Source organism: Novosphingobium sp. BL-S-19 (genome assembly GCF_055521675.1).
The window spans coordinates 3342335-3395794 of sequence record NZ_CM145498.1 but is presented as its reverse complement, the minus strand read 5'-3'; the positions used below and the strand labels follow the sequence as shown (position 1 = coordinate 3395794).

Below are 53460 nucleotides of genomic sequence, written 5' to 3'. Positions count from 1 at the left end.
AGCTGATAGACCCAGGTCGCCGCTGCGCCTGCCTTGGCACGTTCGTCCGCCTCGATAACCTGCCCCGGCCATGATCGGCCGGCAGTGGTCGCTGCGTAATAGACTTGCTCCACCGTCCAGCCCGGCTCGCGGGCGCGGTACTGGTCGATCACCCATTGCGGGTCGAGATCGATCTTCACTTCGCGGCCCATGCGCGCGGCCACGTTGCTCCAGTCGAGGCCTTTCAGCTTGGCCCCGCGCGGATCGAGGAAGGCGCGGGTCTCGTCGTGAACATTGCCCAGGATCATCGGCACCGCCAGCGACTGCGGCGCGGCATCGGGCCAGAACGGGTGGCGCGGCAGGTTGGTCATGTCCAGCACCGGGCCGAAGTAGACCGGGCCGCTGCCCATCACCGGATCGGTGGTGTCGAGCGCGGCGGTCAGGCGCTCCACCGGCATCGTGCGCAGCCCCTCGACATCGCCGGGCGCGAGTTTCAGCGCTGCCATCAGCGCCTGCGTGCGCGCCCATGCGTGCATCGGGCCGCTGGCCTGCACTTGCTGCCCGCTCATCGTCGCGGCGGAGTGAAACAGGCCATTGGCAGCGGGCATGGCCATCAGCGTGGCGATCTTGGCGCCGCCGCCGGACTGGCCGAACACCATGACCCGCGCCGGATCGCCGCCGAAAGCCGCGATATGCGCGCGCACCCATTGCAGCGCGAGGATCAGGTCGAGCTGGCCGAGGTTGCCGCTGTCCGCGTACTTGGCGCCGAAAGGCTTCAGCCAGGCATAGCCCAGTGCATTGAGCCGGTGGTTGACGGTGACGACCACCACATCACCCTCGGCCGCGAGCTTGGCGCCGTGGGTGAGCGGATCGGTGACCGAGCCGGTGGTGTAGGCGCCGCCGTGGAAATAAACCATGACCGCGCGCTTGGCGGCCGGGTTCGCCTCGGGCGTCCAGACGTTGAGCAACAGACAGTCTTCGGACTGCGGCTGGTCATCCATTCCGCGCTGTGGGCAGATCGGGCCAAAGCGTAGGGCTTCCAGCGGCTGTCCGTCGAATGGTTCGGCCACGGCGCGCGCGAAGCGCGCCGCGCGGCCGTAGCGGATGCCGCTGAACCGGCAGATGCCGTTTTCGACCACGCCGCGATAGCGCCCCGCCACCGCCATCTGAGGCGGCGTTGCTCGCAGCGGCGCAGCACCGGCGGCGAGCACGACAGCCCCGCCCGCCAGCACGGCGCGCCGTGTGGTGCTAGCGCCTGACGTCGCCTCCTGAAGCGGAAAAGGCATCGAGTTCTCCCGGTCCGATCAGGCACATGTCTCCGGGCAATGAGTGCTTCAGCACCGTGTAGGCCAGCCCGGCCTGTGCCATTTTCTGAATATCCCCCCCATTTCGCCAACCATTCAGCCAGCCGTGCAGCACGCCCGCCGCGAAGGCGTCTCCGGTGCCGATGCGGTCGACGATCTGCGTCACTTCCACTTCGTCGGTCTGGTATCCGCCCTCGCGCGCGTCGATCCGCGCGGCGATGCGGTGGTGCGCCGCGTTGACCACATGGCGCGCGGTGGAGGCGATGATCTGCAGGCCGGGGAAGGCAGCAAAGGCCGCCTCGGCAGCCTCTCGCCGGCGGTCCTCGCCATCGCCGGAGAAAGTCTTGCCCAGCAGCAGCGAGATGTCGCGGTGGTTGCCGATCATCACCGTGGCGGCGGAGACCAGTTCGGTCAGCACTTCGCGCGGATTGCTGTCCCAGCTTTCCCAGAGCAGCGCGCGGTAATTGCCGTCGAAGCAGATCGGTACGCCGGCTTCCAGCGCCGCGCGCACCGCCGCCTTGGCAAGCGCGACGCCGCCGGGCCCGAGCGCCGGGGTAATGCCGGAAAGGTGCAGCAGCCGTGCGCCATCGAGCGAGGCGGCAAAGTCGAAGTCCTGCGGCGCGCTTGTCGCAAAGGTGCTGCCGGCGCGGTCGTAGGTGATCGCGGAAGGGCGCAGGCCGGCGCCGCTTTCGAGGAAGTAGAGCCCCATGCGGCCCGACCCACTACCGACGTGATGTGTGTCCACGCCTGCCGCCGCCAATGCCGAACGGGCCTTGTCGCCCAGCGGACTGGCGGGCAGGCGCGTGACCAGGCGCACGCCGTGGCCCAGCGAAGCAAGGCCGGAGGCGACATTGGCCTCAGCCCCGCCCACCACCATGTCCAGCGTATCGCACTGAACCATCAGGCGGTGGGAAGGGGTGGCGAAGCGCAGCAGCACTTCGCCGAAACAGGTTACATGTCCGGTGGTCATAAGGCTCGTTTTCAGCGTGCCAGCCAGCCGCCGTCAACCGCCAGCACATGGCCGGTGACGTAGTCGGAAGCGGGCGAGGCCAGGAACACGGCGGCCCCGGCGATATCCTTGGGATCGCCCCAGCGGCCGGTCGGGATGCGCTCCAGAATCTGGCGGTTGCGCGTCTCGTCCCCCTGCAGGGCTGCCGTGTTGTTGGTGGAGATGTAGCCCGGGGCGATGGCGTTCACCTGCACGCCCTTGGCGGCAAGTTCGTTGGCCATGGCCTTGGTCACGCCGCCGACGCCCGACTTCGCCGCCGCATAGCTGGGCACGCGAATGCCGCCCTGGAAGGTGAGCAGCGAGGCGATGTTGACGATCTTTCCCGTTCCGCGCTCCACCATGCCCTTCGCCGCCGCCTGGCTGAGGAAGAACAGGGTCTTGAGGTTGGTGTCCATCACCGCGTCCCAGTCCTCTTCGGAGAACTGGAGCAGGTCGTCACGGCGGATGATCCCGGCATTGTTGACCAGAATGTCCACTTTGCCGAGCCCGGCCACCGCCTCGTCGATCACCCGGCCGACGGGCTCGATCGAGGAGAGGTCGGCCTTGATGCTCACGGCCTTGCGCCCGGTCGCCGCGATCAGGGCAAGCGTTTCGGTCGGTTCGCTGCGGCCCGCAAGGGCCAGGTCGGCGCCCGCCTCTGCAAGCGCCACGGCAATGGCCTGCCCGATCCCGGTATTCGCGCCGGTCACCAGCGCGGCCTTGCCTTCGAGGCTGAAGGAAATCGCCATAAATCCAAATCTCTCGTTGCTGGGTTCTTCGCGCGCGGCGAAGGAAAGGGGACTACTGAAGCTGGCAGATATCCAGCACGTTCATGTCCGTGTAGTCGAGGTTCTCCCCGCCCATGGCCCAGATGAACGCATACTTCTTGGTGCCCGAACCCATGTGGATCGACCACGGCGGGCTGATCACCGCTTCCTCGTTGGCGATCACGATGTGACGCATCTGATCGGGCTCGCCCATGTAATGGAACACGCGGTCGTTCTCTTCGGGCAGGTCGAAGTAGAGGTAGATCTCGCTGCGGCGGTCATGAAGGTGCGGGGGCATGGTGTTCCACACCGAACCTTCTTCCAGCACTGTGAGGCCCAGCAGCAACTGCGCGCTCTCGCAGACGCCGGGGATGACCAACTGGTAGATCGTGCGCTGGTTCGAATTGGCCAGATCGCCGCGCGCCAGCGGGTTCGCATCGGCCAGAGTGATCAGCTTGATCGGGCAGGCCTTATGCGCGGGGACCGAGGCGATGTAGAACCGCGCGGTCTCACCCTCGAAGATCACCTCGTCCGAACCCATCGGTACGTAGAGGCATTCCTTGTTGCCCACCTCGAAACGCTGGCCGTCGACCGTGATCGCGCCGGGGCCGCCGATATTGGTGATGCCGGCTTCGCGGCGTTCGAGGAAGGGCTTGCCCTCCGCGCTCTTCGGTTCGGTCTGCGCGGGCAGCTTCAGCGGGCCTTGCGAGGGCACCGCGCCGCCGATCACGAAGCGTTCATTGTGCGAGTAGTTGAGGTTCACCCTGCCGTCCTCGAACATGCCGCCGACGAGGTAGCGATCGCGCAATTCCTCGTTGGACACGCACTCCATCATGTCGGGATGGGTGGCGTGATAGGTCTTGCAGAACACGGGGCCTCTCCTTTTGGAATTAAGTTCCGTATGGTGGGACGCTATTGCGCTTCAGGTCAAGTCTTATCCGGGTTTGGTAACCGGTGTCAACGCGGGAAATCTGTCCGGAAAATGTGCCGGGATGCATTTTTGGCGTCAGAGTCCGTTTGAAATTCGCGAAATGCGAATTTTGCGGCACCGGCCCTCTCCCGTTCCGAAGAACACGAAAAGGTCCGGGGGACCTTTTCGCTGAGGGGGCCTACCACCCGCAGGATACTACCGATGGGTGGTAGGGTGGGGGAGAGGGCCGGTGCCGCCTCAAAAATGCCCCTGCGGGCATTTTTCAAACGGACTCTCAGCCGGTGCCGCGAAATGCGGCGTAGCTGATTTTCAGACAATCAGGCGCCGGGCGGCGCCACCGATGCGCGGCGTACCAGGTCGGACAGGAACAGGGCCTGTCGCGACAGGGCATTGCCCGGCTCGATCAGCTTGTGCGCGGCGGCGGCGGCCATCGGCACGATCGGCCAGCGCACGGTGGTCAGCGGTGGCCAGATATGCGCGGCGATGGCGGTATCGTCGAAGCCGATGATCGAAAGCTGCGATGGCACGTCGATCCCGCGCTCACGCGCGGCGTGGAGCAGGCCGGCGGCCATCTCGTCGTTGCTGGAGAACACGGCGGTTGGGCGCGGTGAGGCGTCGAGCAGGCGCTGCCCGGCCTCATAGCCCGATTCGAACTTGTAATCGCCGCGCGTGGAAAGCGCCGGGTGGGGCGCGAGGCCGGCCTGTGCCAGCCCTTCGATGAAGCCCTGTTCGCGTTCATGGGCGGAGCGGAAGCCGGCGGGGCCGGCGATGAAGCCGATCTGCGTGTGGCCCAGGCTGCCCAGCCATGCCACCGCCTCGCGCACCGCCTGCCGGTCGTTCGAGGCGACCAGATGCGCCTCGTCGTCGAGCGGCGCGGAACCCATGCGCACCAGCGAGCAGCCCAGTTCGCGGCAGAGCGCGGCCAGTTCGTCATTCTCGGAAATCGGCGGCAGCAGCAGCACGCCATAGAGCCGCTGCTGTTCGATGAAGTGGCGGATATCGTCCAGCAGTTTGGGCGAATGGCGGTCCACAGGGCGCACCACCAGTGCAAATTCGGTGTCGCGGATGGTTTGCAGGATGCCTTCCTGCACCCCCAGCACCATCTGTGCGTTCGGGTTGTCGTGGATCAGGCCGATCAGGAAATTGCGCCGCAGCGCCAGCGCGCGCGCCTGCAGATTGGGCACGAAGCCCAGTTCCGCGATCACCGCCTCCACCTTTTCACGCGTGGTCTGGTTCAGCAGGGGCGATTTGTTGATGACGCGGCTGACGGTTTTCTTCGAAACGCCCGAAACGCGGGCGACATCGTTGATCGTGGGTTTGCCCGTGATTTGCCCCGAGGCTTGAGCATCGCGCTTGGATTCTTTCGGCATTCTCGCCCCTCTGGCCTCTCGCATGTTTGTTCTCAAGAGGCGCGGTTGACACCGACTTGCCTTCTGATCGTCGCAAAGGCAAGATGACACCGGTTTCCAAAACAGGGAAGCCCGGATAAACGGGCCAGCGATGACACAGGCAATTCCTCCCTCCATTCGTATTCATGCCGCCGACGATGTGGCCGTTGCCCTGCGTCCGCTGACCGCCGGGGAGCAGGCGGAAGGCGTGGTTCTGCAGGACGACGTGGCGCGCGGGCACAAGTTCGCGCTCCGCGCCATCGCAGCGGGCGAGGCAGTGGTGAAGTATGGCCAGCCGATCGGCCGCGCGACGCAGGCGATCGCGGCGGGCGAGCATGTCCATACGCACAATCTGGCAACGGCACTGGCGGGCGAACTGGCCTATTCGCCGCATCTCGGCGCGGCGGAAGTGCGGGCGGAAGCGGGCGCGGCCATGCCGACCTGGCGCGGCTACCTGCGCGCCGATGGCCGCGCGGCGACGCGTAACGAGATCTGGATCCTGCCCACGGTCGGCTGTGTTGGCATGACCGCCGAACAAGTCGCGCGCGAGGCGCAGGCGCGCCATGCCGATCTTATCTCGGCGGGCCGGATCGACGGTATCCACGCTTTCGCCCACCCGCATGGCTGCTCGCAATTGGGCGACGATCTGGACGGCACCCGTGCGGTGCTCGCCGGGCTGGCGGCCAGCCCGAACGCTGCGGGCGTGCTGTTGCTAGGCCTCGGCTGCGAATCGAACCAGCTCGATGCGCTGGTGGAGGCAGTGCCGGTCTGGGCACGATCGAAATTGAGGGCGCTGTCGAGCCAGAGCGCGGGCAATGAAATCGCGGAAGCGGGCGTGCTGGTCGACGAACTCGTGGCCGAAGCGGCGAAGGCCGAGCGAACGGAACTGCCGCTTTCGGCGCTGACCATCGGGCTGAAGTGCGGTGGGTCGGACGGCTTTTCGGGCCTTACCGCCAACCCGCTGCTGGGCCGTCTTTCGGAAACGATGGCGCGCGCCGGCGGCAAGGCGATCCTTACCGAAATTCCGGAGATTTTCGGCGCCGAACAGGCGCTGCTGGACCGGGCAACCTCCCGCGCGGTGTTCGATGCGGCGGCGGGGCTCGTGAACCGTTTCAAGCGCTATTACCTCGATCAGGGCCTGCCGGTTTCGGAGAATCCCTCACCGGGCAACCTTGCGGGCGGGATCACCACGCTGGAGGAAAAGTCGCTGGGCGCCGTGCAGAAGGCGGGGCATGCGCCGCTCTGCGACGTGATCAATTACGGCGGACAGGCCAGCGTGCCGGGCGTCACCCTGCTGGAAGCGCCGGGCAACGATGCCGTATCGTCCACCGCGCTGGCCGCTTCGGGCGCGACGCTGGTGCTGTTCACCACCGGGCGCGGCACGCCGCTGGGCTTTCCGGTGCCGACGATCAAGGTCGCCTCCAACCGCACTTTGGCCGAATCGAAGCCGCACTGGATCGATTTCGACGCCTCCATCGCGCTGGACGAAGGGCAGGGGGCGGCGGACGCGGCGTTCCTGGCCCGAATCCTTAGCTTTGCGAGCGGCGAGCAGACTGCCTCCGAACGGGCGGGCCAGCGCGCCATCGCCGTCTGGAAACGGGGCGTAACCCTTTGAGATCCTGCATCATGGCCAATTGCGTTTGCTTATGACACCGGTTTCCTATAGCGATCTGATCAACGAGATATTGGGGTAAGGGATGAGTTTGACCGAACAGGCGAAAACGATCGCGGGGGCATTCGTGACGGCGCGGCGAGAGAAGCGCGCGCTGGCGAGCTACCCCGGCGAAACGCCTTCAGACCTCGCCGCCGCCTACGCGATCCAGAATCTGGCGCTTGAGCTGGATGGGCGCGTGGTCGTCGGCTGGAAGGTGGGCAAGATCAATGCGCCGGACGATGCACGGCTGGGCGCCAACCGGCTTTCGGGGCCGATCTTTGCCGACAGCGTGATCGATGCGCCCAATGGCGAAGTGCCGGAAATGCCCGTCTTTGCCGAGGGCTTTGCGGCGGCGGAGGCGGAATTCCTCCTACACGTCGCGGCCGGGTGGAACGGCGAGGTTCCCACTGATGACGCGGGCACGCTGGCGGTGCTGGATGCCGTGCACATCGGTCTGGAAATCGCCAGTTCGCCCTATCCTGGCATCAATGCCGATGGGCCCACCGTCACCATTTCCGACTTCGGCAACAATGCCGGCATGGTGATCGGCCCGGTGCTGGAGGGCTGGCAGAGCGCGGACTTCGACGCGATCACCGTTCGCTTCGACATCGACGGCGCGATGGCGGGAGAGGCGACCACCGCCACAATGCTGGACGGGCCGCTGGGCGCGGTACGCTTCCTGCTGGGCAACCTTGCCGCGCGCGGGATCGATTGCAGGGGGGGGACGTGGGTCTCCACCGGGGCGGTAACTGGCGTCCATCCGGTCGTGCCGGGGCAGACGGTGGTGGCCTCCTTCGCAGAGCACGGTACGGTGCGTTGCACGATCGCGGCGGCGGTGCCCGCCTGAACAGACGAGACGATCCGGCAGGCCCGCAAAGGGCCGCCGGGAAAGGGAGCAGGGAAATGGATGCAGGCACCACAAGCATCGCGGGCGGGATCGGGAGCGATGTGAATCACGCCGTTCCCGCAGCCCCGGTGAAGTCCGGCCGTCATCGCTGGGTCGTCGTCGGGCTGCTGTTCGCGGCAACGGCGGTCAACTATATCGACCGGCAGATGATCGGCGTGCTCAAGCCGACGCTCGCCGGAGAGTTCGGCTGGACCGAGAGCGACTTCGCGGGAATCGTGTTCTGGTTCCAGCTGGCTTACGCCATCGGCTATCTCTCGTTCGGCAAAGTGGTGGACGTGCTGGGCGCGCGGTTGGGCTACACCATCGCCATCGTCATCTGGACCGTCAGCCATATGGCGCACGGCTTCGCCACCGGCGTCGCCAGCTTCGCGGCGGCCCGCTTTGGCCTTGGCATCGGCGAATCGGGCAACTTCCCCGCCGGCATCCGTGCCGTCACCGACTGGTTCCCCCAGAAGGAACGCGCCTTCGCCATCGGCCTGTTCAATGCCGGCGCGAACGTCGGCGCGATCATCACCCCGCTGCTGGTGCCGCTGCTGGTGCTGTGGTTCGACTGGCGCGCGGCCTTCTTCGTCACTGGCATTTTCGGCATTGCCTGGCTGGCGGCATGGTGGGCGATGTATCGTCACCCGCTGAAGCACGGCCGCGTCTCGGCAGAGGAACTGGCGTGGATCCAGCAGGACCCGGCCGACCCGGTGGAAAAGATCGGCTGGGGGCGCCTGCTGACGGTCAAGGAAACCTGGGCCTATGCTCTGGGCAAGTTCCTGATCGACCCGATCTGGTGGTTCTTCCTGTTCTGGCTGCCCGGCTATCTGTTCGAGCGCTACGACCTCGACCTCAAGACTTTCGGCCTGCCGCTGGCGGCGATCTATCTGATCTCCGACGTGGGCAGCGTGGCGGGCGGCTGGCTTTCATCCAAGCTGATCAAGTCGGGCCGCACGCCCAACTTCGCCCGCAAGGTGACGATGCTGATCAGCGCGCTCTGCGTCCTGCCGATCTGGTTCGCGCAATCGATCGACAGCGTCTGGATGGCAGTGCTGATCATCGGCCTGGCGACGGCCGCGCATCAGGCTTTTTCCGCCAATCTCTACACGCTGCCATCGGATATGTTCCCGCGCGGCGCGGTGGGGTCGGTGGTGGGCATCGGCGGCACCGTGGGCGCGCTGGGCGGCATGGGCATGGCGCTGTTCGCGGGCTACATCCTCGACGCCACGCATAGCTATCAGGTGCTCTTCGCGATTTGCGCGAGTGCCTATCTGCTGGCACTGGCGGTGGTCCACCTGCTGAGCCCCAAGCTGGGGCAGGCGCCGGTCTGACCGGAATGGCGGCGGGGGCCCTTAGTGGTCCCCGTCCTCCACCAGCATACGCAACCGTTCCAACCGGGCATCCCAATCTGCCGAGACCCGGTCCAGATAGTGCCGCACCGTCTCAAGCCGCTCCTGCCGCAATTGCCAGTGGCGATCGCGGCCGACGCGGAAGCTTTCCACCAGTCCCGCTTGCTCCAGCACCCGCAAGTGCTTGGTCAGACCCTGCCGCGATACTGCCAGTTCGGCGCTGTTCAGCCGCAGGGTCGAGAGCGGACCCTCCGCCCCCAGCCGCGTGACGATGGATAGCCGGCACATGTCGCCCAGCGCCGCGAAAACCGGGGCGGTGCCCTGCAGCTCTGCGCCGATCACGCTGCGCCCGGATCGGTTTGCAGCAGGTACTTGGCGATAAGGCGGGACTGATGCTCCCACCCACCGCTGTTGGCGTTGAAGGCATCCACCCGCCGGTCGGCCGGGATCTGCGCGAAGCCGGATTCGGTGATCGTCAGCCGAGTGCCGCCCTCCGCATCCCCCAGTTCGAAAGTCACGAGCGTCATCGGCTCATCGTCGTAGTTCCGCGCGGGATCGATGGCGAAGGGGTGCCAGCGGAACGCAAACAGCGTCATCGGCTCGATCCGCTCGATCCGGAACCGCGCGGGCTTGCCGCGATGCGGCTCCTGCATTTGCGCAACCTCGGGATCGACCTGCGTGGGCACGATCCTGCCGGTGGCGTCCTGCCCGGCGATGAAAGGCCCGTCGAATTCCATGCCGAACCATGCGCCGAAGCGGGTGGAATCGCAGATGGCGTTCCAAACGCGCTCGCGGCTGGCGCGCAGCACGACGGTCTTCTCGATGCGGTCTTGATCCATGGCCTGATCCATAAGCAATCTTCTGGTTGCTCCTTGGCTACCATGCGGCAGCGACAGGAGCAACCGATCGGTTGCGTATGGGGCTCAGTTCACATCCCAGACGATCGGCAGATTGCGGATCGAAAGCAGGCCGGGGAACACCGTGGTGTCCGCCCCCGGCTTCACCCGGAACGGCGGAATCCGCTTGAACCATTCCTCCAGCAGCACGCGCAATTCGCGCCGGGCAAGGTGGGCGCCCAGGCAGATGTGCACGCCGCCCACGAAAGTGAAGTGGCGGTTCGCCTTGCGTTCCGGATCGAACTCACGCGGGTTTTCGAAGCGGGCGGGGTCGAAATTGCCGGCGGGGTTGAGGCAGGAGAACGAATCGCCCTTGCGCACCTGAATCCCGTGCCACTCGAAATCCTTCGTTGCCGATCGGGCGCTGGACAGGATCGGCTGGGTGCGCAGGAATTCCTCGACCGCCGAATTGATAAGCTCCGGATGCTCGCGGATGCGCTGTTGCAGATCGGGCTGCAGCGCCATGCGGCGGAACATCTGGGCGATGGTGGCGGCCACGGTGTCCAGCCCGCCCAGCCAGAGGAACCAGACCATGCCGATCTTCTCGTCCTCGGTCGGCGCGCGGTCCCCGATCTTGCCGTGCACGATGGAGGAGACGAGATGCTCGTCGGGATTGGCCTCCTTCTCGGCGATGAAGGCGCGCAGGAAATCGAGCACGCCGCGCAGCGCCGCCTGCATCTTTTCCAGGCTGCCGGAATGAAGAATGTCCCACTCCCAATCGAGGAACTGGTCGAATTTCTCGTCCGGAAAGCCCATCAGGCCCATGAAGATCCGCACCGGAAACACCCGCGCGAAGTCCCAGGCCATGTCGACTTCGCCCTTCTTCTCGATGGCGCCGATCATCTCGTCCACCACCTTGCGGATACGCGGTTCCAGATCGCGCGTGATCCGCGCCGGGCTGAAATAGGGCATCAGGTAGAGCCGGTATTTCTGATGATCCGGCGGATCGATGGCGAGCGGGATCGACTTGAACGTCTCCCCGATCAGGCGCTGGAATTCCGCGGTGCCGGCGTTGGAAAAGTGGTCGTTGTCCGAATAGACGCGCTCGATATCCTCGTAATGCGTCACCACCCAGTTGCCGCGTCCCCGGCCGCTGATCGCGCCCAGGCCGTGCATGGCAGGCGGGTTGTAGAGCAGGCGCGGAATGTCATCCCCGGCCAGCCAGCCCATCGGCTCGTACGGGTCCACCAGATCGTTGGGCACGGTGCCCATCGCGAAGCCAAGGTCGACGATGCGGTCCTTCGGCACATTGTCCGGCGCATCGAAATTGACACGGATATCGTCGAGCGTCTGCATTTGTGGCATGATGTTCTCTCCCGAGGACATGGATGCCCGGACGCCCCCGTCGCGGCAAGGCGAAGTGAGACTGCTGTATCATAGCAGCGCGGGCCAAAGACCATTCATCGTCTCGGCGTTGGGCTCATCGATTGATTGCAGCCCCGTGGGTTGCGACATGAGTCCCCAATACGTTTTTGGGAGATACGGCCATGGCCGACGCAGACACCAAGGAAATGAAGGACTCGGCACGCAAGTACTGGTCCTCCGAAGGCTACACCAAGGGCGGCGTGATCCGTGAGGTGGACTACGCCACCCAGTCCGGCGGGCTCGACCCGTCGCTGGAAGGCATCAAGATCGTCGATACCGACACCCACCTCAGCGAACCGCCGACGCTGTTCACCGACCGCGCGCCGATCGGCCTGAAGAGCAAGATGCCGTTCGTGAAGCGCGATGCCGATGGCGTCGACCGCTGGTACATCGGCGATCGCAACTGCGGTTCGCTGGGCGGCAACGTGATCCGCAAGGACAACAACAAGCTGCTCGGCCGCCTTGCTTTCCCGACGCTGGAAGAAGCGCATCCGGGCGGTCACGAGATTGCCCCGCGCCTTCAGGCGATGGACGACATGGGCGTCTATGCGCAGATCTGCTTCCAGAACTCGGGCGTCACCCAGGCGGGCATGCTGATGACGCTGGGCGACGACGATCTGGCCGTCACCATCATGAAGACGTTCAACGATTTCAACGCCGACTACCAGCGTGAATCGGGTGAGCGTCTGTTCCCGATGGCGCACCTGCCGTTCTGGAACAAGGCGGAGATGGAGAAGGAAGCCCGTCGCTGCATCGACATGGGCCTGCGCGGCTTCGTGCTGCCCGACACGCCCGAGCGCGTGGGCGTGCCCAGCTTCAACCATGAATACTGGACGCCGTTCCTGGAGATGATCGACGCCGAAGGCATCTCGCTCAACTTCCACCTCAACGCCGCGATCGATCCGAACACGCTGACCTGGGAAGGCTTCCAGTTCGAACAGACGCTGTCGGTGGTCGCGACGATGTTCTCGATCGGCAACGCGGCGACGCTGGGCAACTGGATGGTCTCGGGCCGTCTGGACCGCCACCCGAACCTCAAGATCGGCCTGATCGAAAGCGGCATGGGCTGGGTGCCCTTCGCGGTGGAAGCGCTAGAGCACCAGTTCCAGGAAATGCTGCCCAGCAAGCGCAACGTGCTGAAGAAGCAGCCCTGGGACTACTTCCGCGATCACTTCATGTGCACCTTCTGGTTCGAGAAGATCGCGCCCAAGCTGCTGCTGGAAACCATCGGTGTGGGCAACGTGATGTTCGAAACCGACTTCCCGCATCCCACCTCGCTCTATCCGGGCGTGCAGGCGCACATCAAGGACGTGCTTGGCGGCTACGATTTCGCCACCAAGAAGAAGGTCCTGCAGGACAACGCAGTGCGGTTCTACAAGCTGCCGTTCTGATTTTCGGACTGATTTTCAAGAAAAAGGCCGGGGGCGGGTGACCGCTTCCCGGCCTTTTCTTTTGGGTGCGGCAGGGCTGGCGCAACGCCGCATCGTCGTCATGTGCTTCCGTAAGAATGCAAGGCATTCTCGTCGTCGTCGCGGGAAGGAGACACTTTCAGACAATTTGATGCGGGAACGGCAAAGCGCTGCGACATCCACCCGTCACAACGGCAGCATCGATTTCCTAGAGAACGGGGTGCACTGCCGATGATCCGCCTTTTGCCCGCTCTGGCCGCCGTGGCCGCTTCATCCTCGCTTGCTTACGGAATCGCCCCCAAGCCGTCGGAACCTGCACGCGAGACGCACCGCGCCGAGGCGCCGGCCGTTATCGGCAACGACAGACCGATTTTCCTCGGCCGTATGACCGTCACTGCAACGGCCCTGCCGTCGAATTGATGGAACGCTCCCAAGGGGGCGACCATTCGGTATTGCCTGCCTCACGCTGATCGGCGGTCTACCAAAGGTTCAATCTAAAAGCGAACAGTCGCCAGGCGCCCAGTTGCTGACATTACGGACGCCGAAAATTCAGTACCTGCTTTTCGCGCCTGATGGGAGATGTGAGATCCAGAGCAAGGATGTCGGCAATCCATCGCACAAGCTCAGGAATTATGACGGTCGTCGCGTGATGTTGAGCTTCCTGTGCCTGCTCTCTTGGAACCGACCCAGCCCGAACGTAGAGCCGCTCATGGGCAACATTAGGGTTTGGCGGCCAGAAATGCGCATCAAATAGCTGACCCGGGCTGCGAATGAGGTGCACGTCAATGTCGATGCCAGCCTCAGCCAAGGCACCTTCAAGGGCGGAGGGCCTCAACGGGTAACTATGCCCTTTTGGCAGTTTTGCGGTTTCCGAACGCATCGCGTCACAATGAATTTCAATTATTTATTTTGCAATGCCCACTCTCCCGACAAAACGGAATGGAAGGCTTTCTGCGTTTTAACCGGAAATCTGCTTTTCCGGACACGCCGACATTGCAGTCGTCAATCCATTGCCGCATGTCAGCGGTATGAGGCTGGTTTTTCTCATCATAGGCTTGATAGCGGGGCTAACTTTGCTGTTTGCTCTAGCTACGACCACCCTCATTTGGTCGTCTTCAGATACGAGTTACTGGGCCCAGTTGGGAACGGCATTCGCGCTTTTGATCGGCCTTTTTGTTATGCGAACGGTTTCAAAGATGTATCTGTTGGCCGCAACCGCGTTGGCTGCGTTAATCACAGCAGGCATGCCTTTAGAGAATCTCTCGTTTCGCATGGAGACAGGCGCTCAACCGATGCTCACCGTCTGGATGATGCGGTTCGTTCTTATTCTCGCGTATGTATGCGGTATTCGAAGCTACTCGCGTGCGAAAAGACAAGATTTCTCCAAAGCATCGCCTGATGGTGGGTAGGGCAGGTAACCACCCATCTCGGCCATACCAAGGGCCGAACGGTCGGTAAGCCCCCACCTCAAACCCCGTCATCCCCGCGAAGGCGGGGATCCCGCTTGCTTTAGCGCGCGTGGCGGAAAGAAAGCGGGGCCCCCGCCTTCGCGGGCGTGACGGAGTAAGGTTGCGCGAGGTGCAGACGACGCGCGATCAGCTCTTGATGAATTCCAGCAGATCGGCGTTGATCGTGTCCGCATGGGTGGTGTGCATGCCATGCGGGAAGCCGGCGCGGACCTTGATCGTTCCGTTGGGCAGCAGTTCCACCGACTTGCGCGAGGCATCGTCGATCGGCACGATCTGGTCGTCGTCGCCGTGCAGGCAGAGCGTCGGCACGGTGATCGCCTTCAGGTCCTCCGTCTGGTCGGTTTCGGAGAAGGCCTTGATCCCTTCGTAATGCGCCTTGGCGCTGCCGATCATGCCCTGCCGCCACCAGTTGTCGATGGCGCCCTGGATCACCGTCGCGCCGGGGCGGTTGAAGCCGTAGAACGGGCCGGCCGGCACATCGATGTAGAACTGCGCGCGATTGGCGGCGAGGGCGGCGCGGAAACCGTCGAACACCTCGATCGGCAGGCCGCCGGGGTTGTCGGGCGTCTTCAGCATCAGCGGCGGCACCGCGCTCATCAGCACCGCCTTCGCCACGCGCCCGGCCGGCTGGCCGTGCCGCGCGACATAGCGGGCGACTTCGCCGCCGCCGGTCGAATGGCCGATGTGCACGGCGTTCTTCAGGTCCAGATGCTCGACCACGGCAAAGGCATCGGCGGCGTAGTGGTCCATCGTGTGCCCCTCGCTCACTTGCGAGGATCGGCCGTGGCCGCGCCGGTCATGCGCCACCACACGGAAGCCTTGGCCCAGGAAGAACAGCATCTGCGCGTCCCAGTCGTCGGCCGAAAGCGGCCAGCCGTGATGGAACATGATCGGCGGGGCATCCTTCGGGCCCCAGTCCTTGAAGAAGATATCGACGCCGTCCTTGGTCGTGACGAAGCTCATGGCACGGTCCTTTCCATTGCGTTGGGGAGAGTGGAAATGGCACGGGGGCTCGAATATCGCCGCGTAAGTGGCAGCAACATCGAAGAATTCATGGCTTATGGGGCGACGGGCGAAAGCTAGTGAAGGTGCGGCGAGCTTGCAAGCGCAAGCGGGAAGGCGAACGCGACGGGGCGGGCGCTGCGCGCCGCAGGTCGTTGCGAAAAGCGGCGGTCAGACCAGCCCGAGCTTCGCCAGTTCGCGGGCGAGGGCCGGGGGCATCGCGTCCCCGGCGCTTTCCCCTTCACCCAGATCGCGCGGGGCGTCCTTCTCGGCCAGATAGCGCCAGCCCTGGTGGGCGCGCTTGGGCTGGGTGACCACCGGGATCAGCGCGGGGGCAAGCCGGATCCACCAGCGTCCGTCCTCCCGCTGTTCGAAGCCGAGGATCGGGGATCGCCCGATCAGCGCATGTTCGTAGATCCAGTAAAGCGACCCGCCCACCATCTCTTCCTGCCGCTTGGGCAGATAGCGCGTGGTGAGGCGTGCCTCGCCGATGTCGCCATGGCTTTCCAGCCATGCGCGAAGGTCCGCCGGGCTTTCGGCGGAGAAGGCGATCTTGGTCATGTGCACCGGCATGGCCGTTAGATAGGGTGCGGGGCGGGGAGAGGCCAGAGGCCTGTTGCCAAAACACTGGGCGAAGGCGGAAGGCCCCCGCCCCGCGTCGTCGGGAGCGGTATGCTTACAGTGTCAGCGCGACGCGGCCGTCGATCCGGCCATGGCGCAGATCGTCCAGCACGTCGTTGACGTCTTCCAGCGGCCGCGCGGCCACCTTGGCCTTCACTTTGCCTTGCGAGGCGAAGGCGATGGCCTCGTCCAGATCGTAGCGGGTGCCGACGATCGAACCGCGAATGGTGATGCGCTTCAGTACCACGTCGAAGATCGGCGTGGGGAAGTCGCCGGGGGGTAGGCCGATCAGGCTGACGGTGGCGCGGCGGCGGGCGCAAGCGATGGCCTGCGAAAAGGCGGCCGGGGAGACGGCAGTAACGATCACCCCATGCGCGCCGCCGCCGGTCTCCCGCTGGATCTTGGCGACCAGTTCGGGATCGGTGGCATCGAAGGCCAGTTCGGCGCCGAGGTCCTTGGTCAGCTTCAGCTTGGATTCGCCGATGTCGATGCCGATGACGTTCAGGCCCATGGCCTTGGCATATTGCACGGCCACGTGGCCCAACCCGCCGACGCCGGAGACGACCACCCACTGGCCGGGCCGCGCCTCGGTTTCCTTCAGGCCCTTGTACACGGTCACGCCGGCGCAAAGGATCGGCGCCATCGACACGAAATCCACATCTGCGGGCAGGCGGCCGACGAAGGGCGCGGCGGCGATCACGTATTCGGCATAGCCGCCGTTGACCGAGTAACCGGTGTTGGCCTGCTTTTCGCAGAGCGTTTCCCAGCCCGTCTCGCAATATTCGCATTCGCGGCAGGCATGGTGCAGCCAGGGCACGCCCACGGCGTCGCCCTCCTTGAGATCGGTGACGCCCGCGCCCAGCGCGACGACATGGCCCACGCCTTCATGCCCGGGGATCAGCGGCAGCGATGCCTTGACCGGCCAGTCGCCGTCGATGGCGTGAAGGTCGGTATGGCATACGCCGCTGGCCACCACTTTCACCAGCACTTCGCCGGGGCCGGGGGTGGGGATCGGCACTTCCTCGATGGTGAGCGGGGCGCGGTATTGGCGGGCGACGGCGGCGCGCATGGTCTGCATCGGATCTCTCCTCGATCTCGTTACCGCGAGGGGGGAGCTCGCGGGTGTTTCGGATGCCGGGCAGCTTCGTCGTGAGATGCGAAGATCGGGCCCGGACAGGCTGCGACCCATCCGCAAACAGTCTTAGGCCGCGCCGTAAAATCGAGGCAACAGGGCGCGCCGGTGCGGCACGCAGTCTATGCCGAAGGGTGTTTCATCCCTGCGACAGTTGGGTTTGCTTGAAAATCCGCGACACGCGGATTTTGCGGCACCGGCCCACTCCCCCACCTGACCACCCATCAGGATACGCTCGTGGGTGGTCGGCCCCCTCAGCGAAAAGGTCCCCCGGACCTTTTCGTGTTCTTCGGGACGGGAGTGGGCCGGTGCCGCTTCCGGACGTCAGTCCGGACAAATAAGCCGTTCAACGCTTTTCGTAGCGCGCCAGGCCCGGCCCCAGAACATTGGCGCCCAGCTTCACCGCATCGCCCGACCAGTCCGCCACGAAAGCGCTCTTGCGGTCCAAACCCGGTGCGAAGCGGGCATTGTTGCCGTCCACCACCAGCCCTTGCGAGGGGTGGTTGCGATGCTCTGCGGCGACGGCGATGAAGGCGGAGTAGTTCTCCTTGTCGCGCCCCTGCACGAACCAGTTGTTGACGATGCGCCCGGTGGCGCCGTCGGCAAGGTCGATCATGTAATTGGTGCCGCGCCCGGCCGAATCGTCGAAGCTGCAGTCGCTCACTTCGATCCGGGCGGCGCGGCTCTTGAGGTAGTGGCCGCCGGTGCCCGCCTCGAACCGGCTGCGGGTGACGGTGAGGCTGCCGTAGTTGCCGACATAGATCGAATGCGCGCAGCCCGAACCCTCGCACGTGCCAAGGCGGCTGAAGGTGGACTTGTCGATGGTGATCGTGCCCTGCTGGTCGTCGCCGGTCAGCAGCCCCTGCTCGCTGTCGCGGAACCACGCCTGCGATACGGTGAGACTGCCGTGTTCCAGGCGGATGCCCGCGCCGTTCTTGTCGCCCACGCGGATGTTGGCGAAGACCATGCCGTCCACATGCGCGCCGCGCCCGCGCAGCACCAGCGCTGCCTTGTCCTCACAAGCGACACCGTCGAGGATCGACTGGCCGGCGACGGCGGCCTGATAAGTGATCTCGCCCTTGTTCTGCACGGCGCAGTCGGCAAAGCGCATCGAGGCGAAGCGGATCGTGCCGCGTCCATCGCCGATGGCATCCACCGCGTCCTGAAGCCGCACATAGCTGCGCCCGCTCTCGACCACCATGTAGGGCGCGGTGGCGCTCTGCGCCTGCGAGAGCGCGGCGGGCAGGGCGATGAGGGGCAGGGCGATGAGCGCGATTCGGGCGATACGGTTCATGGCGGCGAGCCTAGCGAATTGCGCGAAGCTTGGCGCAAGTCACTTTAACAGCGTCTCTTTGCGGGACAGGATGGCGGGTTATCCGGTTGGAGGCGCCGACGGTTTGCCCTCGTTCGCGCCGTCTTCGCCGAACACCCATTCGGCAAACACAGGGTGCAGATCGCGACCGCTTGCAGCTTCCATCGCGCGCTCCAGGTCGATGCTCGTCACCGTCCCGCCTGCATGGGCGCGGCTGTATCGACGCAGGCCGGCCCAAAAGGCTTTTTCGCCCAACATGTCACGCAAGTGCGCCATGAACAGCGCGCCTTTACTGTACTGAACCGCGCGGCGCGTGCCCAAGGAGGAGTAGCGGCCTTGCCATGCCAGCGGCTTGTCGAAGCCTTTTGCCCGGGCCGTGCCGAGCCGATCCCGCGCGATGTCGAGTTCGGCCTCATAGGCGGCGCGGTTGTAGCGGTGCTCCTTCCACGCGGCGGTCATGAAAGTGGTAATGCCTTCGTTGAGCCAGAAATCCCTGAGTGTCGCGCACGTGATCAGGTTGCCCCACCATTGGTGGCTGAGTTCATGAACGATGGCCCAGTCCTCGGCCGGATCGCCGTCTTTCGCCGGCAGCGCATCGATGCCGAGGACGGAGTAGGTTGCCGCTTCCTGCGCTTCGTCGCCCGCGACCAGAAGCTGGCTATATCCATCGGCAGGAAGCGGCACGCCAGCCTTTTCGGAAAGGAAGGCGGCCATCGCGGCGGTTTCGCCGAAGCGACGGTTCAGCGTTGCCTTATCGGCGACATCGCTCAGGTAGGTGAGGCGTGCGGATCCGGCCTTGGCGTCGACACGCTCAAACCGTCCCACTGCGAAGCCAAGGAGATAGGCCGAATAGGGGCGCGCCGCTTTCCAGCTATGAATTTCGCTGCCCTCGGGCCCGGGGCCCTTGCCGATCAGCTTGCCGACCGACAGCGTTTCCATCCCGGCAGGAACACGCAAGTCGATCGAAACGGCGGCCTTGTCGCCAAATTGGTCTTGTGCGCAGATCATCCAGTCGCAGGCGAAGTAGCTGGTGTAGAGCAGACGGGGCGATCCGGCGAAACCGCGTGCGGGACGGCCGTGATAGGACAGTTCCAGAGTTACGGCTCGGCGGCGGCCAAGCGGCTTTGGGAGATCTAAGTCCAGCACATTGTCGTGCAAGGCAGGGGCCAGAGGGACCCCGTCCAGCGTCGCGCTGTCGATACTGAGGGCATTGCCGGAAAAGCGCAGGCGCTGAAGATCGTCGCGGTTCGCGCGTAGCGTGATCGTCTCGCGGCCGGCAATCGTCTTGTTCTGAATGTCGGGGGTTAGCGCAAGGCTGTAGCGGATCACCTCGAAGCCTTCGCCGGGCATGCTTTCGGCCTGCACGGGATAGGCGCAAAGGGCCAGCGTAAGCCCGGCAAAGCACAAAAGCGGTCTTCGGCGGATCATTCCTAAACCCCGAATCCGCCGTTCAATCCTTCCGCCCCCAGCGCCATTTCCATCCCCCGCGCGTGCGACGGGCAACGACGACCAGAAACAGTCCGCTCGCCAGCAGGAACAGCACGAAGGCGCCGGTCCGGCCGCCGGTCGTGCCCGTGTGGTTCAGCAGGCTGATCCCCGCGAGCGCGGCGATATAGCCCGCGACGACAAGCCAGCCCTGCCACGCGATCGGTAGACCGGCGCCATAGCCGTTGCGTTTGGGCGCGAACCAGGCGCCGTCGTCGATCGAATGGGGAGTCTTCTCGGTCATGCTTCGTCCTCCTGCTTCGGCGGGCGGCCGCGTCTCGCGGGTTCGCTGGCCGCCACTTTCACCCCGCGCCGGGCCAGCGCCTCGCGCAGCAGCACTTCCACTTGTGCGTTGACCGAGCGGAAATCGGCCGCCGCGCAGCGTTCGAGCGCGGCGTAGAGCGCCGGATCGATCCGCAGCGGGAATGCCTTCTTGCCCGGACTAGCCATGGATGGCGGCCACGTTCACGCCTATTGGTACAGCGTGCCGGTATTCACCACCGGCTGGGTGTCGCGTTCGCCGCAGAGCACGACCATCAGGTTGGAAACCATCGCCGCGCGGCGCTCGTCATCCAGTTCCACCACGTTCTTTTCGGACAGCTGGGCCAGCGCCATCTCCACCATGGAGACCGCGCCTTCCACCAGCTTGCGCCGCGCGCCGATCACCGCCTCGGCTTGCTGGCGGCGCAGCATGGCCCCGGCGATTTCCGGCGCGTAGGCCAGATGGGTAAGGCCGCATTCGTCCACGGTCAGGCCCGCCACGCGCAGGCGTTCGATCAGTTCGGCGCGCAGCTGCGCATTCACTTCGTCATGGCTGCCGCGCAGGGTGATCTCGGCATCCTCGACATCGTCATAGGCATAGCGCGATCCGATCGAGCGCACCGCCGCCTCGATCTGCACGTTCACGAAGGCGCGGTAATCGTCCACGTCGTAGAGCGCCTGCGCGGTGTCCGCCACGCGCCAGACCACATTGGTGGCGATCTCGATCGGATTGCCGCGCAAGTCGTTCACTTTCAGCTTTTCGGACACGACATTGTTGGCGCGCACGGAAATCTTGCGCTTGGCCATCCACGGCCAGGTCCAGCGCAGGCCGGCATTGCGGTCCGTGCCGCGGTACGATCCGAACAGAGTGACGGCCACGGCCTGATTCGGCTGGATCATGAAGAAGCCCGACGCGATCAGCACTTCGCAGACCACGGCAGGCAGGATGAACCCCAGAAAGGCGAGCACGGTGCCGCCGCCGGGATTGCCGCTGGCCAGTGTGATCACGCTGAACACGATGGCGGCCAGCAGCACCAGAAACACGCCCAGCATCAGATAGCCGCTGGTGCTGCCGGCCGCGCTCTCGCGGCTGGCATTGATGGGAAGATGCGACTCGGACATCGGCGGCTCGCTCCATTTAATTTGATATCACTTTAATATCGAATTCATGTGCGGGGTCAACCTGCCGAATTTCCTCCATTTCTCGCCGTCGGTTGGCCACGCGGCGGGCGTGACGGCGGCGGCGGACGGACGCAGAGGCGGGCCGAATGGTCAAAAGCATACGTATCCGGGGTTGAAATCGGATCGATTCGCTCATATTGGGTCCGTGCGGGCCGGGCCCCTCTGGCGCGGCGCCTCATAACAGGCGCCACGTGATGTCGGACCGCATCGGGTTGATCCCCGGTGCAGGTTTCCGAGTGCCCCTCCAAGGCCCCGTCAGCTCGGCAACCAGAATGTGCCGTCGGGATCGTCCGATCGAACCAACCTTTGTTCGATAGGGATGCTGTTATGACCGACCGTATGTTCCACCTGCTTGAGCGCTTCCAGATGCTCGACGCCCAGTTGCGCCGTGCGCAGGGCTCGACGCGCCGTAATCTGTTTCAGATCGCGGACTTGGAGCGAAGGAAATTGAGAATAAGGGCCAGGCTGGCCCGGCTGTTCGTCCCCCCGACGGCCGTAGTGTAAGCCTGTAACCCTCGCGCCGGCGCGCTGCCCCCCATGTACGCGCCGGCGCTTCCTTCCTTCATTGGCATGGACATGATCCGTGGAACTCCTTTTCGCTGATTGGCTGGGCACCCCGGCCTGGTTCTGGCTGGCCTTCGCCGGCCTCGTTTTCGTACTCACCGCCTTCGATCTCGGCTTCCTGCACAAGGATGACCGGGAGATGGGCATTGCCGAATCGCTGAAGCTTTCGGTCTTCTACATCGCCATCGCCGTCGTCTTCGGCGGCTGGGTGTGGTGGGCCAAGGGATCGGCCGACGGTATCGCCTGGTACACTGGCTATTTTCTGGAGAAGGCGCTGTCGATCGACAACGTCTTCGTCATCTCGATGATCTTCGGCTTCTTCGCCATCGCGCCCAAATACCAGTACCGCGCGCTGCTCTGGGGCATCATCGCGGTGATCGTGCTGCGCGGACTGATGATCGCGGGCGGCGTGGCGTTGGTCTCTCAGGCGCACTGGGTGATGTACATCTTCGCCGCGTTCCTGGTGTTCACCGGCGTGAAGATGCTGTTTTCCGGCGACCATGAGCCGGACGTGGCGCACAACCCGGTGGTCCGCTGGATCTCGCGCCACATGCGCGTGACCAAGCAGCACCACGGCCACCACTTCTTCGTGAAGGAGGCGAACGACGCTGGCCGTCTGGTCTGGGCCGCGACGCCGCTGTTTCTGGCGCTGGTGGTCATCAACCTGGCAGACCTTGTGTTCGCGGTGGACTCGGTGCCGGCGATCTTTGCGATCACCACCGATACGTTCATCGTCTACACCTCGAACATCATGGCGATCCTGGGCCTGCGCGCGCTGTACTTTGCGCTCGCCGCGATGGTGCACCGCTTCCACTACCTGAAGTATGCGCTGGCCATGGTGCTGGTGTTCATCGGTGGCAAGATTCTGGTGGCCGAACTGCTGCTGGATGGCGCCAAGTTCCCGCCCTTGCTCAGCCTTGGCGTGACCGTGGGCCTGATCGGCGGCGGCATTGGCTGGTCCTTGTGGAAGACGCGCGGGCAAGAGCACGGTGCTGGCCACGCTTGATCGGGAGAGGCGCGCTGCTAGGGATCATCGGATGGCGCGCCTTATCCTCTTCAACAAGCCCTTCGATGTCCTGCCGCAGTTCACCGACGCGCGCTCTCCTACCCCGCGCGCGACGCTGTCGGACTATATCGACGTACCCGGCGTCTACCCCGCCGGGCGGCTCGACCGCGACAGTGAGGGGCTGATGCTGCTGACCGACGATGGCCGCCTGCAGGCGCGCATCTCGGACCCGCGCTACAAGACGGCAAAGACTTATCTGGTGCAGGTGGAGGGCGAGCCGGACGAGGCGGTGCTGGCTGCGCTGCGCAAGGGCGTTGTGCTGAACGACGGCCCCACCCGCCCGGCCGAGGCACGGCGGATCGATCCGCCCGAACTTTGGCCGCGCAATCCGCCGGTGCGCTTCCGCAAGACGGTGCCGGACTGCTGGATCGAGCTGACCATCCGCGAAGGTCGCAACCGGCAGGTGCGGCGCATGACGGCAGCGGTCGGCCACCCGACCTTGCGGCTGGTGCGCTGGGCTATCGGCGGCTGGTCGCTGGACGGCATTGCGCAAGGTGAGTGGCGCGAGATTTCGGTCTAAGCGTTTCCGTTTGAGCGCTTCAGAATAGCTAAACCACTTCGTCGCCCCCGCGAAGGCGGGGGCCCCGCTTACTTGCGGCACAACGCGTCGCTGCGAGAAGGAAGCGGGATCCCCGCCTGCGCGGGGATGACGGATGTATTTAGCGTGTCTTGCATAGGCGGGGGCAGCCCCGCCCGATCAATCCGGCTTCCAGCCGATCTCGGCGGCGGAGGCGGACTTGGGAATGTCGGTCAGGGCTTCGTTCACGGTGATCGCCTCGCCCGGCTTCAGCTTGCGCTTGGAAGGGACGACTTCCTTTTCGTAGACGATGCGGTCGCGCTTGTCGCGCAGCACCACCAGTAGCGAAGGCACGTAACGCGTCTCGCTGCCGGTATTGCTGATCGTGCCCGAAACCGAGAAGAACTCGCTGCCGTCGGGCAGGGGCTTGCGATCCTGTCGCTTGCGCGGGAAGTCCAGTTGCAGGTCGGGCTGCGCTTGCGAGAAGGTCTGGCGCGGGATCGGCAGCCAGTCCGGCAGTCCGCCGAAGGCCACCGCGCCGGTCAGCGCCAGGGTCGCGCCCGCGAACACGACCGAGGCGATTGTCGCCAGCTTCGCCCAGTTGCGGCGCGGGCGGAACGGCGGTGCGAAATCGAAGCTGGACGGGCCCTCGTCCGCATAGTGCGGCATCGTGGTGTCGTCGTAATAGCCTTCGCCGCCGTGGCCCTTGCGCCCGGCCGCGCCGGAGGGTGAGGGCGGAGAGGCGCGCAGCGGATCGGCTTCCTCGTCCTCGGCAGCCGGCTGGGGTACGCGTACCGCCGGTGCGCGCGGCGGTACCGAGAATCCCGGGCGGGGCGCGGAACTTGGCTGCTGCGGGGCCGGCGCAGGCTCGGCGGCAACGGGTGCGGGCGCTGCAGCAGCGGGAGCTGCAGCAGCGGGAGCGGCCGGTTGCGGCGCAGCGGCAGGTTGAGGCTGAGGGGCAGGCGTTGGGGCGGGAGCAGCAGCCGGCGCGGGTGCGGCAACCGCCTCCGCAGCCAGCACGTCCGCCACTTCCGGGCCATCCTGAAACCAGCTGTGGCGGCACTTGGCGCAGCGCACGGTGCGGCCATCGATACCGATCGCGCTGTCCGGCACGGCATATCGCGTAGAGCAGGCTGGGCAGGCGATAATCATAGTCACAAAACTATAAGCACGACTGGCTTGCCCCCGACAAGCGCCAGACCTGTGGGCACAGGGCGGAGCGCCCTTTTTTCCACATTGAATGCGGGTTAGGTGATCGCAAAATGGCCTCTTGGCGCATTTTCAAACCGACTCTATCACGCTTCCGGTCGCCCGTTCGGATCGACTTGCCCTCAGATTAGGCCCCTAGACCAGACGAGCATGACCGCGGACGGCGAAATCATCCACTTCGACAATGTCGGCCTGCGCTATGGCACCGATCGAGAGGTGCTGAGCGACCTGACGTTCACGCTGTTCGCCGGGCGGTTCTATTTCCTCACCGGCGCCAGCGGCGCGGGCAAGACCTCGCTGCTGCGGCTGCTCTATCTGGCCCAGCGCCCCTCGCGCGGGGCGATCCGCATGTTCGGGACGGACGCGATCACCCTGCCGCGCGCGCGCCTGCCGATGCTGCGGCGGCGGATCGGCGTGGTGTTTCAGGACTTCCGCCTGATTCCGCACCTTTCCGCCTTCGACAACGTGGCGCTGCCGCTGCGCGTCGCCGGGCATCAGGAGCGGGACATCTTCGGCCCGGTGCGCGACATTTTGGAGTGGGTTGGCCTTGCCGACCGGCTGGACGCCCGCCCCGCCACGCTTTCGGGCGGCGAGCAGCAGCGCGTTGCCATCGCCCGCGCCGTGATCGCGCGCCCGGCGATGCTGGTGGCGGACGAGCCGACCGGCAACGTCGATCCCGAAATGGCGCAGAAGCTGATGCGCCTGTTCGAAATGCTCAACCGGCAGGGTACCACCGTGGTTGTCGCCACGCACGATCTGGACCTGCTGCGCAAGGTGTCGGACAGCCTGATCATGCGGCTCGATCGCGGGCGGCTGTCCGATCCCACCGGCGCGCTGCGCTATCCGCCCAGGAAGCCGGCATGATCTTCGGCCCCCTTTCCGGAAAGCCCGCGGAAGACGGCGCCCCGCGCATGGGCTGGCGGCGGCTGGGCGTGCGCGGTGCCGAACTGGTGCCGCAGGCGCGCATGGCCGGGCCGATGCCCTGGGTGATCGCGATCATGGTGGCGCTGACCGCCATCGCACTGGCCGCCGGTCTGGCGCTGGGCAATGCGATCACGTCCGCCAAGGCGGAGATCGAGGGCGGCGTTACCGTTCAACTCCTCGAACCGCGCGAGGATGTGCGCACGCGCGAGGCGAAGGCCGCTGCCGATGCACTGAAGCGCCAGCCGCATGTCGCCGGGCTGCGTCAGGTGCCGCAGGCCGAACTCGACGCGCTGATCGAACCCTGGTTGGGCGCCGACGTGGGGGAGGCGACCAATGCCTCCATCCCCGTGCCCGCGCTGATCGACGTGCGGCTGGACGGTCCGGCCACTCCGGCGAGGCTGAAGGCGCTGCAGCAGGCGCTGACCAAAGTGGCGCCCTCTGCCCGCGTCGATGCCCAGTCGGGCTGGTTGAAGCCGGTGTTCGACGCGATGATCTCGCTGCAGGTTCTGGCCATCGCGCTGGTTGCCCTGCTGGCCTTTGCGCTGGCGGCGGCGGTCCTGCTGGCGGCGCGGTCGGCACTGGGCGCCAATCGCGAGGTGATCGAGATCGTCCACCTCTTGGGCGGCACCGATACGCAAGTCGCCCGCGTGTTCCAGCGATCGATCGGCTTCGATGCGGCGGGCGGCGGCACCGTGGGGCTGGCGTTGGCCTTGGTGGTGATCCTGTCGATCGGCCGCCGTTTCGGCGGGCTGGGCGCCGGGCTTGTCGATAGCGGCGCGCTGATATGGACCGACTGGCTGCTGCTGGCGCTGGTGCCGCTGCTGTCCACCCTGCTCGCCATGCTCACGGCACGATTCACGGTGCTGCACGCGCTGCGCAAGATGCTATAGTGCGCATAAGCTATTAGATATCGTATCATGTTCCGTCGCACTGCCGCCTTTATCCTGCTGTTCTGGCTGTTCGGCTTCGTCTGGTTCGCCGTCGCGCTTCCGGATGCGCTCGACATGTCGGTGAAGACCGATGCGGTGATCGTGCTCACCGGCAGTCGCGGGCGTATCGAACGCTCGCTGGACGTGCTGAAGGAGCGCCGCGCGCCGCGCCTGCTGATCTCCGGCGTGGACCGCGAAGTGCGCCCCGGTGAACTCGCGGCGGAATACCGCATTCCCGACGCACTGATGAAGTGCTGCATCACGCTGGGCTACCAGGCCTACGACACGCGCTCCAACGCGCTGGAGGCCGCGGACTGGGTGAAGCGGCATGGAATCCGGTCGATCCGGCTGGTCACGGCGGACTGGCACATGCGCCGCGCCGCTTACGAACTGGCCCGCGAATTGCCCAAGGGCGTGGTCATTCGCGAGGATGCCGTGCCGTCGCGCCCCAGCCTTGGCACTCTGTTCCTAGAGTTTCACAAGTATTTCGGGCGCATGGCGCTGGATACCTGGAACCGTCCACCCTGGAAGAAATCTTGAACCGCACCGATTCTGGAACGTCGCCGCTCGACGTGATCCGCAGCCTGGCATTCTATCTGGTGTTCTATCCGGGCACGATGGTCTGCGTCCTGCTGGTCTGGCTGGCCGCGTTCGCGGGCGATGGGCCGATGCGCCGCCGGGTGCGCGGGTGGGCGCGGTTCCATCGTTTCTGCTGCCGCTGGTTGCTGGGGATCAAGCTGCGGATCGAGGGGCAATTGCCCGATGAGGGCGTGTTGGTGGCGCTGAAACACGAAAGCTTTTTCGAAGCGATCGACCTGCCCGCGATGATGAGCTACCCGGCGCCGTTCCCGAAGGCGGAATTGATGGACCTTCCCGGCTGGGGCTGGGCGGCAAGCCGCTACGGCGCGGTAACGGTGATGCGCGACGAGGGCGCCAAGGCGCTGCGGGCGATGGTCTCCTCCGCGCGCGGTTTCGCCGCGCAAGGGCGTCCGCTGGCGATCTTTCCGGAAGGCACGCGCGTGCCGCACGGGAAAGTGGTGCCGCTGCAATCGGGCTTTGCGGGCCTCTATAAGTTGCTGAACCTGCCGGTAGTGCCGGTGGCGGTGGATTCGGGGCAATACTACCACCGGCTCTGGAAGAAGCCGGGCACCGTGGTGATCCGCGTGGGTGAGCGCATCGAACCGGGCCTCCCGCGCGAGGAAGTTGAAGCGCGGGTGCAGCAGGCGATTAACGCGCTGAACGGGTGAGGGGCGCTATCCCTCACCCTACACCCCGTCGCCCCCGCGAAGGCGGGGGCCCCGCTTTTCTTTGCGGCGTAACAGCCATGCGCACCGTCCAGAAAGCGGGATCCCCGCCTTCGCGGGGATGACGAAGCTGGCGGATGATAGGGCTCAGGCCGCCTCCTGCACCTCGACCGACTGGCTGATCATCTCCACCGGCGCATAGCTGGTCAGGAACGCCACCGCCGCCGCATCGGCCCCGACGCCGATCTTGGCGGTGCTTTCGGGCCTGCTCATGCCGGTGGCGTCGACCAGATGCCACGCCCCGTCCAGAAACACTTCGGCCACCGCGTGAAAGTCCTGCGGTTCGACGCCGAGCGCATAGACGCTGGCAAAGCGGGCGGGAATCGCGGCCGCCCGGCACAGGCTGATGACGAGGTGGGCATAATCGCGGCAGACGCCTTCGCCGGACCGGAAGCTGTCGGCCGCCGTGGTCTGGGCGTCGCTGGCGCCGGGCACATAAGTCATGTGGCCGGAAACCCAGTCGCGGATCGCGGTCACTTTTGAGCCGCCGCCCAGCGTGCCGAAGCGCTCCAGCACGAAGTCCTGAAACCGGTCGGACGGGCAGAACCGCGAGGGCAGCAGGTAATCGACCGTCTCGGCGGGCAGCAGATGCGGCGGCAGCGCGGCAAGGTCGTCCAGCGGGGCGAGCAGCCGACATGGCTCTACCGTGGCGGTATATTCCACCGTCAACGTGCCGGAGAGGTGGAGCCAGAGCCGGTCGCCGATATCGTCATGCCCCGGCAGCCGCGCGAAATGTTCGAGCGGGGGCAGCGCGATGTGCGCGTGATGGACCACCTGCTCCGGGATCATCGCCGCCTCCAGTTGCAGGAGCACGTCGGTGGGGCTGGGCAGGCTGTATTCAAGCCGGGTGGTAATCGCGAGCTTCATCGGCGTGGGGCTCCGAGCGGAGGTCTTATCCGCTCAAAGCGCCAGCCGGTGTGAGGCTCCCGCGCTTGTTTGAAAATCCGCTGAAGGCGGATTTTGGCGGCACCGGCCCACGTCCCCACCCGACCTCCCATCCAGGATACACTGTTGTGGGAGGTCGGGTGGGGGCGTGGGCCGGTGCCGCACGGAAAATGCCCCTCAGGGCATTTTCCCAAAAGAGCCTATTTCCCGTTCTCGTGATCGTTGCGGCCGAAGTCGGGTCGGGAATCGTCCTGGCCTTCGTCGATGATCGAGCGGCGGATCGTGCGCGTGCGCTTGAACTGGTCGAACAGCGCATCGCCGTCGCCCACGCGGATCGCGCGTTGTAGCGCGGTCAGATCCTCGGTGAAGCGCTGCAGCATCGTCAGCACCGCGTCCTTGTTGGACAGGAACACATCGCGCCACATCGTCGGGTCCGAAGCGGCGATGCGCGTGAAATCGCGGAAGCCGCCGGCCGAATACTTGATCACCTCGCTCTGCGTAACATCCTCAAGGTCGGACGCGGTGCCGACGATGGTATAGGCGATCAGGTGCGGCAGGTGGCTGGTGACGGCGAGAACAAGGTCATGATGCTCGGGCGTCATGATCTCGACATTGGCGCCGAGAGCCTCCCAGAAGCAGACGAGTTCGCTCAGCTTCACCATGTCCGTGGTGGCGGGCGGGGTGACGATGCACCAGCGGTTGCGGAACAGGTGCGCAAAGCCGGCGTCGGGGCCGGAATTCTCGGTGCCGGCCACCGGGTGCGCGGGGATCACCATGTGGTCGGGCAGCGCCGCGCCAAGGTCCCGCGCGATGGCCTGCTTGCTGGAGCCGACGTCGCTGACCAGGCAATGCGCGGGAAGGGCATCGCGCACTTGCTCGGCCGCCATGCCCATCGCGCCCGGCGGCACGCAGAAGATGACGAGATCGGCGTCGCGCACGGCATCGCCCGGCGTCTCGCAGACCTCGTTCACCAGACCGCGCTCGGCGGCGCGGGCGCGGTGGGCGGGGCTGATGTCGTAGCCGGTTGTGCGGGCTTCGGGCAGGTATTCCTTCACGGCAAGGCCGATGGAGCCGCCCTGCAGGCCAAGGCCGATGATGGCGATATTAGAAAGGCTCATCGTGCGGCTTCCGCCATCTCGCGCAGGCCTTCGGCGATCGCGTCCATGTCTTCGGGCTTGCCGATGGTGATGCGCAGTGCCTGCGGCAGGCCTTGGCCCGGTAGCCAGCGGACGATGTAGCCGCGGTCGGCCAGACCCTCGAACGCGGCCTCCGCCGTCAGCGCGCCTTCGAACAGCACCAGCACGAAGTTCGCCTGCGTCGGCAGCGGACGCAGCCCATGGTTGCCCAGCGCCGCCAACTTGCCCACGAAGCGGGCGCGTTCATCGCGGTTGTGAACGCGGCTGGCCTCCACGAAAGCATCGTCGGCCAGCGCCGCCAGCGCCATGGCCTGCCCGGTGGCGGAGACGTTGAACGGCCCGCGAATGCGGTTGAGCGTGGCGACCAGCCCCGGCGCGCCGGTGGCCCAGCCGATGCGCTCACCCGCAAGGCCGAAAATCTTCGAGAAGGTGCGCGTCACCAGCACATTGTCATGCGCGGCGGCCAGCGCCAGCGAACCGTCGTCATCCTCCGGCGCGACATATTCGCCGTAGGCCTGATCGAGCACCAGCAGCACATCGGCGGGCAGGCCGGCGTGCAGGCGGGCGATCTCGCCGCCGGGCAGGAACGATCCGGTGGGGTTGTTCGGATTGGCGACGAAGACCACGCGCGTACGCTCGGTCACCAGCGCCAGCAGCGCGTCGACATCGGTGCCGAAATCGGCATCGGGCGCGACAATCGGCGTCGCGCCGCAGCGCCGCGCGGCAATGTCGTAGACCGAGAAGCCATAGCGCACGTAGATCACTTCGTCGCCAAGGCCGGCATAGCCCTGCGCGGCCAGGTTCAGCAGCTCGTCGGAGCCGGTGCCCATCACCACGCGCGCGGCGTCGAGCCCGTGCTTGGCGGCGATCGCGGCGCGCAGCGCGGTGCTGTCCGGATCGGGATAGAGCGCCGGCGCCTGCGCCCGCGCATCGAGCGCGTGCTGGCTAGTGCCCAGCGGGTTTTCGTTGGCGGACAGCTTGATCAGCGGCTTGCCGTCCTTGCCCTTCGACTTGCCGGGCACATAGGCATGGATCGCGTCGATCCACGGCTTGGGCTGCGGGGCTTGGCGGGTGCTGATGATCTGGCTGTCGGTCATGATGGCCCGGCCTTTAACCCAGCGGGGCGGCGAAGGACAGGGGGCGATTTGGCGTTAGGGAACGGATCGATCGGGCGCTGGGTTGCCGCTCGTCACAATGCTGCGCCGTTCCTGAGCCAAGCTTCCGACATATTACCCTGTCGCCCCGCGAAGGCGGGGGCCCCGCGTATTCTGGTTCTTGTTTGCGGCGTGGCAAAAAGGAAGCGGGATCCCCGCCTTCGCGGGGATGACGAGGTTTGGGTTGGCAGGACTTGTTGAAAGTGCTCCTTCGGCCCCAATCCGCTCATCCTGAGCTTGTCGAAGGATGTGGACCCAGCGGCACGTCTCCGGGGGCTTCGACAAGCTCAGCCTGAGCGGGGTGAGAGGTATTGGCGTGCCATGCGAAACGAAAATGCGCACCCGCGCACTTTTCAAACCGGCCAGAACAATTGACAGCGGGAACACCGTCCCCCACTTGGCTCAGTTCATCATGGCTACCACGCAGATCACCGACTCCAGTCAGGTTCTCGAACTGACCCAGCCGCTCCCGCTCGATGGCGGGCAGAGCCTTCCCGGCGTGCGCATCGCTTACGAGACGCACGGCACGCTGAATGCGGCGAAAGACAACGCGATCCTGATCTGCCACGCGCTGACGGGCGATCACCACGTCGTCTCCAATCACCCCAAGACCGGCAAGCCCGGCTGGTGGGTGCGCATGGTCGGCCCCGGCAAGCCGATCGATACCGATCGCTTCTTCGTGATCTGCGCCAATGTCATCGGCTCGTGCATGGGCTCCACCGGCCCGGCCAGCCTGGCCGAAGACGGCAAGCCCTGGGGCATGCGCTTCCCGGTGATCACCGTGCGCGACATGGTGCGCGGCCACGTCGCCCTGCTGGACGCGCTGGGGATTGGCAGCCTCTATGCCGTGGTCGGCGGATCGATGGGCGGGATGCAGGCGCTCAGCCTTGCCGCCAACTTCGCGGACCGCACCCGCGCCGCGCTGGTGATCGCCTCCACCGCGCGCCACTCCGCCCAGAACATCGCGTTCCACGAGGTCGGCCGTCAGGCGATCATGGCCGATCCGGAATGGCGCGAGGGTGCTTATTACGATCACGGCAAAGGCCCCGAAAAGGGTCTCTCCGTCGCGCGCATGGCCGCGCACATCACCTATCTGTCCGAAGCGGGGCTGACCGAGAAGTTCGGCCGCCGGCTGCAGGACCGTGAGGAAAAGACCTTCGGCTTCGACGCCGATTTCCAGATCGAATCCTACCTGCGCTATCAGGGGCTGGCCTTTACCGACCGCTTCGACGCGAACTCGTACCTCTACATCACCCGCGCGATGGACTATTTCGATCTGGCCGAGGAACATGGCGGGTTGCTCGCCAATGCTTTCGCCAAGTCGAAGGCGCGCTTCTGCCTCGTCAGCTTCGATACCGACTGGCTCTACCCCACGGCGGATTCGCGCAATGTGGTCCACGCGCTCAATGCCGCCGGCCTGCCGGTGAGCTTCGTCGAACTCTCCGCCCCGTTCGGGCACGACTCGTTCCTGCTCGACGTGCCCGCGCTGGACCGCGTGGTCGAAGGCTTCCTGGGTGAAGGCCGCTAGGATGCCCGAAATCGAACTGAGCGACGATGCATCGCGGCTGGACGTTGCCCGCATCCATGGCTGGCTGACCTCCAGCTACTGGACCCCCGGCGTCGAGCGCGCGCAAGTGGAGCGCCAGATCGCCGGATCGCATTGCCTTGGCGCGTACTTGCCGGATGGCACTCAGGTCGGCTTCGCGCGCGTGATTTCTGACCGCGCCAGCTTTGCATGGTTGGCCGACGTCTGGGTGGACGAGCCGGCGCGCGGGCAGGGCCTTGGCCGCCGCATGGTCGGCTGGTTCCTCGACAACCCGGACTATGCCGACATTCGCCGCTTCATGCTCGCCACCAAGGATGCCCACGGCGTCTACGCCAAGCTGGGCTTCAACCCGCTGGTGCGGCCCGACCGGTTGATGGAGCGGCTTTCCGGGCCTTTCGCCGCCATTCTGCAAACGGATTCCTGATCATGCTGCGCCCCGATCTTGCGGTGATTGCCGCCAATGTCGCACCGGGATCGCGCGTGCTGGACGTGGGCTGCGGCGACGGCACGCTGATGCAGGCACTGCGTGACGACAAGCGCTGCGACGCGCGGGGCATGGAACTCGATTCCCACGACGTCGGCGTCTGCGTGGGCAAGGGGCTCTCGGTGATCCAGGGCGATGCCGACAAGGATCTGGCGTTCTATCCCGATCAGTCGGTGGACTACGCGATACTCTCGCAGACTTTGCAGACGACGATGCGGCCCGACGTGGTGCTGGAAGAACTGCTGCGCATCGGGCGCCGCGCCTTCGTCAGCTTCCCGAACTTCGCGCATTGGCGCGTTCGCGTGTCGCTGTTGTGGGGCGGGCGGATGCCGGTTACGCGGCTGCTGCCGGTGCCGTGGTACGCCACGCCGAACATCCACCACCTGACCGTAGAGGACTTCCGCGAACTGGTGAAGGAGCGCGGGATCAAGGTGGAAGGCGCGTGGTTCCTGTCCGGTGACAAGAAGTGCAGCGACGCGGCGGCGAACTTCCGCGCCGAACATGCGGTGTTCCTGCTCTCGCGCTGAGAGGGTGTTTGTTTGAAAATCCGCTGAAAGCGGATTTTGGCAGCACCAGCCCACTCCCCCACCGATGCCCCGCCGGGGCATTTTCCAACCCAACAACGATTCGCTGCGATTGCGCAGAGGCCAGCCCCGGCGCGGCCCGCGGATTGGCGTGCGCGCAATAAATATGCGAGAATGGCGCTGAAACTGCGATTCTTCGCACCTGCAATATGATCTGGACGAACCATTGCGTTCGTATTACGATGCCTTAAATTAGTATTACTGATGCGGGCAGCCTAGTATTACGGGGTCAGGGGTATGGACGGAGTTCTGGTTGGTAAGAGGCTGATAGGCACCCAATCGCCAGTCACCGTGGGGTGGGAAAACGTCCCCCGGGTGGAAGGCGGTCCGGTGAAGCAATTCATCTTCACCTGGTTCCAGCCCACCGTCCTCTTCGCGCTGCTGGCGTTCTGGTACTACGCCCCCAATTCCATCGCCAAGGCATCGACCGCCATCGCCATCGGCATCGGCTTCAAGGTGCTGCTGATGGCGATGGAGTGGTTCTTCCCGCGCCATGAAAGCTGGCAGATCACCTGGAAGGAAGTCACTGTCGACCTGTTCTATGTCGGCCTTGGCTATACCGCGCTGAGCCTGGTGGAAAACTACATCGGCGACGGCGTGATGACGGAGGCGATCCAGCATGCGTTCAACTGGGAAAAGTTCGGCTGGTTTACCGGTCTTCCCCTGCTGGTGCAGGCGTTCCTGATCCTGTTCATCTTCGATTTCGGGCAGTACTGGATGCATCGCGGGATGCATAACTGGTATCCGCTCTGGCTCAGCCACTCCGTGCACCACTACATCACCCAGTTGAATATCAACAAGGGCGCGGTGGGCAACCCGACCGAACTGTTCCTGATTGGCCTCGGTTTCGGCGGCTTCTTCGATTTCCTGCCGCGCGCCGCGCTGCTGGCCGGCAGTTTCGGCATGGCCGTCGGCGCCTACCAGCACATCAACGTGCGCTTCAATTCGCCGCGCTGGTGGCGGTTCCTGTTCAACACCACCGAACACCACAGCGTCCACCATTCGCGCGACTATGAAGCCAGCCGCAGCAACTATTCCAACACCTTCATCTTCATCGATCGCATGTTCGGCACCTGCATCGATGGCGAGGCGGAACTGCTGGGCATGGAAGGCGGCCGCCGCATGTCGATCCGCGAACAGATGACCTTCCCCTTCACCGAAGCATGGAAGACGATGAGGGAACGCTTGCGCCGGGAAGATCCGGTCGCGGTTCCTGCCGAGTAACATCTGCGGGGCAGCGGGACCGGCCCGCCCTTCCACAAACTATTCCAGTTGCTCAGGCCCGGTTATCCATGATCGGTCCGGCCTGAGTGCTGTCGCCAAGAAACGCTCCCAAAAAGGGGATACCATGACCGCGCGCTTCATCGACTGGATCTGGCACATCAGGGGCAGCCTGACGCTCGCCCCCGGGCAATCGAGCGATGATGCGTTCAAGCGGCTCGATTCGCTGTTCGATGAATACGGCACCAATCACGAACGCACCGACGACAGGCTGACGTTCCGCAAGAAGGATCAGGCGGCGCAGGACAAGATGGCCGTGTTCGATGGCGGCGTGCTGCAGATCGAACAGGGCGCGGGCGGATCCGTGCTGCACTATCACCTGACCAGCCGGGCGCTGCTGTTCTGCTTTCTGGCGCCGCTGCTGTTCCTCGCCTTTGGGCAACTGACGGTGGTACTGGGCACGCTGGAAAAGCCGCCGACGGCAGCGGAAAAGGCGGCGGCCGAAAAAGCCGAAAAGGAGAAGGCGCAGGCGCCGATGAACCCGATCGACAAGGCCCTCGGTGCGCCCGAACCCGAAAAGCCCGACGCCAGGAAGAACAAGAAGGATAAAGACGGCAAGGATGAGGAGAAGGACAAGAGTTCGCCCACGGCCGCCTATGTCTTCGCCGGAATCTTCGCGACGCTCTATGTGATCGGGCGCATCCTTGAGGACAGGCTGGTGCGAAAGCTGTTCCGCAAGAAGCTGGCGGAGGCGTAAGACGCGGGCGGGCGGGATCGGTTCCTACCGGAAGGCCCTTCCTCACATTGTCGCCCCCGCGCAGGCGCGGCCCCCGCACCTTCAGCAACCTCTCTCGCCCCTGAGCAAGAGAAGCACCACCCTCGCGGCGATGACGGGAAGGGGGGAGTACGGGCATCGGATTCGGCCGTTATCCAACATCGACCTGATCGGCGATCCGGGAGCGCAATTTCTCCGCGATCATGAAGGGCGGCACGCTCTACAAGCGCGAGGACGTGTAAGCGCGCTTTGGTGTGCCTAGGTGCCTCTAGGTGCCGTTCGGGTCACGCTCGCCTGAGGTGACCCGAACCGTCCGCTCAGCCCATCTTGAGCCCGGCATACATGCCCAGCTTGTTGCCGTCCGGATCGCGCATATAGGCCCCGAAAGCGCCGCGTGCCTGCGGCTTCGCCTCGGGCTGGCCCTCGCACGCACCGCCATGGGCGATGCCGGCGGCATGCCATGCGCGCACGGTATCCTCGTCCGGCGCCTCGAAGATGATCGTGCCGCCATTGGCATGGGTGGCCGGCTGCCCGTCGCGGGCAGGGCCCAGCAGGAATTTCAGGCCATCGACATCCCACATCACGATCGGCCATTCGGGCGTCGACTGGCAGGGCGCGATGCCCATCGTCGCGAATGTCGCGTCGTAAAATTCGCGTGCTTTTTCAAGGTCATTGGTGCCAAGGCGCAGGCTCTTCAGGATCATCGTCTCTCTCCCGGAAAGGCCGGCCCGCGTCGCTGCACGGGCCGGTGCTGAAGGCAGATCAGCCCGCGCGGTACATCGCGCAGAGCTTGTTGTTATCGGGGTCGCGCAAGTAGGCGAGATAGAGCGTCCCGAACGGGAATTCGCGCGGCCCCGGCGCATCCTCGCAGCTCGCGCCGCCCGCCGCGCAGCCGGCGGCATGCCAGGCGTCCACCGCATCGGCGCTGTCCATCGTAAAGCCCACAGTGCCGCCATTGGCGAAAGTTGCGGTATTGCCGTCCAGCGGGCTCACCACCATGAAGTTCGCGCCGTTGTGGGCATAGGCAAGGCGGCCGGCGGCGGGATCCGCCATCAGCGGCGTCGCACCCATCGTGCCGAACACGGCGTCATAGAAGGTCTTGGCGGAGTGGAGGTCGTTGCTGCCGACGCAGATGTGGCTGAACATTTCAGAGTCCCTTGCGGTGGTCCGGTTTTCGGGTGGCGATGGTTTCGCCGCAGCGCGCCTTCGGGTCAATCGACAGCTCGCGCAAGGCGGGGAATATCGCGGTGGTGCTCGCCCCGCCCCGGTAGGCTACACCCCGGCAGGCCGCACGGCGCATCGCCGGGGCGCGTGATCGGCAAGATGCGCAGTTATCCACGCGTTTCGCCGCGCGAGCGCTGGCCCGCAAGCACTTCGGGTGGACGCTTGCGGGCGGGTTTGGCATTCAAAATCGCCATGTGGCACATCTTCCAGTTCCCGCTCTGCCCGTTCAGTCGCAAGGTTCGCCTGCTGATGGCCGAAAAGGGCATCGCCTACGAACTCCAGACCGCGCGCCCGTGGGAGGGTGAGGATAGGCTCTTCGCGATGAACCCGGCGGGCCGCACCCCCGTGGTGAAGGAGGCGGAACGCAACATCGTCCTCTCCGACAGCCGGGCGATCTGCGAATATTTCGAGGAAACGGTGGAGCGGAACCCGCAGATCAGCGGCACCGTGCAGCAGCGCGCCGAAATCCGCCGCCTGATCGCGATGTTCGATGAGAATTTCTTCAACGACGTGTCCGGCCCGCTGCTGCACGAACGGATGAAGAAGCGCCTTGTCCTGCGCCAGTCGCCCGATGCGAAGATCCTGCGCGAATCGATGAAGCTGGCGCACGATTATCTCGACTACATCGATTACCTGATCGACAACCGGCCCTGGCTGGCCGGATCGACGATGACGCTGGCCGATCTGGCCGCCGCCGCGCAGATTTCGGTGGCGGACTATCTGGGCGGCCTCGACTGGTCGAGCCACGAACAGGCGCGCGGCTGGTATCTGGTGATGAAGTCGCGCCCCTCGTTCCGCCCGCTGCTCAGCGAGCGCATGGAAGTGATCCAGCCGCCCAGCCACTACGCCGAAGTGGACGCCTGACGCTCGGGAACCCCCGAAGCGCTACAACGGAAAGGGCCACCCTCAGGGTGGCCCTTTCCGTTTCAGGCACTGGCGGGCTTGGTGCCGAAGCGGCCGTGATTGCGGAACTGGGTCATCCAGCGATCGATGAAGAGTTCCAGCGGGCGCGGCGTCACGCCGATCTCGGCAAGGCCGGGAAGGGTTCCGCTGGCAAGATTGCCCGCTTTCAGCAGCTTGAACTGGTCGGTGGAAATCGGCGTGCCGGGCAGGGCGGCGATCAGGCCGCCTACCGCGTCGGAGAAGGGAACCAGCGCGCGATGGCGACCTTGCGCGGCCATGATGCGCTTGTTGAAATCGAGCATCGTGTAGATTTCGGGGCCCGCCAGTTCGAACGTCTTGCCGCCATGCACTTCGGGTACGCTCAGCGCGATGGCGATCGCTTCGGCCACGTCGTCCACGAAGACCGGCTGCAGCTTCGCCTCAGGCGCGAAGACCGGCAGCAGCGGCGCACGGGCGACCAGGTCGCCGAACATCATCACGAAGTTATCATCCGGCCCGAACATGATGGAGGGGCGCACGATCGTGGCGGTGGGAAACTCGGCCAGCACGGCCTGCTCGCCTTCCGCCTTGGTGCGGGCATAGGCGACGTCCGACCCGGCATCGGCGCCGATGGCCGAGACATGGATCATGGCCCGCGCTCCAGCGGCCTTGGCGGCGGCGGCGATGCGGCCGGCGCCGGAACCCTGTACGGCATCCAGATTGCCGTCGAACGCGCCGACAAGGTTCACCACCGCGTCGGATCCTTCCAGCACGCGGGCGAGTGAATCGAGCTTGGTCACGTCCGCGCGGGCGAATTGGATCTGGCCAAGGTTGCTCAACGGCTTGATCGACCACGCCTTGTCCGGACTGCGGCTGGCCACGCGTACGCGTGCGCCACGCTCGAACAGTTCCTGCACGACATGCCTGCCGAGAAATCCACTACCACCCAGCAGGGTGACGATCTTGCCGGAAAGGGAATCGGGGTTGCCTGGGCTCATGGTCTGATCGGCTCCTTCAGCATGGTGTCGGCGCGGCGAAGGGGGAAAACGCCGCCAACGCCGCCTTCGCGCATGGGCGATAGGATTGGCACAAGGCAGGTCCGCGGGCAACCGAGGGGAGGGGCGGATCCGCGCGAAGACGAATTTTCGCCCATTTTCGAAAGAATTGAAAAAACTTGGCTGAGGGGCGTTGACACGAATCAAGGAGCCCCTTAGAGGCGCCCTCCTACCCGGCGAGGACGGCAACAACGGCCCCCTCGCTTCCGTGCCCAGATGGCGGAATTGGTAGACGCACCAGCTTCAGGTGCTGGCGCTCGCAAGGGCGTGGAGGTTCGAGTCCTCTTCTGGGCACCATCGCTTCTCAAGCGATTGAGAATGTTGGGGGATCATCGCAAGATGGTCCCCCAAACTCATTCTGCTACGACAATCTGCTACGGTTTGGTGCCGATAGTCAGCAGCTAAAGTCCAGAAAATCTGCGGGAAATGGTCCGCGCGGCTGTTACGGTTTCAGTCCCGGTTTGCTGCCCAAAGGTATGCGCCTTCGTGGCGGGCGATTCTATGTTCGCCGTCACGTGCCATGCGATCTTCAAGCACCTCTCAACCGGGTGGAACTGTGGCGTTCGCTAAGGACGGACAGCCTCCAGACGGCACTGCGGAGAATGCCTGCCGTCATGGCTGGGATTGAGGCTGAGTTTGAACGTGTTCGTGCAGGTGTCGGCGCGACAGTGGACGATACGATGCTACGATTTGATACCGTAGCTCAGCCCAGCTTAGAGAAGGTGCCGGTTTCGGCGGAACGCACTGCCACTGCTCCATCCAATGGCCTGACGCTGGCGGAAGCCTACCAGCAATATGTCGATGACCCCACTCATCGTTGGTCCGCGAGCACCCGACAAAGCTATGATACATGCCGCAAGCTGGCAATTTCAGTGATCGGCCCGGACGTTCCGATGGGGGCGCTTGGCCGAACTCACTGCCGGGATTTTCTCGATGTGTTGCGCCATCTGCCTCGGAACGCGAACAAACGATTCCCGAAGCTTACGGCCCGCGAGGCCTCACAGCGAGCACGACAGCGCGGCGATGTGGATGTGATCAGCGCCGCGAACGCTAACGTGAACCTCGCCAATCTGTCGAGCTTCCTGAACTGGGCGGTCAATGAAGAGCTTCTGACTCGGAACCCTATGCGTGGCTTGCGGCTCCATGATGACGTAGCGAAAAAGGACAAACGCAATCCGTTCAGCGCGGATCAGCTTCGGAAGATTTTTGACGCACCGCTTTATACCGGCTGCCTTGACGGCGAGCGCGGCTACGCGAAGCCGGGCGTTGAGCGGCCTCGAAATGCGCGGTTCTGGGTGCCACTCATTGCGCTTCATTCAGGGATGCGGCTCAATGAGATTTGTCAGTTGGACGTTGCGGACATTCGCTTGATTGATGGCATTTGGTGCTTTGTAGTATGCGACAATTCGCTGGTCGGCAGTGACGACAAGGCTTTGAAGACCGCTGCGAGCGAGCGGTTCGTGCCAATCCATTCGCGGTTGATCGGATTCGGGCTTATCGCCTACGCGGAGCAGCAGCGCCGGGCGCGCGCGTTGAAATTGTTCGGTGAGATTGATCCCGGTCCGAAAGGGAAAAGGTCGGTGGCGTTCTCCAAATGGTTCACGCAATTCTCCCGAGCATGTGGTGCATACGAGGAGCGGACCTGCTTTCACTCGTTTCGGCATAACTTCCGGGATGCTTTGCGGGCTGCAAAGGTCGATCACGACCTTGCATTGGCGTTGGGTCGCTAGAGCAATGCGGCCGGAGTGAAGGGCGTTTCAGAGAATTATGGGAATGGGTATTCAATACCCATGGTGCGAGACGCTATGGAACTGTTAAGTTCTCCTCATGTAATTTTGTGAAATTTGATATTTCATTGACGCGATATAAAAATGTTGTTCGAATTTGTATTGTTGAGGGTGCCTCAAGATAAGAAATCTTCTCAAAGTCAAATTAATTGCTAATGTGAACGTCCTGTCGGGGTGGTGGTGAGATTTCGTGAGCTTTAAAAAATTTGCGATGAATGTCGTAACGCTTGGCGGGCATGATCAGCTTGAGGCTGCAAAGGCCGCTTACGAGGCTGTCTATCAAGAATATGAAGCCAATCGGAATAAGTTGTTTTGGCTGACAAGTACGAGGGATGATCATTTGTCAGACCTTGGAGAACTCGTAATCGCCACATTCAAGGCCGCGAAATCTGCCCGACGTATATTGCGGAAAGAGGTTTCATGTAAAATCCCCCCTTCCTCAGAAGCCAAATTAGTCCGCTCGGAGGCACTTTACACGCCTTCCTCGACCAACGTTGACCGAGTTATTGCGGATTATACGTCCTCCGTGGGTATCGCGGGAGGAGCGGGGGCTGGCGCGGCTGCGGCAGCAGGTTCGTGGTCGCTCGTCGCGCTAGTCGGTTCCGCTTCTACGGGGACAGCTATTTCAACACTTTCCGGAGTGGCAGCGACAAACGCAACGCTGGCATGGTTCGGTGGAGGAGCATTAGCTGCTGGTGGGGCTGGTATGGCTGGCGGAACTTTGGTTCTGGGGGGCGTCGCTCTCGTGCCTGTTTTGGCTGTCGCTGCTTGGCATTCCAGATCAAAGGTCAAAGAAATCAATCATGAGGTAGAGAAGGTTCGTCGCGCCAATCTACAGATCAATTATGCTATCGGGCCAACGCAAAAGGTCATTAAGCTGATCGACGACTGTTTGGACGCGGTTCGACCATCAGCCACGGCACTTCAATGGGAGTTAGAGGCTGCTAAACAAGCCCTTTTTCCCGTATGGGGATGGTCAATATTTAAGCGATGGATTGCAAGGCTGTTCGGAAGTTCTTTCTATTCGGCTTCGGAGGAGCAGGTTATTGTGGATTTGGAATCTGCCTTGATTGAATTTGTCACTTGCTTTCAACGTTTGCAGATTAATCCTGGCGATTCTGAGAACCGGCGTGCCTGATAGCTTCGAGTAGCGGTTCGATTGAAACCGTAACAGCCGCGCGGACCATTTCCCGCAGATTTTCTGGACTTTAGCTGCTGACTATCGGCACCAAACCGTAGCAGATTGTCGTAGCAGAATGAGTTTGGGGGACCATCTTGCGATGATCCCCCAACATTCTCAATCGCTTGAGAAGCGATGGTGCCCAGAAGAGGATTGCGCCGGGGCGCCTGCTTGGTCCCGGATGCGGGCTCCGAGATTTCTCGTGTGATTTCAATTTCCGGGGTTGTTGAAGTTTCGAGTTCCAGAAGAGGCACCGAGCCTTGACCGTTCGGTCGGCCCGAAGTGTTGAGCCGTGCTAGGTTCGACCGAATCTGGTCGATCAAGGCGTCATTCTCGTCGAGAATGCCGGTGGCGTCGCGGGTGTCGGCGGTGTTATCCGGGCTGTCGTCCTTGTCCTGTGCGGGCATAAATATTCGATGCAGGCATTTTCATTCTTGTCATCGCCGGGCCTTCAGGCCGGTGTCGGCTTCAACGATCCAGATTTTCACCTCGCCGAGTTCCAGGTTGGCGTCGCGGAATGCGTTGAATGGCTCGGCGATGAACTGGTGTTGCGATGTCACGAGCGAGGCATAGTTTGTCGGCGGTTTCATCGTAGCGACCGAAGCCGGGTCTGGATCGGTTTTTCCGATGCCGCGACTGCGGATCGCTTCCGCCAGGCTGCTCGGCGTTTCGGCTTCTGACCGGCGCCTCAGGCGTTATCGCTTCCTTGATCGTCGGCCATTCTTGCGCTGGCTTTTGGCAAGGTCCTTTGCGCTGACGAGGTTTTCCTCGGGCACGGCATTGGCCAGATAGCTGGCGGGCTTGTGGGGCTTCATTCCATGATCGAGGCGCTTTTGAATGTCCGCTTCGATCTCTGCCGATGAAGCATCAGGCTGCTCGGCCTGAACCCTAGCGCGAGTTTCGCGGATGACGTTGGCGAGTGTGCCTCGGGCGATTTCACGCTCGTTGTCCTTCCGCATCCCGTGGATGCCTTTTTCGATGAAGCGTTGTTCGCTGCCACCGGGGACATACGGCGCTTTTTGGTTTCCTTTCATTGCCCTGAGTATACCGGACGGCCCGGAATCCGTCATTATTAATCGAGCGGCAGCGACTTCATTTCGTGCCTGCATCGCGGGAGGACCAAGCCCAAAAGTCTTCCCATGCCAAAGTAGATGTTGACCCGCGTGGATCATGCTAACCGCTGGCAGGACATTTTTTAGGGTGAGATAAACTCGTGCCGATCTACGAAAAGCCGACCAAAACACTTATGGCGGAGTGGGCGCGAGACAATCTCCAGCCTGGGGCGCTCTTCTCCAAGCGCGAGCCTGTCGCCTGGTTCAAGGCGAACTACCCGGCGATTAAGAGCAACACCGTGGAAATGCACGTCGAGGGGATGTCGGTGAACAACCCGCTCCGTAAGCATCACCCTAACGTTAGGCTTGGTTCCGGGCACGACCTATTCTTCAAAGAAGGTCCTGGTCGGTTCCGGCTGTGGGACAAAGACCACGACCCGGCGCCCCGATACAAGGCGGACATAGAGGCCGAGAGTAAGGTGATTGAGCAGGACCAGGAGGAATTTGAAGAGCAAATTGAGATCGCGACTGCCGGGGGCGACACTTTTGCGTACGAAAAGGACCTTCAAAACTATCTGGCTCGCAACCTCCATCATCTGGAACCTGGGCTGAAGCTCTACGAGGATGAGGGGTTAACCGGCATTGAATTCAACGCTGGCGGTCGTTTCATCGACATCCTCGCGGTCGATACGACCGGCCGCCTTGTGGTCGTGGAACTCAAGGTTTCCAAGGGTTATGACCGCGTCATTGGGCAGCTTCTGCGCTACATGGGATGGGTCGAGGAAAACCTTTCCGAAGGCAAACCGGCGCGCGGAATGATCGTCGCCAGTGAAATTACTGAGGACCTCGTTCTGGCGACCAGGCACATCGCCGATCGGGTCAAGCTGTTCGAGTACGCGATCTCATTTAACATCAAGCAGAAGGACAGGACCTAGCTGTCCGTGCGTCAGTGCTCGGTTGGGAAGGGGATGATGTTGTCCTCATCGGCGCCGTCGAGGAAGGTTTGCATGCCGTCGCGTACGACCGTCAGTTGGAAGGCTCGGTAAGCGCCTTCGTCAGTCGTGAAGGTTTCCTGCCAAGCGATCGAGGTGCCCCGGTCATTGATGACTTCGAGGGTCCATTCCGCTTCTTCTTCCAAGCGATAGATGCTGACATCCACGGTGACGCCGTCGATGGTAATCATGCGAGACAAGCTGGAATGGACGATCTCGGGGTCACGCTCTATCACACATTGCTCCTGTAATGCCGGTGGCATTGAGCAGTCTGCCATGCAGAGAGGGTGAGTAAAAGATCGGCGGCCCACGAAGGGCCGCCGATGAGTTCATAGAATGCTTGCCGATTCCCGGCCGCACCCTCGGGTCGCGAGGGCAAATTAGGCAGATTTTGGTCGCGGTGATATTAAATTTTTAAGTTACCCCATCGGGGGAATGATTGTTTTGCTTCTGTTTCGGTTCTGCGTCGCCGTTCTGCGCCTTAATCACGGCCAAGGCTCGGTAGACCGACGCCCGGCTGATTTTCATGATCGGCGCGATTTCGCCGGGTTTGAGTCCCCTGGATTTGAGCTTCCGAAGCTCCGCGAAGTCGATTTGGGACTGCCGCTTCTGGTAGGTGCCTTTGGCCTGGGCGACGGCGATGCCTTCGCGCTGGCGCTCGGCACGAATTTCGAGTTCGAACTGGGCCACGGCTCCGAGGATAGACAAGGTCAGACGGCCGGTACTGCTGGTGGTATCGATCGATTGGTCGAGGCATCGGAACCCGACGCCTTTCTCGTCGAGCGTCGCGAGCAAATTGTGCAGGTCACGCGTGCTCCTGGCAAAGCGATCAAGTCGGGTGACCAGAACGGTGTCGCCTTTCCGGACGTGATTGATGCAGATTTTAAGCTGAGGGCGCTCCGCCGATTTGGCCGATGCGTGTTCTTCGAAAAGATGATCTCGCTCGACCCCGGCAGCCATCAGCGCGGTTCGTTGGATGTCGAGAGATTGATCCGTTGTTGATACCCGGGCGTATCCGACCAGCATGCAAGCCTTTCTGTCTCGTTTCATTTACATCCGTGAGACTATCTCATCTGGGTCAGAATCGCAATGATCTGAGACTCTTGCGCGGATCATGACGGCGTCGCGGAGAGGTATACCCGCCGGACACCTACCTGCTCGATCTGCAACGCGTCCGGCGTTTGATGCTAGGGGCTTGGCTCGCGTAATTGTACGGCTCGAATTGAGTAAGATAGGAGTTGCCCCATCAGATTCTGATAAGGTCGGGAAGCTCGGAACTCCAATCATTCTCTACTTTGCATTGCTTTCAAGCGACTGCGCCGCCGATGATCCTGATGGATTTACGGGATTAGCGGAAACCGCCAGCAAGTTTTCAGAGGATGATGAGATCGCGCAACGCGTAGCGGGGGTCTCCAAAGGCCCCCACTTCGTTTGAGGGGCAGCCCCGAGTGCGTTGAAGTTCGCGGACAACGTGGCCCACCTAATCGGCGAAAAGTGCTATCCCGGGATGCTCATCCTCGATTTGCAGGTCAACCCAGACATCGCGGAAGTGGTATGGGATAAGCTGCTCTCGCTGCCATCGCAAACCCTGCCGAAGAAGCAGGCCCGCCCGGTGAAGCGGCTGACCGCTCTCGCCCATGAGCTTGCTGTGGATGGCCTACTGCCGGGTGCCGGGGGCAAGGCCCACGCCGAAATGCATAAGGTGCTGAATCAGACTCACGCCGCTTTGGCTGACCGGATCAAGACCGCCCGTGAGGCTGTGCTGACTGTTGAAGGCACGACGCTTTCGGCGAACATCAAGACGCAGGCCAAGACCTTCAACGATTTCGTCGAGGCCGCCGACTATGCGGTGATCGAGGACGCCTACAAGCGGGCGGCCCGCGTGATCAGCCCCGATCTCGCCCGGACCTATGCTGAACACCTCGCCTCTAATGACGAAGATGTAGAGGATGAGGACGATGCCCTTATCGACGCGCACACCACCATTGCCGCCATGGGGCTGATTCCCGCCATCAAGGATGACCTTGAGGCTGCCGCAGAGACCTTGGCGCGGAAGTGGCTCGCAGATCATCGCGAAGCCATCCGGGCGCTCTCGGACGAACGGCAGGAGGTTTACCGCGAAATCAGGGAAATGAGTGCCGACCCCCTTGATGTCGATCTGGCGCGGCCCAAGACTTGGTTGCAGCCAACCACCGTCAAGGAAGCGAACGGGACGGAAGTCCCGTTGCCACGTTACGAGAAGCACCTGATGTGTGACACCGAAGGCAAATTCCCGGACGAACTGAACGACTGGGAGCAGACCGTCCTTACCGCAGAGATGAAGGCGGAGGGCCGCGTAGCGTGGTATCGCAACCCGGAGCGCGCCGCACAGGAATCGCTGGGCATCGTTTATGATGATGCCGGTGCAGCCAAGATTCTCCGCCCCGACTTCGTCTTCTTCTCGCAGGATGCTGATGGAAGCATCGTTGCGGACATCGTCGATCCCCACGGACATCATCTCGCCGACGCCCTTCCAAAGCTGCGCGGCTTGGCCCGGTATGCAGAGATTAATGGGTCACTGTTCCGAAGGGTCGAAGCGGTTTCGGAGGTCGACGGCATATACCGAATGCTAGACCTTACCAAGCCTGAAGTGCGTGATGCGCTTGATCATGCGACCACAAGTGCCAAGCCCATCTATCTTGGTGCGGCCGGGGCTGACTATGGGGCGTAACCTCTACGGGGGGGAGGCTGTAGAGTTATCGAAGCTCTACAGCCCCGTCCTCAGCGACGAGTTTCCATAACGGTGGAATTCAAACTGCGTCATTACCACATTACTTTATCTGCTTGAATTCGGGCGCCACAGCAAGGAGCGGTGTGGGTTGCTGCCAGCGTCATGTGCACGGCCGATATCGCCACCGCGCCGTACTGGCTCATTTTCGTCCGCGCGGCCTAAAAAATATGCAGCAATCGCCTGCCGCCGCTCATCGCTTGCACGAAAATAATGGCCAGCAAAGCCTGGAAAATGGCAGTCATGTTCGACGATAGAGTCGAGCATCCAGCCAGTTACTGGGGTCATATTTGACACGATGATGCCTCCTTCTGGGTTCATATCATCGTGATTTTTCCGGCTGGGGCGGGAACGCGGCCGAGGACGCAATGTATATCTCGGGCAGCGTGACGGCGAACGACGGCACGACCCCCTATGTGATGACGCTGGCCAACGTTCCGGTGGACGGCTTCTGGAGCCTGATCGTCTACAACAAGGACGGATTTTTCGAGGCCCCAGTGGACGCTGTTTCCTTCAACAGCGTCACCGCGACACCGAATGCGGACGGCACGGTGACGCTGCATTTCGGCGGCAATCCCAAGGCGCCCAATTACCCGAATTACATGCTGCGGCTATATCAGCCGCAACAGTCGGTACTGGACGGCAGCTGGAGCGCACCGATTCCGACGCTGGCAGAATAGGGGGAAGGCATGACTGCGAACACGACGATGGCCGCCGCGCCGCTGGTACCGGTCAATCTCGACAATTTCATCCGGGTCGAAACACATCATTATATGAAGCAAGCGGTGGACAAGGGCTGCTTCGCCAAACTCTTGCATGCGCGTGGCCCAACGCCGGTGGACCAGCAGATCATCATCCGCCTTAACCTCGACACGCCCTACAGCGAAGGCGTGTTCGACTTGACCTCGCCGCTGACGATCACGATGCCGGACCCAAAGGGCCGCTTCCAGTCGCTATTGGTGATCAGCGAAGACCATTATATCCAGCATGTTAGCTATGGCGCCGGCACCTACAGCTTCACGGCTGACAGCGTCGGAAGCCGCTTTGCCTATGTCTTCATACGGACCTTCATGGACTCGCTCAGTCCCGACGATCTGGCGGCCGGTGCCGCCCTGCAGGATCAGATCCAAGTGGAGCAGGCGTCGGTGGGTTCATTTGAAGTGCCCGCCTGGGATCCGCAGAATCTCGCCAATGTGCGCGCGGCGCTTCTGGCCGGGGCTGTATACATGCCGGATGCAAAGCGGGCCTTCGGACGGCCGGACCAGGTGGACCCGGTGCGACGGCTGTTCGGAACGGCGGGCGGCTGGGGCGGCAATAACGAGCATGACGCTTTCTATTTCCCGTTCCAGCCCGCCGATAATGACGGCAACACGCCCTATGTGCTGACGGTCGCGGCTGTGCCGGTGGACGCCTTCTGGTCGATCACCGTCTATAATCAGAAGGGCTATTATGAGGCGCCCGAAAACGCGATCTCGGTGAACAACGTTACCGCCAGCCCGAACGAGGATGGCACGGTAACGGTCCATTTCGGCGGCGATCCCCAGGCACCCAACTACCTGCGGATCATGCCCGGCTGGAATTATCTGGTGCGATTATACCGTCCGCAGCAAGTGATCGTGGACGGCGACTGGCATTTCCCCACGGCCTCTCCCGCGGCAAAGTTATGATTGGCGTGATCAACTCAGGGACGGGGTGCTGTCCACCGCTAATTGCAACTCTTAAGGCTGAACTTGAGTTTCGAGCGAGCAAGGCGGGATGATTTTCTGCTGTCCTGCGTCGACCCCTATCGGACTCTCAGACGCAGATTTTCCGCTCCCAGGTGCGGACCGACAGCTTCTTTATTTTGGATGCCTTGGACAGGCGCGAAGCTAACCACGATTCAGGCGGCTGCAAGCGTAGACCTAAACTCGAAGCGATACCGGTAGCTTCCAAGTCCGTCGCACGAGCTTAGCTGGTGGTAGCAGCGAACACATCGAAGGGCGCGATGATTTCGTTTTCCCATTCCCAGTGCTTGCCAGTGCCAATGCTGAAGCGAGTAAGCCCTCAATCTGCAGGAAGGCTTTTGCTTTCGAGCGAGATCGGATCCGTATCGGTCAGCGTCAACGATCGCACCATGTTCGCTGTCGCCATCTTGTACTTCAGGAAATGGGCGCTGCGAATATGCGCGTCGTACGCGGCCTGGTCGGCATAGACCTCGGTCAGGCGGATCTGGTTAGGCTGCCCCCGAACGGCGACGGCGTAGAGCATCAGAACTCCGGGTTCGCTGCGCATGGAAACCTCGATCTCCTCCCGCAAATGCACCTTATAAGCCTCGATGCTTTCGGGTGCGATTTCGAGTTCGGCAAGTCGGACCATCGGCACGGTTTCGGCCATTGCGGACATACTTCAAACCAGACACGAAAACCCTGCCACAGCCTTCCAGCAGAAATCGTTCATGAAGTGATCCTCAACGCTGCGGCAGGGCGGGATGCAGGATTACCCCGGATTTCAGGCAACATCTGCATTGTACCCGAGATGGTCGATCTCACACGTTGAATTCCGTGCAAGAGTTCGTGGCGATCTTCTCATGACGTGGAAGGCGCGCGGAGGTGCATCCTGAGACGCATTCGATGGACCCCCGAACAGTACGGCCTGTCGTTCAATCCGAAGGACATTCTCCATGCATCTCAAACGTGCAGGATCGCAGCCATCTCTCGCCGGTCCGGCTGGGTGGTTCACCGGGACGGTGCGGATCGATCCGCTCAACACCGCCACGGAACCGGCGCGCCACAGCTGCGCCGCCGTTACTTTCGAGGCCGGCGCGCGTAGCAACTGGCACACACATCCGCTCGGTCAGACCCTGATCGTCACCAGCGGTTGCGGCTGGACCCAGTGCGAAGGCGAGGAGATCGTCGAAATCCGCGCTGGAGACGTCATCTGGTGCCCGCCCGGCCACATGCACTGGCACGGCGCCAGCCCGACCACGGCAATGACCCACATCGCCATTCAGGAGGCGCTGGACGGCAAGAACGTGGAATGGCTCGAACCGGTGACGGATGAGCAGTATCTGGCTGGCCCGCAGGCATGAGGGTGGCTACGCTCATGGCCATTGCTTCTCTCGCGGCAGGCACCGTGGGGCATGCGCAAGTTGCCCATCAGCACGAAATGCCGGTGGTAAAAGGATCGCCGGATAGCTTCACCGGCGATGTCTCTGTGCGAATTCTGGTCAAACCGCAGCCGCCGGCACAGGCGTCGGTCGGATCGGTGACATTTGCTCCGGGTGCGCGGTCGCATTGGCACACGCACCCGGCCGGGCAGACCCTGATCGTGACCGATGGATGTGGCTGGACGCAGGAAGCAGGTGGTCCCGTGCGTCGTATCTGCAAGGGCGACACTGTCACCGTCGCACCCGGTGTGCGGCACTGGCACGGAGCCACGGCCAACGGCGCCATGACCCACCTTGCGATTACCGAAACGGTCGATGGCCGCAATGTCGACTGGAAAGAACCGGTGAGCGCCGCCGAATATCAGGCCGCCGCGCTTACCGCACGATAGGAACAGGCAATGAATCCGACGTATGATTTCAACGGCCAGGTCGCGCTCGTGACCGGGGCGGCCAAGGGCATGGGCCTGGCCACCGCCCGCATGTTCGCGCAGAGTGGCGCCTCCGTATTGCTCGCTGATCTGGAAGGCGATCGCGCCGAGCAGGAGGCCGCGCGCATCGTCCGCGAAGGTGGCCGTGCCATTGCGTTCGCCTGCGATGTCGCGGACGAAACGCAAGTCTCGGCCATGGTGGACAAGGCGGTGGCCGAGTTCGGCCGCCTCGACATGGCATTCAACAATGCCGGCATTCAGGTGCCGCCCTCCGATGCGGCGGACGAGCCGGGCGACCAGTTCGACCGCGTGACCGCCGTCAACCAGCGCGGGGTCTGGGCCTGCATGAAGCACGAATTGCGGGTGATGCGCGCGCAAGGTTCGGGTGCCATCGTCAACTGTTCCTCGCTTGGCGGGCTCGTCGGCCTGCCGCAGCGCGCGGCCTATCACGGCACCAAACACGCAGTGCTCGGCATGACCAAGAGTGCGGCCATGGAATATGCGCCGCGCGGCATCCGCATCAACGCGGTCTGCCCCGGAACCATCGATACGCCAATGGTCGCCGACATGCTCGAAGGCCAACGCGAAGCCATGGCCGAGATCATGCGCGAACAGGTGATCGGCCGCCTTGGCCACGCCGACGAGGTAGCCGCTGCAGTGCTGTGGCTGTGCAGCCCCGGCGCCAGCTTCGTGATCGGCGTGGGACTTCCCGTTGATGGCGGCTTCACCGCGCATTGACATATATCCAAGGCAGGAGCCGACCATGAAAGCTCTGCTTCCCCTACTGGCAGGATTGACGACTATGACCGCAGGTGACCTTGAAGCGAAGATAACCGCGCCTTCAGGCAGCGTATCGCCGGCGCTGGCGGCGCACACCGAACAGCGCATCGACGGCGATCTCTGGAAGCGGACAGGGCTCTCCCCACGAGATCGTGCCCTCGTGGCAATCGCCGCACTGATCGCGCGCGACGAGAGTGCCGGAGTGGGTGCCTACGCTGAGAAGGCCCTCGAATACGGTGTGAAGCCCGCCGAACTGTCGGAAGCCGTGCTGCACCTTGCCTATTATACCGGCTGGGGCAATGCGATGAACGCTGTTGCACCCATAGCTGCCGTGTTCGAAAGACGCGGCATCGGTGCCGATCAGTTGCCGGACGTTTCCCCCCGACTGCTTCCGCTCGACGAAGCGGCGGAGGCGGCGCGCAGTACCCACGTCAGCGCACAGTTCGCCGCCGTTGCACCGGGGCTGGTCGACTACACCACCAACTATCTCTTCCGTGATCTCTGGCTGCGCCCCGATCTCGCCCCGCGCGACCGCAGCATGGTCACGGTGGCCGCGCTGATGACGATGGGGCAAGCGGAGCAGATTCCCTTCCACCTGAACAAAGCGATGGATAACGGCCTGACCGCGACCGAGGCTGGAGAAATAGTCACGACGATTGCCTTCTACGCCGGTTGGCCCAAGGCGTTCTCGGCGGCGCCGGTCGTCGCCAAAGTGCTGGAGCAGCGCGGAGGCTGACGCTTCACCTGCAGGATGGCGATCTGCCTGACTCCGGCTTAGGATGAGCGAAACTCAACGCGCCAGCTGCTGGACCCGACCTCACGATGGACAACGAACCCCGGACCCCGCCCGGCCGCAAATCGCGATTTCGACGCTCGGACATCGCGAGCCTCGGATACTTCCTCGCCATCGCGCGGCATCGCAATTTCCGGCTGGCGGGGCTGGAAATCGGGGTCAGCACCTCGGCGATCAGCCATTCGCTGCGCGGTCTGGAGGAAAGCATCGGTGTCCGCCTTTTCAACCGGACCAATCGCAGCGTGACCCTGACTGCGGCAGGCGAGGAACTGCTTGGCGAGATTGCCGAACCGTTCGACCGGATCGACAATGCCATCGATGTCCTGAACCGCTTCCGGGGATCGCCGGCCGGGCGCATCAGGTTGAATGTGCTCGACATCGCCGCAACATATCTGATCGCGCCGATCATGCCTGCCTTTCTCGACCGCTATCCCGATGTCGAGATCGACCTGCGCGTATCGAACAGCATCGACGATATAGTTGGCGGCGGTTTCGATGCAGGAATCCGTTATGGCGGCACGGTGCCCGAAGACATGATCGCGCAGCGTCTCTCAGCGCCCATCCGCTGGGTAGCTGTTGGCGCACCGGCCTATTTCGAGCGCTTCGGCATACCCCGTCATCCCGACGATCTGCTTGCGCATCGCTGCGTGCAGATACGTCTGGGAGACGACCGGATCTATCGCTGGGAGTTCGATCGCGGGTCGGAGTCGGTTGCCCTTGCCGTGCCCGGCGCGATCACGATTGACTCCAGCGACATCGCCCGCGCACTGGCACTCAATGGCGCGGCGATCATGTACGCTCCCGAACCCGCCATTGCCCGCGAGGTGGCGCGCGGCGAGCTGCAGATCGTGCTGGAGGACTGGGCCTCTCCCGGTCCGGCCATGCACATCTACTATCCCGGACGCCGCCAGGTGCCGGTAGGCCTGCGCCTGCTGATCGATCTTGTCCGCGAACTGCGCCCATTGGGCTACTAACGTGAATGGTCTTGAATGCACCTCAATGCGGCATCGCGATCCTCGCGGCTGATCTGTTTCGGCCGTGTGGGCGCCAGTGACCGTTCGTGAATGGCAAGTTTCAGCAAGATTAATGGGACTCGGAAAGGGCAGCAATGGGCGGCGCGTGGCTGCCTTCCCGCCGTCGACCCTTCATTGCCGTTCAGCCGCCAAATTTCGATGCCCAGGACCGGACCGGCAGCTATCCCGGTTTCGACCAGAAAGCGCCGTTAGCGATTGTGTTTGGAATGGCAGGTCACGCCAGAACCAGCCATTCCCCATTCTGTCCCTGCCATTCTCGGCCGTTCAGCGCTTTGAGGCGTAACCGGAACGGCAGCTTAGATGCGTTCCCGAAAGCCCGCATTTCAGTCGCCGCCAACTTGACCCTCGATTACATACCCCGCCTCACGCCAGGCCTGCATCCCGCCGTCCAGCGCACTGGCGCGGGGGAAGCCGAGGTCGCGCAGCGTGGCCGCCGCCAGCGTCGAGATTTTGCCGAACTCGCAGCAAGTGACGATCTTCACGGTAGGATCGCAGAGCATCGCGTTGACGCGCAGTTCCAGTTGCCCGCGCGGCAGGTGGATCGCGCGGGGGACGTGGCCTGCCTCGAACGCGTCCTTCTCGCGCACGTCCAGCACGACCAGGGCGTTGCCATTGCGGCCGATCCGCGCGGCCAGTTCCTCCAGCGCGATGAAGGGCACT

60 protein-coding genes and 1 tRNA gene (2 of these 61 only partly in view) are annotated in these 53460 nt (G+C 63.5%); 30 read left to right on the top strand and 31 right to left on the bottom strand.

What is annotated here, in order from left to right; genetic code table 11:
* The 5 genes from ACZ1JV_RS24265 to ACZ1JV_RS24245 form a co-directional block, all read right to left on the bottom strand.
* Nucleotides 1–1265, bottom strand: partial view of a carboxylesterase/lipase family protein gene (locus ACZ1JV_RS24265; RefSeq protein ID WP_465150875.1) — the 5' portion only. Its footprint begins 316 nt before the window's first position; only the first 1265 of its 1581 coding nucleotides appear in the window; the start codon lies at nucleotides 1263–1265; the stop codon falls past the left edge of the window.
* On the bottom strand, nucleotides 1228–2253 hold the full coding sequence (locus tag ACZ1JV_RS24260) for a sugar kinase (protein ID WP_465150874.1): 1026 nt from the start codon (nucleotides 2251–2253) through the stop codon (nucleotides 1228–1230). Before ACZ1JV_RS24260 ends, ACZ1JV_RS24265 begins: the two co-directional genes overlap by 38 nt.
* 11 nt (nucleotides 2254–2264) lie before the next feature.
* Nucleotides 2265–3020 (bottom strand): 2-dehydro-3-deoxy-D-gluconate 5-dehydrogenase KduD, encoded by a 756-nt coding sequence (gene kduD, locus ACZ1JV_RS24255; protein WP_465150873.1) that lies wholly within the window; start codon nucleotides 3018–3020, stop codon nucleotides 2265–2267.
* Between the two features lie 52 nt (nucleotides 3021–3072).
* On the bottom strand, nucleotides 3073–3909 hold the full coding sequence (kduI, locus tag ACZ1JV_RS24250; RefSeq protein WP_465150872.1) for a 5-dehydro-4-deoxy-D-glucuronate isomerase: 837 nt from the start codon (nucleotides 3907–3909) through the stop codon (nucleotides 3073–3075).
* Between the two features lie 377 nt (nucleotides 3910–4286).
* Complete coding sequence (locus ACZ1JV_RS24245; RefSeq protein WP_465137259.1) at nucleotides 4287–5339, bottom strand: LacI family DNA-binding transcriptional regulator; 1053 nt, start codon at nucleotides 5337–5339, stop codon at nucleotides 4287–4289.
* Nucleotides 5340–5469: 130 nt separating this feature from the next.
* Here ACZ1JV_RS24245 and ACZ1JV_RS24240 point away from each other — a divergent pair, with 130 nt between their 5' ends.
* The 3 genes from ACZ1JV_RS24240 to ACZ1JV_RS24230 all read left to right on the top strand — a co-directional run bounded on the left by ACZ1JV_RS24240 (nucleotide 5470) and on the right by ACZ1JV_RS24230 (nucleotide 9231).
* Nucleotides 5470–6972, top strand: coding sequence for a UxaA family hydrolase (locus tag ACZ1JV_RS24240; protein ID WP_465150871.1), 1503 nt, complete (start codon nucleotides 5470–5472; stop codon nucleotides 6970–6972).
* A gap of 82 nt (nucleotides 6973–7054) precedes the next feature.
* Nucleotides 7055–7858 carry a 2-keto-4-pentenoate hydratase gene (locus ACZ1JV_RS24235; RefSeq protein WP_465150870.1) on the top strand — a complete coding sequence of 268 codons (804 nt, stop codon included), beginning with the start codon at nucleotides 7055–7057 and terminating at the stop codon, nucleotides 7856–7858.
* Between the two features lie 56 nt (nucleotides 7859–7914).
* The gene (locus ACZ1JV_RS24230; protein WP_465150869.1) at nucleotides 7915–9231 is read left to right on the top strand and encodes an MFS transporter; all 1317 of its coding nucleotides are present in this window, start codon (nucleotides 7915–7917) and stop codon (nucleotides 9229–9231) included.
* Between the two features lie 21 nt (nucleotides 9232–9252).
* Here the strand turns inward: ACZ1JV_RS24230 and ACZ1JV_RS24225 are convergent, their stop codons facing one another.
* The 3 genes from ACZ1JV_RS24225 to ACZ1JV_RS24215 form a co-directional block, all read right to left on the bottom strand.
* Nucleotides 9253–9591 (bottom strand): ArsR/SmtB family transcription factor, encoded by a 339-nt coding sequence (locus ACZ1JV_RS24225; protein ID WP_465150868.1) that lies wholly within the window; start codon nucleotides 9589–9591, stop codon nucleotides 9253–9255.
* Nucleotides 9588–10088, bottom strand: a complete 501-nt coding sequence (locus ACZ1JV_RS24220) for an SRPBCC family protein (protein WP_465150867.1) — start codon at nucleotides 10086–10088, stop codon at nucleotides 9588–9590. Before ACZ1JV_RS24220 ends, ACZ1JV_RS24225 begins: the two co-directional genes overlap by 4 nt.
* Nucleotides 10089–10172: 84 nt before the next feature.
* Entirely contained in the window at nucleotides 10173–11450 is a 1278-nt protein-coding gene (locus tag ACZ1JV_RS24215) for a cytochrome P450 (protein ID WP_465150866.1), read from the bottom strand.
* A gap of 182 nt (nucleotides 11451–11632) precedes the next feature.
* Between ACZ1JV_RS24215 and ACZ1JV_RS24210 the strand changes: the two genes are divergently transcribed.
* Nucleotides 11633–12901 carry an amidohydrolase family protein gene (locus tag ACZ1JV_RS24210; RefSeq protein WP_395393372.1) on the top strand — a complete coding sequence of 423 codons (1269 nt, stop codon included), beginning with the start codon at nucleotides 11633–11635 and terminating at the stop codon, nucleotides 12899–12901.
* 249 nt (nucleotides 12902–13150) lie between these two features.
* Nucleotides 13151–13339: a hypothetical protein gene (locus tag ACZ1JV_RS24205; RefSeq protein ID WP_465150865.1), complete on the top strand. Its 189-nt coding sequence runs from the start codon at nucleotides 13151–13153 to the stop codon at nucleotides 13337–13339.
* A 1175-nt stretch (nucleotides 13340–14514) separates the two neighbouring features.
* Here ACZ1JV_RS24205 and ACZ1JV_RS24200 read toward each other — a convergent pair.
* The 8 genes from ACZ1JV_RS24200 to ACZ1JV_RS24165 form a co-directional block, all read right to left on the bottom strand.
* Entirely contained in the window at nucleotides 14515–15351 is an 837-nt protein-coding gene (locus ACZ1JV_RS24200) for an alpha/beta fold hydrolase (RefSeq protein WP_465150864.1), read from the bottom strand.
* Nucleotides 15352–15561: 210 nt separating this feature from the next.
* Entirely contained in the window at nucleotides 15562–15963 is a 402-nt protein-coding gene (locus ACZ1JV_RS24195; RefSeq protein ID WP_465150863.1) for a DUF1489 family protein, read from the bottom strand.
* A 103-nt stretch (nucleotides 15964–16066) separates the two neighbouring features.
* Nucleotides 16067–17089, bottom strand: coding sequence for a zinc-dependent alcohol dehydrogenase (locus ACZ1JV_RS24190; RefSeq protein ID WP_465150862.1), 1023 nt, complete (start codon nucleotides 17087–17089; stop codon nucleotides 16067–16069).
* A gap of 400 nt (nucleotides 17090–17489) precedes the next feature.
* Nucleotides 17490–18437: a right-handed parallel beta-helix repeat-containing protein gene (locus tag ACZ1JV_RS24185; RefSeq protein ID WP_465150861.1), complete on the bottom strand. Its 948-nt coding sequence runs from the start codon at nucleotides 18435–18437 to the stop codon at nucleotides 17490–17492.
* 78 nt (nucleotides 18438–18515) lie between these two features.
* On the bottom strand, nucleotides 18516–19883 hold the full coding sequence (locus ACZ1JV_RS24180) for a M1 family metallopeptidase (protein WP_465150860.1): 1368 nt from the start codon (nucleotides 19881–19883) through the stop codon (nucleotides 18516–18518).
* 22 nt (nucleotides 19884–19905) lie between these two features.
* Nucleotides 19906–20184 carry a hypothetical protein gene (locus ACZ1JV_RS24175; RefSeq protein WP_465150859.1) on the bottom strand — a complete coding sequence of 93 codons (279 nt, stop codon included), beginning with the start codon at nucleotides 20182–20184 and terminating at the stop codon, nucleotides 19906–19908.
* Nucleotides 20181–20390: a type II toxin-antitoxin system antitoxin gene (locus tag ACZ1JV_RS24170; protein ID WP_465150858.1), complete on the bottom strand. Its 210-nt coding sequence runs from the start codon at nucleotides 20388–20390 to the stop codon at nucleotides 20181–20183. The genes ACZ1JV_RS24175 and ACZ1JV_RS24170 overlap by 4 nt, the downstream gene beginning before the upstream one ends.
* A gap of 21 nt (nucleotides 20391–20411) precedes the next feature.
* A complete protein-coding gene (locus ACZ1JV_RS24165) occupies nucleotides 20412–21323 on the bottom strand; it encodes an SPFH domain-containing protein (RefSeq protein WP_465150857.1) in 912 nt (303 codons plus the stop codon).
* Between the two features lie 387 nt (nucleotides 21324–21710).
* On the opposite strand from ACZ1JV_RS24165, the gene ACZ1JV_RS24160 reads away from it, so the two are divergent.
* The 3 genes from ACZ1JV_RS24160 to ACZ1JV_RS24150 all read left to right on the top strand — a co-directional run bounded on the left by ACZ1JV_RS24160 (nucleotide 21711) and on the right by ACZ1JV_RS24150 (nucleotide 23533).
* Complete coding sequence (locus ACZ1JV_RS24160; protein WP_465137276.1) at nucleotides 21711–21887, top strand: DUF465 domain-containing protein; 177 nt, start codon at nucleotides 21711–21713, stop codon at nucleotides 21885–21887.
* 79 nt (nucleotides 21888–21966) lie between these two features.
* Nucleotides 21967–22953: a TerC family protein gene (locus ACZ1JV_RS24155; protein WP_465150856.1), complete on the top strand. Its 987-nt coding sequence runs from the start codon at nucleotides 21967–21969 to the stop codon at nucleotides 22951–22953.
* 31 nt (nucleotides 22954–22984) lie between these two features.
* Nucleotides 22985–23533, top strand: a complete 549-nt coding sequence (locus tag ACZ1JV_RS24150; protein WP_465150855.1) for a pseudouridine synthase — start codon at nucleotides 22985–22987, stop codon at nucleotides 23531–23533.
* A gap of 177 nt (nucleotides 23534–23710) precedes the next feature.
* Here the strand turns inward: ACZ1JV_RS24150 and ACZ1JV_RS24145 are convergent, their stop codons facing one another.
* Nucleotides 23711–24682, bottom strand: a complete 972-nt coding sequence (locus ACZ1JV_RS24145; protein ID WP_465152642.1) for an MJ0042-type zinc finger domain-containing protein — start codon at nucleotides 24680–24682, stop codon at nucleotides 23711–23713.
* 207 nt (nucleotides 24683–24889) lie between these two features.
* Between ACZ1JV_RS24145 and ftsE the strand changes: the two genes are divergently transcribed.
* From ftsE to ACZ1JV_RS24125, 4 genes are all read left to right on the top strand, one after another.
* Complete coding sequence (gene ftsE, locus ACZ1JV_RS24140) at nucleotides 24890–25603, top strand: cell division ATP-binding protein FtsE (protein WP_465137278.1); 714 nt, start codon at nucleotides 24890–24892, stop codon at nucleotides 25601–25603.
* Nucleotides 25604–25650: 47 nt separating this feature from the next.
* Nucleotides 25651–26553 (top strand): cell division protein FtsX, encoded by a 903-nt coding sequence (locus ACZ1JV_RS24135; protein ID WP_465138481.1) that lies wholly within the window; start codon nucleotides 25651–25653, stop codon nucleotides 26551–26553.
* Between the two features lie 27 nt (nucleotides 26554–26580).
* Nucleotides 26581–27132 carry a YdcF family protein gene (locus ACZ1JV_RS24130; RefSeq protein ID WP_465137279.1) on the top strand — a complete coding sequence of 184 codons (552 nt, stop codon included), beginning with the start codon at nucleotides 26581–26583 and terminating at the stop codon, nucleotides 27130–27132.
* 77 nt (nucleotides 27133–27209) lie between these two features.
* Nucleotides 27210–27839, top strand: coding sequence for a lysophospholipid acyltransferase family protein (locus tag ACZ1JV_RS24125; RefSeq protein WP_465152641.1), 630 nt, complete (start codon nucleotides 27210–27212; stop codon nucleotides 27837–27839).
* Between the two features lie 144 nt (nucleotides 27840–27983).
* Here the strand turns inward: ACZ1JV_RS24125 and ACZ1JV_RS24120 are convergent, their stop codons facing one another.
* From ACZ1JV_RS24120 to ACZ1JV_RS24110, 3 genes are all read right to left on the bottom strand, one after another.
* Nucleotides 27984–28763: a transglutaminase-like domain-containing protein gene (locus ACZ1JV_RS24120; RefSeq protein ID WP_465150854.1), complete on the bottom strand. Its 780-nt coding sequence runs from the start codon at nucleotides 28761–28763 to the stop codon at nucleotides 27984–27986.
* Between the two features lie 218 nt (nucleotides 28764–28981).
* Nucleotides 28982–29899, bottom strand: a complete 918-nt coding sequence (locus ACZ1JV_RS24115) for a prephenate/arogenate dehydrogenase family protein (RefSeq protein WP_465150853.1) — start codon at nucleotides 29897–29899, stop codon at nucleotides 28982–28984.
* Entirely contained in the window at nucleotides 29896–31014 is a 1119-nt protein-coding gene (locus tag ACZ1JV_RS24110) for a pyridoxal phosphate-dependent aminotransferase (protein WP_465150852.1), read from the bottom strand. Before ACZ1JV_RS24110 ends, ACZ1JV_RS24115 begins: the two co-directional genes overlap by 4 nt.
* Nucleotides 31015–31483: 469 nt before the next feature.
* On the opposite strand from ACZ1JV_RS24110, the gene metX reads away from it, so the two are divergent.
* The 5 genes from metX (at nucleotide 31484) to ACZ1JV_RS24085 (ending at nucleotide 35663) form a co-directional block, all read left to right on the top strand.
* Complete coding sequence (metX, locus tag ACZ1JV_RS24105) at nucleotides 31484–32599, top strand: homoserine O-acetyltransferase MetX (protein WP_465137283.1); 1116 nt, start codon at nucleotides 31484–31486, stop codon at nucleotides 32597–32599.
* A gap of 1 nt (nucleotide 32600) precedes the next feature.
* The gene (locus ACZ1JV_RS24100; RefSeq protein ID WP_465150851.1) at nucleotides 32601–33041 is read left to right on the top strand and encodes a GNAT family N-acetyltransferase; all 441 of its coding nucleotides are present in this window, start codon (nucleotides 32601–32603) and stop codon (nucleotides 33039–33041) included.
* Nucleotides 33041–33628 carry a methionine biosynthesis protein MetW gene (metW, locus tag ACZ1JV_RS24095; RefSeq protein WP_465138483.1) on the top strand — a complete coding sequence of 196 codons (588 nt, stop codon included), beginning with the start codon at nucleotides 33041–33043 and terminating at the stop codon, nucleotides 33626–33628. The genes ACZ1JV_RS24100 and metW overlap by 1 nt, the downstream gene beginning before the upstream one ends.
* A 294-nt stretch (nucleotides 33629–33922) precedes the next feature.
* Nucleotides 33923–34909 carry a sterol desaturase family protein gene (locus ACZ1JV_RS24090; protein WP_465150850.1) on the top strand — a complete coding sequence of 329 codons (987 nt, stop codon included), beginning with the start codon at nucleotides 33923–33925 and terminating at the stop codon, nucleotides 34907–34909.
* Nucleotides 34910–35033: 124 nt separating this feature from the next.
* Nucleotides 35034–35663, top strand: coding sequence for a hypothetical protein (locus tag ACZ1JV_RS24085; protein WP_465150849.1), 630 nt, complete (start codon nucleotides 35034–35036; stop codon nucleotides 35661–35663).
* A 335-nt stretch (nucleotides 35664–35998) separates the two neighbouring features.
* Here ACZ1JV_RS24085 and ACZ1JV_RS24080 read toward each other — a convergent pair whose 3' ends face one another.
* Both ACZ1JV_RS24080 and ACZ1JV_RS24075 read right to left on the bottom strand, forming a co-directional pair.
* The gene (locus ACZ1JV_RS24080; protein WP_465137287.1) at nucleotides 35999–36385 is read right to left on the bottom strand and encodes a VOC family protein; all 387 of its coding nucleotides are present in this window, start codon (nucleotides 36383–36385) and stop codon (nucleotides 35999–36001) included.
* Nucleotides 36386–36443: 58 nt separating this feature from the next.
* The gene (locus ACZ1JV_RS24075; RefSeq protein ID WP_465150848.1) at nucleotides 36444–36827 is read right to left on the bottom strand and encodes a VOC family protein; all 384 of its coding nucleotides are present in this window, start codon (nucleotides 36825–36827) and stop codon (nucleotides 36444–36446) included.
* A 270-nt stretch (nucleotides 36828–37097) separates the two neighbouring features.
* Here ACZ1JV_RS24075 and ACZ1JV_RS24070 point away from each other — a divergent pair, with 270 nt between their 5' ends.
* Nucleotides 37098–37769, top strand: coding sequence for a glutathione S-transferase family protein (locus tag ACZ1JV_RS24070; RefSeq protein ID WP_395333964.1), 672 nt, complete (start codon nucleotides 37098–37100; stop codon nucleotides 37767–37769).
* A 62-nt stretch (nucleotides 37770–37831) separates the two neighbouring features.
* Here ACZ1JV_RS24070 and ACZ1JV_RS24065 read toward each other — a convergent pair whose 3' ends face one another.
* Nucleotides 37832–38785 carry a complex I NDUFA9 subunit family protein gene (locus ACZ1JV_RS24065; protein ID WP_465150847.1) on the bottom strand — a complete coding sequence of 318 codons (954 nt, stop codon included), beginning with the start codon at nucleotides 38783–38785 and terminating at the stop codon, nucleotides 37832–37834.
* 267 nt (nucleotides 38786–39052) lie between these two features.
* Here ACZ1JV_RS24065 and ACZ1JV_RS24060 point away from each other — a divergent pair.
* The 3 genes from ACZ1JV_RS24060 (at nucleotide 39053) to ACZ1JV_RS24050 (ending at nucleotide 41767) form a co-directional block, all read left to right on the top strand.
* Nucleotides 39053–39139 (top strand) — tRNA-Leu (locus ACZ1JV_RS24060).
* A 179-nt stretch (nucleotides 39140–39318) separates the two neighbouring features.
* Complete coding sequence (locus tag ACZ1JV_RS24055; RefSeq protein WP_465152640.1) at nucleotides 39319–40572, top strand: DUF6538 domain-containing protein; 1254 nt, start codon at nucleotides 39319–39321, stop codon at nucleotides 40570–40572.
* Nucleotides 40573–40819: 247 nt separating this feature from the next.
* Nucleotides 40820–41767: a hypothetical protein gene (locus tag ACZ1JV_RS24050; protein WP_465150846.1), complete on the top strand. Its 948-nt coding sequence runs from the start codon at nucleotides 40820–40822 to the stop codon at nucleotides 41765–41767.
* On the opposite strand, the gene ACZ1JV_RS24045 is transcribed toward ACZ1JV_RS24050, so the two are convergent.
* The 3 genes from ACZ1JV_RS24045 to ACZ1JV_RS24035 form a co-directional block, all read right to left on the bottom strand.
* Entirely contained in the window at nucleotides 41719–42216 is a 498-nt protein-coding gene (locus tag ACZ1JV_RS24045; protein ID WP_465150845.1) for a hypothetical protein, read from the bottom strand. The genes ACZ1JV_RS24050 and ACZ1JV_RS24045 overlap by 49 nt on opposite strands.
* A gap of 30 nt (nucleotides 42217–42246) precedes the next feature.
* The gene (locus ACZ1JV_RS24040) at nucleotides 42247–42399 is read right to left on the bottom strand and encodes a hypothetical protein (RefSeq protein WP_465150844.1); all 153 of its coding nucleotides are present in this window, start codon (nucleotides 42397–42399) and stop codon (nucleotides 42247–42249) included.
* Nucleotides 42400–42504: 105 nt separating this feature from the next.
* Nucleotides 42505–42843 carry a hypothetical protein gene (locus ACZ1JV_RS24035; protein WP_465150843.1) on the bottom strand — a complete coding sequence of 113 codons (339 nt, stop codon included), beginning with the start codon at nucleotides 42841–42843 and terminating at the stop codon, nucleotides 42505–42507.
* A gap of 179 nt (nucleotides 42844–43022) precedes the next feature.
* Here ACZ1JV_RS24035 and ACZ1JV_RS24030 point away from each other — a divergent pair, with 179 nt between their 5' ends.
* On the top strand, nucleotides 43023–43796 hold the full coding sequence (locus ACZ1JV_RS24030) for an endonuclease NucS domain-containing protein (RefSeq protein ID WP_465150842.1): 774 nt from the start codon (nucleotides 43023–43025) through the stop codon (nucleotides 43794–43796).
* 11 nt (nucleotides 43797–43807) lie between these two features.
* Here ACZ1JV_RS24030 and ACZ1JV_RS24025 read toward each other — a convergent pair whose 3' ends face one another.
* Nucleotides 43808–44089 carry a hypothetical protein gene (locus tag ACZ1JV_RS24025; RefSeq protein WP_465150841.1) on the bottom strand — a complete coding sequence of 94 codons (282 nt, stop codon included), beginning with the start codon at nucleotides 44087–44089 and terminating at the stop codon, nucleotides 43808–43810.
* Nucleotides 44090–44267: 178 nt separating this feature from the next.
* Nucleotides 44268–44879 carry a recombinase family protein gene (locus ACZ1JV_RS24020; protein WP_465150840.1) on the bottom strand — a complete coding sequence of 204 codons (612 nt, stop codon included), beginning with the start codon at nucleotides 44877–44879 and terminating at the stop codon, nucleotides 44268–44270.
* 427 nt (nucleotides 44880–45306) lie between these two features.
* Between ACZ1JV_RS24020 and ACZ1JV_RS24015 the strand changes: the two genes are divergently transcribed.
* Nucleotides 45307–46563 (top strand): hypothetical protein, encoded by a 1257-nt coding sequence (locus ACZ1JV_RS24015; RefSeq protein ID WP_465150839.1) that lies wholly within the window; start codon nucleotides 45307–45309, stop codon nucleotides 46561–46563.
* 105 nt (nucleotides 46564–46668) lie between these two features.
* Here ACZ1JV_RS24015 and ACZ1JV_RS24010 read toward each other — a convergent pair whose 3' ends face one another.
* The gene (locus ACZ1JV_RS24010) at nucleotides 46669–46917 is read right to left on the bottom strand and encodes a hypothetical protein (RefSeq protein WP_465150838.1); all 249 of its coding nucleotides are present in this window, start codon (nucleotides 46915–46917) and stop codon (nucleotides 46669–46671) included.
* 71 nt (nucleotides 46918–46988) lie between these two features.
* Here ACZ1JV_RS24010 and ACZ1JV_RS24005 point away from each other — a divergent pair, with 71 nt between their 5' ends.
* Together ACZ1JV_RS24005 and ACZ1JV_RS24000 are read left to right on the top strand one after the other, a co-directional pair.
* Nucleotides 46989–47300: a DUF1214 domain-containing protein gene (locus tag ACZ1JV_RS24005; RefSeq protein WP_465150837.1), complete on the top strand. Its 312-nt coding sequence runs from the start codon at nucleotides 46989–46991 to the stop codon at nucleotides 47298–47300.
* A gap of 27 nt (nucleotides 47301–47327) precedes the next feature.
* A complete protein-coding gene (locus ACZ1JV_RS24000; protein WP_465150836.1) occupies nucleotides 47328–48287 on the top strand; it encodes a DUF1214 domain-containing protein in 960 nt (319 codons plus the stop codon).
* A gap of 376 nt (nucleotides 48288–48663) precedes the next feature.
* Here the strand turns inward: ACZ1JV_RS24000 and ACZ1JV_RS23995 are convergent, their stop codons facing one another.
* On the bottom strand, nucleotides 48664–48993 hold the full coding sequence (locus tag ACZ1JV_RS23995; RefSeq protein WP_465150835.1) for a putative quinol monooxygenase: 330 nt from the start codon (nucleotides 48991–48993) through the stop codon (nucleotides 48664–48666).
* A 286-nt stretch (nucleotides 48994–49279) separates the two neighbouring features.
* On the opposite strand from ACZ1JV_RS23995, the gene ACZ1JV_RS23990 reads away from it, so the two are divergent.
* The 5 genes from ACZ1JV_RS23990 to ACZ1JV_RS23970 all read left to right on the top strand — a co-directional run bounded on the left by ACZ1JV_RS23990 (nucleotide 49280) and on the right by ACZ1JV_RS23970 (nucleotide 52740).
* Nucleotides 49280–49687, top strand: a complete 408-nt coding sequence (locus tag ACZ1JV_RS23990; protein ID WP_465150834.1) for a (R)-mandelonitrile lyase — start codon at nucleotides 49280–49282, stop codon at nucleotides 49685–49687.
* A 14-nt stretch (nucleotides 49688–49701) separates the two neighbouring features.
* Nucleotides 49702–50154 (top strand): (R)-mandelonitrile lyase, encoded by a 453-nt coding sequence (locus ACZ1JV_RS23985; RefSeq protein WP_465150833.1) that lies wholly within the window; start codon nucleotides 49702–49704, stop codon nucleotides 50152–50154.
* A gap of 9 nt (nucleotides 50155–50163) precedes the next feature.
* Nucleotides 50164–50931: a glucose 1-dehydrogenase gene (locus ACZ1JV_RS23980; RefSeq protein WP_465137296.1), complete on the top strand. Its 768-nt coding sequence runs from the start codon at nucleotides 50164–50166 to the stop codon at nucleotides 50929–50931.
* 64 nt (nucleotides 50932–50995) lie between these two features.
* A complete protein-coding gene (locus tag ACZ1JV_RS23975) occupies nucleotides 50996–51709 on the top strand; it encodes a carboxymuconolactone decarboxylase family protein (RefSeq protein WP_465150832.1) in 714 nt (237 codons plus the stop codon).
* 86 nt (nucleotides 51710–51795) lie between these two features.
* Nucleotides 51796–52740: a LysR family transcriptional regulator gene (locus ACZ1JV_RS23970; RefSeq protein WP_465150831.1), complete on the top strand. Its 945-nt coding sequence runs from the start codon at nucleotides 51796–51798 to the stop codon at nucleotides 52738–52740.
* 383 nt (nucleotides 52741–53123) lie between these two features.
* Here ACZ1JV_RS23970 and ACZ1JV_RS23965 read toward each other — a convergent pair whose 3' ends face one another.
* Nucleotides 53124–53460, bottom strand: partial view of an MBL fold metallo-hydrolase gene (locus ACZ1JV_RS23965; RefSeq protein ID WP_465150830.1) — the 3' end only. It continues 707 nt past the right edge of the window; 337 of the gene's 1044 nt are visible here — the last part of the coding sequence; its start codon lies beyond the right edge, outside the window; the stop codon is at nucleotides 53124–53126.

Excerpts from the sequence above, each read along its gene's own strand:
- ACZ1JV_RS24260 (WP_465150874.1), bottom strand. The coding sequence starts at position 2,253 with ATGACCACCGGACATGTAACCTGTTTCGGCGAAGTGCTGCTGCGCTTC.
- kduD (WP_465150873.1), bottom strand. The coding sequence starts at position 3,020 with ATGGCGATTTCCTTCAGCCTCGAAGGCAAGGCCGCGCTGGTGACCGGC.
- ACZ1JV_RS24245 (WP_465137259.1), bottom strand. The coding sequence starts at position 5,339 with ATGCCGAAAGAATCCAAGCGCGATGCTCAAGCCTCGGGGCAAATCACG.
- ACZ1JV_RS24240 (WP_465150871.1), top strand. The coding sequence starts at position 5,470 with ATGACACAGGCAATTCCTCCCTCCATTCGTATTCATGCCGCCGACGAT.
- ACZ1JV_RS24235 (WP_465150870.1), top strand. The coding sequence starts at position 7,055 with ATGAGTTTGACCGAACAGGCGAAAACGATCGCGGGGGCATTCGTGACG.
- ACZ1JV_RS24230 (WP_465150869.1), top strand. The coding sequence starts at position 7,915 with ATGGATGCAGGCACCACAAGCATCGCGGGCGGGATCGGGAGCGATGTG.
- ACZ1JV_RS24220 (WP_465150867.1), bottom strand. The coding sequence starts at position 10,088 with ATGGATCAAGACCGCATCGAGAAGACCGTCGTGCTGCGCGCCAGCCGC.
- ACZ1JV_RS24215 (WP_465150866.1), bottom strand. The coding sequence starts at position 11,450 with ATGCCACAAATGCAGACGCTCGACGATATCCGTGTCAATTTCGATGCG.
- ACZ1JV_RS24210 (WP_395393372.1), top strand. The coding sequence starts at position 11,633 with ATGGCCGACGCAGACACCAAGGAAATGAAGGACTCGGCACGCAAGTAC.
- ACZ1JV_RS24205 (WP_465150865.1), top strand. The coding sequence starts at position 13,151 with ATGATCCGCCTTTTGCCCGCTCTGGCCGCCGTGGCCGCTTCATCCTCG.
- ACZ1JV_RS24200 (WP_465150864.1), bottom strand. The coding sequence starts at position 15,351 with ATGAGCTTCGTCACGACCAAGGACGGCGTCGATATCTTCTTCAAGGAC.
- ACZ1JV_RS24195 (WP_465150863.1), bottom strand. The coding sequence starts at position 15,963 with ATGCCGGTGCACATGACCAAGATCGCCTTCTCCGCCGAAAGCCCGGCG.
- ACZ1JV_RS24190 (WP_465150862.1), bottom strand. The coding sequence starts at position 17,089 with ATGCAGACCATGCGCGCCGCCGTCGCCCGCCAATACCGCGCCCCGCTC.
- ACZ1JV_RS24185 (WP_465150861.1), bottom strand. The coding sequence starts at position 18,437 with ATGAACCGTATCGCCCGAATCGCGCTCATCGCCCTGCCCCTCATCGCC.
- ACZ1JV_RS24180 (WP_465150860.1), bottom strand. The coding sequence starts at position 19,883 with ATGATCCGCCGAAGACCGCTTTTGTGCTTTGCCGGGCTTACGCTGGCC.
- ACZ1JV_RS24175 (WP_465150859.1), bottom strand. The coding sequence starts at position 20,184 with ATGACCGAGAAGACTCCCCATTCGATCGACGACGGCGCCTGGTTCGCG.
- ACZ1JV_RS24170 (WP_465150858.1), bottom strand. The coding sequence starts at position 20,390 with ATGGCTAGTCCGGGCAAGAAGGCATTCCCGCTGCGGATCGATCCGGCG.
- ACZ1JV_RS24165 (WP_465150857.1), bottom strand. The coding sequence starts at position 21,323 with ATGTCCGAGTCGCATCTTCCCATCAATGCCAGCCGCGAGAGCGCGGCC.
- ACZ1JV_RS24160 (WP_465137276.1), top strand. The coding sequence starts at position 21,711 with ATGACCGACCGTATGTTCCACCTGCTTGAGCGCTTCCAGATGCTCGAC.
- ACZ1JV_RS24150 (WP_465150855.1), top strand. The coding sequence starts at position 22,985 with ATGGCGCGCCTTATCCTCTTCAACAAGCCCTTCGATGTCCTGCCGCAG.
- ACZ1JV_RS24145 (WP_465152642.1), bottom strand. The coding sequence starts at position 24,682 with ATGATTATCGCCTGCCCAGCCTGCTCTACGCGATATGCCGTGCCGGAC.
- ftsE (WP_465137278.1), top strand. The coding sequence starts at position 24,890 with ATGACCGCGGACGGCGAAATCATCCACTTCGACAATGTCGGCCTGCGC.
- ACZ1JV_RS24135 (WP_465138481.1), top strand. The coding sequence starts at position 25,651 with ATGGGCTGGCGGCGGCTGGGCGTGCGCGGTGCCGAACTGGTGCCGCAG.
- ACZ1JV_RS24130 (WP_465137279.1), top strand. The coding sequence starts at position 26,581 with ATGTTCCGTCGCACTGCCGCCTTTATCCTGCTGTTCTGGCTGTTCGGC.
- ACZ1JV_RS24125 (WP_465152641.1), top strand. The coding sequence starts at position 27,210 with ATGGTCTGCGTCCTGCTGGTCTGGCTGGCCGCGTTCGCGGGCGATGGG.
- ACZ1JV_RS24120 (WP_465150854.1), bottom strand. The coding sequence starts at position 28,763 with ATGAAGCTCGCGATTACCACCCGGCTTGAATACAGCCTGCCCAGCCCC.
- ACZ1JV_RS24115 (WP_465150853.1), bottom strand. The coding sequence starts at position 29,899 with ATGAGCCTTTCTAATATCGCCATCATCGGCCTTGGCCTGCAGGGCGGC.
- ACZ1JV_RS24110 (WP_465150852.1), bottom strand. The coding sequence starts at position 31,014 with ATGACCGACAGCCAGATCATCAGCACCCGCCAAGCCCCGCAGCCCAAG.
- metX (WP_465137283.1), top strand. The coding sequence starts at position 31,484 with ATGGCTACCACGCAGATCACCGACTCCAGTCAGGTTCTCGAACTGACC.
- ACZ1JV_RS24100 (WP_465150851.1), top strand. The coding sequence starts at position 32,601 with ATGCCCGAAATCGAACTGAGCGACGATGCATCGCGGCTGGACGTTGCC.
- ACZ1JV_RS24090 (WP_465150850.1), top strand. The coding sequence starts at position 33,923 with ATGGACGGAGTTCTGGTTGGTAAGAGGCTGATAGGCACCCAATCGCCA.
- ACZ1JV_RS24085 (WP_465150849.1), top strand. The coding sequence starts at position 35,034 with ATGACCGCGCGCTTCATCGACTGGATCTGGCACATCAGGGGCAGCCTG.
- ACZ1JV_RS24080 (WP_465137287.1), bottom strand. The coding sequence starts at position 36,385 with ATGATCCTGAAGAGCCTGCGCCTTGGCACCAATGACCTTGAAAAAGCA.
- ACZ1JV_RS24075 (WP_465150848.1), bottom strand. The coding sequence starts at position 36,827 with ATGTTCAGCCACATCTGCGTCGGCAGCAACGACCTCCACTCCGCCAAG.
- ACZ1JV_RS24070 (WP_395333964.1), top strand. The coding sequence starts at position 37,098 with ATGTGGCACATCTTCCAGTTCCCGCTCTGCCCGTTCAGTCGCAAGGTT.
- ACZ1JV_RS24065 (WP_465150847.1), bottom strand. The coding sequence starts at position 38,785 with ATGAGCCCAGGCAACCCCGATTCCCTTTCCGGCAAGATCGTCACCCTG.
- ACZ1JV_RS24055 (WP_465152640.1), top strand. The coding sequence starts at position 39,319 with ATGCGCCTTCGTGGCGGGCGATTCTATGTTCGCCGTCACGTGCCATGC.
- ACZ1JV_RS24045 (WP_465150845.1), bottom strand. The coding sequence starts at position 42,216 with ATGCCCGCACAGGACAAGGACGACAGCCCGGATAACACCGCCGACACC.
- ACZ1JV_RS24040 (WP_465150844.1), bottom strand. The coding sequence starts at position 42,399 with ATGAAACCGCCGACAAACTATGCCTCGCTCGTGACATCGCAACACCAG.
- ACZ1JV_RS24035 (WP_465150843.1), bottom strand. The coding sequence starts at position 42,843 with ATGAAAGGAAACCAAAAAGCGCCGTATGTCCCCGGTGGCAGCGAACAA.
- ACZ1JV_RS24020 (WP_465150840.1), bottom strand. The coding sequence starts at position 44,879 with ATGCTGGTCGGATACGCCCGGGTATCAACAACGGATCAATCTCTCGAC.
- ACZ1JV_RS24005 (WP_465150837.1), top strand. The coding sequence starts at position 46,989 with ATGTATATCTCGGGCAGCGTGACGGCGAACGACGGCACGACCCCCTAT.
- ACZ1JV_RS24000 (WP_465150836.1), top strand. The coding sequence starts at position 47,328 with ATGGCCGCCGCGCCGCTGGTACCGGTCAATCTCGACAATTTCATCCGG.
- ACZ1JV_RS23995 (WP_465150835.1), bottom strand. The coding sequence starts at position 48,993 with ATGGCCGAAACCGTGCCGATGGTCCGACTTGCCGAACTCGAAATCGCA.
- ACZ1JV_RS23990 (WP_465150834.1), top strand. The coding sequence starts at position 49,280 with ATGCATCTCAAACGTGCAGGATCGCAGCCATCTCTCGCCGGTCCGGCT.
- ACZ1JV_RS23985 (WP_465150833.1), top strand. The coding sequence starts at position 49,702 with ATGGCCATTGCTTCTCTCGCGGCAGGCACCGTGGGGCATGCGCAAGTT.
- ACZ1JV_RS23980 (WP_465137296.1), top strand. The coding sequence starts at position 50,164 with ATGAATCCGACGTATGATTTCAACGGCCAGGTCGCGCTCGTGACCGGG.
- ACZ1JV_RS23975 (WP_465150832.1), top strand. The coding sequence starts at position 50,996 with ATGACCGCAGGTGACCTTGAAGCGAAGATAACCGCGCCTTCAGGCAGC.
- ACZ1JV_RS23970 (WP_465150831.1), top strand. The coding sequence starts at position 51,796 with ATGGACAACGAACCCCGGACCCCGCCCGGCCGCAAATCGCGATTTCGA.